Below are 40,897 nucleotides of genomic sequence, written 5' to 3' on the forward strand. Positions count from 1 at the left end.
GTGAATGGAAGTTATAACATCATGAGAAAAGCAGTCCCAAATGTCTTTGACGATGGGATAGAGGGCATTGTAGTTTGCCCAGTGAGGATCACACCTACAAAATAAGACCTAAGATATTTGTCTATGGTTTTATGAACTATCATGCACAATCCCGGCATCCGCATTGCCTGACTCGACATAGCTCATAATTTCTAATCCACTGCGGGCATATACCAACTTTGATCGAACCCGATCGAGAATGCCAAAATATTGGTTTTTTCGTACTTGTGGTGATAAGTAAACCTGATTAATTGGTGCAATACTTGATTTATAAGGAATCCCAGTCCCCAGTCCCCAGTCCCCAAAATTAGGCTTTTCCACCACAAGTACAAAAGAGCCAAGCTTTTGGTTTGTGGCTTGTAAGTTGGATTAGCAAAACCCTTAAAAGTAGTTTTATCTAAGAGTGTAGGTGGTGAAAAATTGCCATTATATTACAACCTATATAGCCAATTGCTAAAGGTGATTTATCCGACAAAAGCGATAAGATTTGATTAAGGATTTGGGGAAGAGTTGCGCCATAAGTTCGCCATAATTGTTCTCTTAGTTGCAGTAAAATGCGATCGCCTGCAATATCATCCGTCCCCGGTCGCAGCAACCAATGAGTTCGCAATACTTTAAAATGACCGATCTCATTACTTGGCACAAATTGATTAATTTCTTGCACTGCATTTTCTACTAATTTATCTGTAACAAATTTCATTACCAACGGTTGTAGCGTAAATGAATATTCATTTTCACTTACCCATTTTTCTAAGAGCGATCGCTTTTCTAAACCTGCGATTACCGTCAAAATCATAGCTGGATCGAGTGAACTTAAAAAGTGAGATTGCAACCGACTAAAAGAAATAGGTTCTTGCCAAATTGCTAACCAGTAAATAATGTCTCTTTCTAAGTCAGAGAGTTGCTCAAATTGTTGTTGGAGGATGGTGTTTAGGCGATCGCCAATTACCAAAGCATTTTGGTTAAGAAATGCAGCAACATTTCCAGCAAATACCGATTGAATTAAAGGAATTATCAGCTTGATTGCTAAAGGATTACCTCGATAAAGTTTAATCAAAGCTGATAATCCTAACTCTTTACCTGTAAATCCTTGAGATTGCAAAAGCTTGACAGCATCAGTTTTTGGTAATCCCTGTAAAGTCAGACAGCGAAATATTTGGGAATTATTATTAATTATACTTAGCTTTTCTCGACTGGTGATGAGAATGCAGCTTTGATGGCGACTTTGGCTCAACATTTCAATAAAATAATTGTAGGTGCTTGCAGATTCTTTATTTGATAAAACTGCTTCTAATCCATCTAATATTAGCAAACAACAACGTTGCTGTAATAATTTAATTAATTGCTTTATACCTTGAGTAACATCTTGAATAACCGGATAATTTAAACTACTTAAAATTTGCTCTAATAAAGAAAGTAAATCAGGAGAGGTTGACAGAGATTTCCAAATTAGACAATTATATTTTGTCTGAATGCGATCGGCTAAAGCTAGCGCCAATGAAGTTTTACCAATCCCACCTATCCCGACAACTGTTACTAATTTACAACCATCTGTTATCCAATGCTCTAATTGCTCTAATTCTTGATTGCGTCCGTAAAAACCTTCTATATTTGGCGCTTCATCCCAATCAACAAAGGGAGTTGTAAGTTGCGATTTGGGAGTTAAGTCAATATCAGATAAATCGGCAATTTCTGACCAATCGCTAATCCCAACTGCCTGACAAATAGCAATAAAAATATCGCGTTGAATCCGTTCTCCTTGCCAAAATCGTCGTAAAGTAGCCTTAGAGGTGTGAGCATCTTGCCACCAACAAGCAGTGCTGGTTTTCGTCCAACCACGACGCTGACGTGCTTTGTCTACAATAATCAATCCTGCTGGTGATACTTTGAGCGAGTTTGACATATATCCAAGAAATGAGCAAATTATCTCTATTTTGGCTTAACGTAACTTGCTGTTTATCGATTTTTAACTAAATGAAATTAAAAAATCCACAACTGAATCGATCAGTAGGGTGCGTCAGAAATTTAAACCTTGATGCTGTCGAGCAGATTTATGGTAGTAGAGCACCCTACAACTACTTGCTGAGCATCAACTGAACACAAAACTGAGCACTTTTCCCCAATCAACTCGTTTACGCTAAAGATAATCAGACGATCGCACTAGGAGATTACCACTATGACTCAAACTATTAAACAACAACCTGGTGGTTTATACGTTCAAACTCCCAACAAACAACAAATTGCTTTTCCACTCAAACACACCGAAGTTCAAGCAAAAATTGCCGGAAATATTTCACGGGTAGAAGTTACTCAAACTTTTGAAAATCCCTTTACTACTACCCTGGAAGCTGTTTACATTTTCCCGTTACCTGATGAAGCAGCTGTTGATGATATGCTGATTCGGATTGGCGATCGCACAATCAAAGGTAGCATTAAAAAACGTCAAGAAGCACAACAAATTTACGAACAAGCTAAACAAGAAGGACGCACAGCTGGACTTTTAGAACAAGAACGCGATAACATTTTTACTCAATCTCTAGCTAACATCAAGCCAGGGGAACAAATTGATGTAATCATTCGCTATAGTGACAGCCTGAAATTTGAAGCAGGTAACTATGAATTTGTGTTTCCAATGGTAGTCGGTCCTCGTTATATTCCTGGAACTACGATCGAGGATAATACAATTGGTAGTGGTTCTGCACCTGCACCAATGATGCAAAATCAAGATACTGATTTAGTGCCTGATGCTTCGCGATTGAATGCACCAATTTTACCACCAGGAACTCGTTCTCGACATGATATTAATGTGGTTGTGGAAATTGATGCGGGAGTGGAAATTCGCAATGTTTATTCGCCATCTCACCAAATTCAAATTACCCAATCAAATCAAATTGTTGGAGTAAACTTAGCAGGCGGAGATACCATTCCCAACAAAGATTTGATTTTACGTTATCAAGTTGCAGGTGATGATACACAAACAACTGTGTTAACCCAAAGTGATGAACGAGGCGGACATTTTGCTGTTTATCTAATTCCGGCAATTGAATATAAACCAAATCAAATTGTGCCGAAAGATGTAGTATTTCTGATTGATACTTCCGGTTCTCAGTCAGGTGCGCCGTTGATGCAATGTCAGGAATTAATGCGACGTTTTATTAATGGGTTAAATCCTGATGATACGTTCAGCATTATTGATTTTGCTAACACAACTCAGCAACTTTCACCTGTTCCTTTAGCCAATACTGCACAAAATCGATCGCTCGCCATCAACTATATCAACCGATTAAATGCCAGTGGCGGAACCGAATTATTACACGGAATTCGTGCAGTTTTAAATTTCCCCGTTACAGATCCGGGAAGGTTACGAACTATTGTTTTATTAACTGATGGTTATATCGGCAACGAAAATCAAATTTTGGCAGAAGTTCAACAGAATTTAAAACTAGGAAACCGCCTTCATAGCTTTGGTGCTGGTAGTTCAGTTAATCGCTTTCTTTTGAACCGAATTGCTGAAATCGGACGAGGAATTTCTCGGATTATTCGTCATGATGAACCAGTTAATGAAGTTGTAGAAAACTTCTTTCATCAAATCAATAATCCCGTGTTAGGTAACATTAACTGGCAATGGGAAGGTGAAGGAGAATCGCCAATTATTTATCCGCAAACACCGCCAGATTTATTTGCCCAGCAACCCTTAGTTTTGTTTGGACGTAAACTAGACAAACTTGCCGGAAAATTGCAGATTAACGGCATTGTTGCTGGAGGAATTCGCTATCAACAAACTTTCAATTTGAACTTTGATGATGTTGGTAATCCTGCTATTGCTCAACTTTGGGGACGTTCTCGCATCAAAGATTTAACGAATCAAATGGTGAGTGGAGATACCAAAAAAGGTGTAGAAGCGGTAACAGATACGGCTCTTTCTTATCAATTACTATCGCAATATACGGCTTTTGTTGCTGTTAGTGATGATGTGCGAGTTGATGCAACAGAAAGTTCTGTTTCTGTACAAGTACCTGTAGAAATGCCAGAAGGTGTTAACTATCAAGGGGTTTTTAGTAATGTTGCTTATGCTGCTGCACCAAGGGTTGAAATATCTCGCTCTGCACCTCGGCTATATGCTCCCAAAGCTCCAGTAAAATCATGGTTGCCGAAATGGTTTCAAAAACCGGAAGTTAGTTCTTCACCTCCAGATTCAGAGAATAATATGTTTTTTGAAGATTCATTTGAAGAGTCAGCAGAATCCTTTGATGCGTTTGCAGAAGCCTTTGGAGAAGATGAGTTGGATTTTGCAGAGTTAGAATCCATACCAATGTCAGAAACTTCATCTGTATTTCCTGTGCAACCTTTACAAATTTTGAGTGCGATCGGACTGGATGAAAATGCGATCGAACTTCTCACGAAACATCTGCAATTACTGATGTTACCAGATGGATTTAGTGGTGATTTAGTTTTTGAATTTCAGGTCAAAAAAGGAAGAGTCAAACAAGTTGTTTGGGATGAAGAAGCATCTTCTGTGAAAGATGATAAAGTTGTTCGGTTGATGAGGCGATCGCTCTTGACTTGGCAACCTCCTGAAGCTATTAGCAATACGATTAAACTGACTATTCGCATTCACACATAATCTGAACTAGCATTAGCAATAGACCTCTCCTTTCAAAGAATGTAGAGACGTTGTATACAACGTCTCTACAAGGGTTCTTTACAAGGTTTCCCAGTCCCTAGTCCCCAGTCCCCAGTCTCCAATCCCCAAAATCCACCACAAGTACGGGAGAACCAGTAGTTTTGCCATCAACAGCGATGTCCAGTGACAATGTAAGCGACTCTTTGACCGATGTTAGTGGCGTGGTCTGCCATGCGTTCCAAGTGGCGGATGACTAAGACTAATAGTAAGATTGGTTCGACTACGCCTTGGATGTCGCGTTGTCCAGCTAGGCGTTGGTAAAAAGTTTCATAGGCGATATCGACTACATCATCTTGTTGTTTAACTCGGATTCCAGCTTCTGCGTCTAAATCAGCCAAAGCGACTAAGCTCATGGCTAGCATTGCTTGAGCTTGATGGGACATACTAGCGATTTCTGATAAATAGGCGTGAGGTGGGTAGGGAAAGAGTTTGACAGAAATTTCAGCTAAATCTTTGGCATAATCGCCTATTCGTTCTAAATCTCGGACTAATTGCATATAGGCGCTTAATAGCCGCACGTCTTGAGCTACTGGTGCTTGTAATGTGATAAGGGCAGCACAATCTAACTCTATTTGGCGGTAGAGTTGGTCAATTTGTTTATCCATTAAAGGAATTTCCTCTGCGGCGGCTAAGTCGCGGTTAAATAGGGACTGATGACACAGACGGAAAGATTGTTCGACTAATGCACCCATTCTTAAGACATCACGTTCTAAGCGCCTAAGACTGCGCTCAAAGTTGATGCGTTCGGGTGGGGGGTTGAAAGGAGAGGAGTTCACCCTAAATTTATCTACCAAATAAGGTGTGAGTATCTAAATTTTATTCAAAAGGTAATTCTATTTTCAGCCAAGCGCCACCTGTTTGGGGGTGATTTTTGGCGATGACGGAACCACCATGAGCTAAGATGATTTGGCGGACGATCGCTAACCCCAAACCACTACCTGTTGTACTAGATTTAATTGTACCTTCTGATTCTGAAGTAGATTTTGTTTGCCTTTGCCGAGAAAGATCTCCACGATATAGCCTTTCAAAAACATAAGGTAAATCTAACTCAGGAAATCCGGGGCCGCAATCTATAATATTAATCTCTACAAATTCGGGAATACCTGTCTCTGGATAGATGTTAAATACAACTCTGATTTCTCCGGCTTCAGGACTGTATTTAATACTATTATCGAGAATGTTTAAAAATACTCGGTATAAACGAGACTCGTCAGCTTCTATTGACAAGATTTCGGGGCCAAAATAGTTGAATTTCAGATTTTTGGCATTATATAAAGGTTCTAAACTTTGCCAAACAGAACAAATTAATGTGTGTAAATCTAAAGATTTACAGCGCAACTGATTGCTAGAATCAGTTTCTAGTTGGCTGAGTTCTAACCAATCTTGTACTAAGTTAATCAGTCGATTAACTTCTGGTAATAATCGCTCTACCCAACGGCTTAATGGTGGTTCTAAACGGTCTTGTAAAGCTTCTGCTACCAAACGAATCGAAGTCAGGGGAGTTCTTAATTCGTGTGCTAAATCTGATACCCAACGATTCTGTGCTTGGGAAAGTTCAACTAAGGCTTGACGATTTTCTAAGAATACTCCAACTCGCCCATTGGATAAGGGCAAACTGGTAGCTCGGAGGGTGAGAGATTTGGGGATGAGATGTTCTTGATATTCTCCTGTTTCTGTGTTGGAGTAATTGGGATGAAATAGCCATTCTTGTTTGATTGGTTGCTGTTGGTGACGAGTTTGATCGATTAATACGTCGAGTTCGTAAGAACGGACTAATTCAAGTAGCAAGCGCACTTGTCCAGGTTCCCATCTATCTATGTTTAACATTTGCCTTGCTTGTTCGTTACACCAAATTAGCTGGTTTTCTTCATCTACCATGAGAAAGCCGCAGGGTGCTATTTGGAGAATTTCTTGCCAAGTTTGGATTTCGCTTTCTAGTAGTTGGCGATGTTCATTTGCTAAAGTTATTCCTCGACGCAAACGAGAGATTACTGGTAAGGCTGAGTCAGTACCTTGTATTTGGAGAGATAGCAATAAGTGCTTTAATTTTTGATTAAAGCGCATTCGCCAGAATAGGGAAAATGCTAATCCTATTAGTAAACCTATCAGAAATTCAATTATTGACATTTGTGCGATCGGTGGTTAGCGACCAATGATAACTATCAACTAACCACATATCAACACTATCGACCCAATCACTAACAATTAACAACTACCCAAACCGATAACCAAATCCGCGAATGGTAATAATGTATTCTGGGCGACTAGGATCTTTTTCCAATTTCTCCCGCATCCAGCGAATGTGGACATCGACGGTTTTACTATCTCCGACAAAATCTTGTCCCCAAACTTGGTCGAGTAGTTGTTCTCGCGACCACACGCGCCGAGGATAGCTCATAAATAATTCTAGGATGCGGTATTCTTTGGGGGCAAGGTTGATTTCTTCTCCCTGTAGTAAGACACGACATTCTTGGGGATAGAGGGTAATCTCTTTATATTGCAATATTGATGGTTGTGTTAATCCGCTGAGGCGTTGACGACGGAGTAAGGCGCGACAACGGGCGACAAATTCCCGCATACTGAAGGGTTTGGTGAGGTAGTCGTCTGCGCCTACTTCTAAGCCTAATACTCGATCGGTCTCGCTGCCTTTGGCACTGAGTATTAATATGGGGACTGGATTACCTTGGCGACGAAGTAACCGACAAATGTCTAATCCATTGACTAGCGGTAGCATAATGTCTAGCACTAGTAGGTCAATTAATGGTTCTCCAGTTTCAGTGCTGGCATTTTGGAGAATACTAATTGCTTTTTGTCCGTCAGCAGCAGTGAGTACTTCGTAGTCTTGTTCCTGTAACGCCATGACTAGCATTTCACGAATCAAGTCTTCGTCTTCTACTACTAGGATGCGTCTCTTTTGACCGATTTCGGTTCCTGATTGATTTGGTGTTATCTCAAGGGAAAACATGATTGAGGAAGTTAGTGCAGACTTGTTCCATCAAAACAATAACGCGATCGGTGCAACTCATGGCAGAGGCAACAGAAAAATTTCCAAATTTGCACTGAAACTTTAAATTTTTCTCAATATATCTGTAAATCTACGGTTACAATAAGGCGTTGAAAAGGTAGCCAATGCTGATAATACCTACAGTTACTAGGGAAATGAATACTGCTAGTAACTGCGGACGTAAGACTTTGCGTAAAATTACAATTTCTGGTAATGATAGGGCGGTGACTGCCATTGTGAAGGAAAGCACTGTTCCTAATGACATTCCTTTGCTGACTAAGGCTTCTGTAATTGGCAAAACTCCGGCAATATTAGCATACAAGGGAACGCCAATTAGTGCGGCAATTGGTACGGCGAATGGATTGTTATTTCCTGCCCATTTGGTAATTATATCTGCTGGTGCATAACCGTGAATTGCTGCACCAATGGCTATTCCTCCAACTACGTAAGGCGATACTGTTTTAAAGATTTCTGTGGCTGAATATTGACCTTGAGTAATTCTCTGTTTCCAAGTTAAGGGAATTTCGGTTTCTGTTTCGTCTAGTTCTTGGTTTTGCCGAGATTTTTGTAGTTCCCAAACGAAGGGTTCTACCCAGTTTTCTAGTTTGAGTAGGCTGATTGTGTATCCGGCTGCGATCGCCAATATCACCCCAAACCCAATATAAATCAAAGTGACTTTAAAACCAAACAATCCCCACAACAATATTACCGCTACTTCGTTCACCATCGGCGCGGAAATTAAATAGGAAAATGTTACTCCTAATGGAACTCCGGCTTCTAAAAATCCAATGAATAAGGGAACTGCTGAACAAGAACAAAATGGTGTAACAATGCCAATAGTAGCAGCTAAACAATTTCCCCAAATTGTGCGTTTTCCTCCTAGCCAATATCGCACTTTTTCCGGTTCTAAGAAGGTTTGCACTGTCCCCACTATAAAACTTATGACTAGCAGCAATGTGAGAACTTTGGGAACGTCGTAAAGGAAAAAATGCAGGCTTGCACCTAAATGTGTGTCTAAGGATAAGCCGAATAATTTAGTAACGATTTTGCTGGCTAGCCAATCGAAGGGATAAAATGGATCGAACATTTTTGAGTTTACACCTGCAATAATGGCTTGATTTCTTCGGGAGAAATTACTTTTCCTTTACTAACTACTTTGCCATTTACCGCTAATGCTGGAGTGGACATTACTCCCCGTTTGACTATTTCTATTTGATCGGTAATATGCTCAAGTTCGGCGGCTATTCCTAAGTCGGAAATGGCTTTTTTGGCGTTTTCTTCTAATTGATGACATTTTTTGCAGCCGGAACCGAGAATTTCTACTTTGATGTTAGTCATAGTTGTGAAGTTCAGGTGTTAAATTACTTTTTATAGTATAAGTTTTATTACTCGGTTATAGAGCGATTCTTAACTGTTTTATAAGAAGTTAGATGGTGCGTTACGTTAACACTAACGCACCCTACTTGTAGAGGTTTTGCGTAAGTTCTACAAGGGTTAAATTTGATTAGATTCGGCTAAGATTGACTTCATTAATCGTTTTGCGAATGTCAGTTATTGTTTCCTGAGCGCCTTTTTCTTTTCGCTCGCTGTAGCGATCGCACAAATAATCCACCTCTCCTCGCAACAGCAAGGTAAACTTATAAAGTTCCTCCATGACATCGACAACGCGATCGCGATAAGGTGAATCTTTCATCGTTCCATCTTCATTAAACTCCTGGTAAGCTTTAGCTACAGAAGATTGGTTGGGAATCGTGAACATCCGCATCCAACGCCCTAAAATGCGAAGGGTATTTACAGCATTGAAAGATTGAGAACCACCACTCACTTGCATAACGGCTAAAGTTCTTCCTTGAGTTGGTCTGATTGCTCCAATACTGAGGGGAATCCAGTCAATTTGGTTTTTCATGATACCGCTAATTTGACCGTGTAATTCGGGGCTAGACCAAACTTGTCCCTCAGACCACTGGCTTAATCCCCGGAGTTCCTGTACTTTGGGATGACTATCAGGAACGCTACCGTAAATCGGTAGTTCTCGCGGATCGAAAAACTTTACCTCTGCGCCAAACTCCTGAATAATTCGAGCCGCTTCTTCTGCTAATAAACGGCTATAAGAACGATCGCGCAACGAACCATAAAGAAACAAAATTCTCGGAGGATGGTCAAACTTGGTCATTATTGATGTTCCGTCAACGACTGCAAAAAGGTGAGTTGAGCCTCTCGTAACTCAGCATTGGGATTGGCGGTTTGGACGATCTGCATTGCTTCATCGTAGGGAGTTCCTGTCAGAATCAGATAGGCTGCCAGCATCGTTCCCGTCCGGCGATTGCCACTAGTACAATGCACTGCAACAGCTTTGCCTAATTGATTTTGCTGCTCAACGAAGGCTTGAAGTACCTGAATCTGTTCTACAGTAGGGGCTTTTCCGCCTTTTGTGGGTAGCCAGTGGTAATCGAGGTTTGCCTGTTGATACAAGTCAAGATTTGCAGAATCGTCCATTACGGAGACGATCGCTCCAATCCCCGCTGCTTTGAGTTGAGCCATTTCCTCTGGCAGAGGTTTCCGTACTCCGGCTAATTTTCCCGGAATCACCCACCAAAGGTTTTCTAGAATTGGTTGTGGTTCTTCCATTAGTTACCTATGCAATATTTGGAACTTGTAAGGTTTCAATTAGACGAACTACTCGATGGCGAATCTCATCCCGCACTCTGGGGAAAATCTCTGGTTGTTCGGCTGGATCGTCTAACTGCCAATCTTCAAATACTTCTCTTGTCAGCCATTGGGGGGGAAGATTTACACCACATCCACAAAGGGAAATCACAATATCGAAATCTTCAGGTTTAAATTCACTCAAGGCTTTTGAGGTTTGGCGGCTAATATCTAGACCTGCATCTTTCATTGTGGCGATCGCTTCTGGTCTAACTTCAGAAGCTTCTAGTCCAGAACTGGTAACTTCAATTAAACCACCTCCAAGATGCTTGGCAAATCCTTCTGCCATTTGCGATCGGGCCGAGTTTTTCTTACAAACAAACATCACTTTTTTCATGATTTATTACTCTCTGTGTAAATGGTTTGGGTTGGGCGGGTTTTGACTTTCAACTTAATTACTAGAAATTTCAATTTTTGGCTAACCCCGCCCCTACGGATATTACATTTTCAAACAACGAGGATCGAATAAAGTTGCTTTTTCCGGTTCTCTGGGAAACCAAAATGCGGTTTTTTTGCAAATTTCTACCAGCATTAACATGACTGGTACTTCAATTAAAACTCCTACTACTGTGGCTAATGCTGCACCAGAATTTAATCCAAATAAGGTGACTGATGTGGCGATCGCCACTTCAAAATGATTACTTGCGCCAATTAATGCTGCTGGTGCTGAATCTTCATAAGCAAGATTCATTTTTAAGGCGGCTACGTAGCTAATCAAAAAGATGAAGTTGGTTTGAATGAAGAGGGGAACGGCTATTAACAAAATGTGCAGAGGATTGTTAACTATTAGTTCGCCTTTGAAAGCAAATAGTAACACTAAGGTAATTAAAAGAGCAGAAATTGCGATCGGACTCAGATAATGCAAAAAGTTCTCTTCAAACCATCTTTTACCTTTATGCTTGAAAATCCAATAACGGCTGTACATTCCCGCTGCTAATGGCAAACCTACATAAACTAACACTGATAAAACTATGGTTTCCCAAGGTACAACTAAGTTATTTGCTGCTAGTAACCATCTCCCTAACGGTGCATATAAAAACAGCATTGCTAAGGAGTTTACTGCTACCATTACTAAAGTATGTCCTTGATTGCCATAACAGAGATATCCCCACATTAAAACCATTGCTGTACAAGGGGCAATTCCTAATAAAATTGTTCCCGCAATGTAAGAATTTGCTAGGGGAACTTCTACACCTCTAATTATTTCAGTTCCGGTAATTAAGGGGCGAAATAACCAACCTAAAAAGAATTGGGCAAATACTACCATTGTGAATGGTTTAATTAACCAATTGACTACCAAAGTTAAAATTACAGGTTTAGGTGTTCTGATCGCATTTGCTGCTTGGGTAAAATCAATTTTTACCATGATGGGATACATCATGAAAAATAGGCAAATGGCGATCGGGATTGATACCTGATAGATACTCATTGCATCTAAAGTAACGGCAATTTGAGGGAAAATTCTTCCCAAAATAATGCCAGCAACGATGCACAAAAATACCCAAACTGTTAGATATTTTTCAAAGAAACTGAGGTTGCTACCCGCTTCTACTTTTTTCGTATTTCCAGCCATTAGTTCAGATTTCCACTTCTTTTATGTTCAATAATCTTTGGTGCAGATTTTGGGGATGGACTGAAATCTTACACCTGTGCTTTTAGCCCACCTGCGAATCAATTCGCAGGCTAATAGCTTAAGTCCATTAAAATGGACTGAAAGCTTTTGAATCCTTAAATGGCAAATTAGAATTTCGCTTGTTTGCGTAATAACTCGGCTAAGGTTAAATCTAGCTGGGCTTTACCATCAAATACTGTTCCTACTTTTGCTCGGTTAAAATGCACTTCAGCAAGGCGATAACCTTCTTCTGGTAAAGGTACATAACCGACAGTTTTTACTGCTTGCGGTGCATTTTTGATGTAGAATTTTACAAAGTCTTTTAATTCAGGATTATCTTGGGCGGCTTTGGCATTAACGTAGATGAACAAAGGACGGGCTAAAGGTTGATATTGATTCGCTTCTACGGTTTTCAAAGAAGGTGCGATCGCTCCTTTTCCACTATTAACTGGAACTGCCTTTAACTTACCTTGATTATCTTCGTAATAAGCTAATCCAAAATATCCCAAAGCATTAGGATCTTGGATTACTCCTTTGGCAATTACTTCGTCATCTTCGCTAGCTGTATAATCGTTTCGGCTAGCATCAACTTTGCCAACTACAGCTTCGGTAAAATAGTCAAATGTTCCTGAATCTTTACCGGGGCCAAATAATTTTAAAGGTCGATCGGGCCATCCCGGTCTAACTTGATTCCAATTAGTAATTTTACCTTCTGCCGCTGGTTCCCAAATTCTTTTTAACTCAGCTACAGTGATGTCTTGCGCCCAAGTATTTTGCGGATTAACTACTACAGTTAAGGCATCAAAAGCTACAGGTAATTCAATAAATCTTACCCCAGCTTTGTTGCAAGCTTGCATTTCTTGAGCATTAATTGGACGGGAAGCATCGGCAATATCTACTTCTTTGGCGCAGAATTTTCTAAACCCTCCCGTAGTCCCAGAAAAACCAGTTTCTATTTTTGTGTTGGGATTGGTTTTTTGGTAATTTTTGGCGATCGCACTCGTGATCGGATAAACCGTACTCGAACCATCAATTTTAATCGGTTTCTGCTGCGATTGTACCTCAGCACATGAGTTCAACAGTGCCGCTACACCCACAATTAAAGCAATTTTTCTTAATCTAAAAGCTTTGGGCTTTTCCGTCGCGTTCATAATAGCCTCCCCCAGTGAATGTAGGGGCGAAGCATTTGGGTCAGAATTTCTCATCTAAAACCTAGACTTTCTGCCCAAATGCTTCGCCCGTACTCCCATCATTTCAAAAAAACTTGATTTGTCAAGTACATTTCAATAAAACTTGATGATTGCTCTTTACTCCTGGCAAGTGCGGGCGGGGGCGATCGGACTAAAGCGGCGATAATCTGCCAAAAACTGCTCTAAAACCACAAACTGAGACAAATTTAGGCTGTAATAAATCCAGCGTCCTTCTTGCTGAGAACGCACTAAACCCGCTTCCTTAAGGGTTTTCAGGTGAAAAGAGAGTTTAGATTGACTGACTTCTAGCTGTTCGCATAATTCGCAGACACACAATTCTCTCTGTCGCAGTAAGTCAATGATTTGCAAGCGCAGAGGGTCAGACAAGGCATGAAACCCGGCACTGAGTTGGGTGGGTGTGAGTGAATGTACCATCAATTTTTTTTAATACATAACCTCATCTTAAACTTTTTTTGGCACATTTAGCAGCATTTCTTTAAAATGAAACCTGTACAACAACTGAGAACTGGGAATGCTGCTACATTTAAGCACTTGGACAGAAGTAGAAGCTTATTTAGAAAAATCTACGGGCATTATTATGCCAATTGGTTCTACTGAACAACATGGGCCAACAGGATTAATTGGTACGGATGCGATTTGTGCGGAGGCGATCGCCAAAGGAGTAGGAGAAGAAATTAACGCAATGGTTGGGCCAACAATTAATGTTGGGATGGCGTTACATCATACAGGTTTTCCTGGTACAATTAGCTTGCGTCCGAGTACGATGATTCTATTAATTAAAGACTATGTAACTTGTTTGGCAAAAGCCGGATTTACTAAGTTCTTTTTTATTAACGGACATGGCGGAAATATTGCCACAATGAAAGCCGCTTTTGCCGAAACTTACGCGCATTTAGCAGATTTAAATATTAGAAATCACGAGCAAGTAAAATGCCAAGTTGCCAACTGGTTTATGTGTGGTTCTGTTTATAAATTAGCTAAAGAATTGTATGGAGAGCAAGAAGGTTCTCATGGGACTCCTAGCGAAGTAGCTGTTACCCAATTTGTGTATCCAGAAGCAATTAAACAAGGGCAACTTGCGGAAGAAGTTGGCAAAGGACATAGTATTTATGGTGCGATCGATTTTCGTAAACGTTACCCTGATGGCAGAATGGGATCTAACCCTGCTTTAGCGACACCGGAACATGGGAAACAATTTTATGATTTAGCGGTGAAAGAATTAAGTAATGGATATTTGGAATTTCTCAATGCTGGGTAAGGGTTGACCTTTGTTTATTCAAGGCTATACTCGTAATAGCTTTATTATCGTTAGTATGAACGCGATCGCTCCTACCAGCAAACCAGCTGATTATATTCAGCTTGTTGATTCGATCGGCAAAGTCTTCATCATTGCCTACAAAGAACCAACTGGATTACTTGAAGAAATCTTAAGTAAAGAAAAGTTTCAATACGAAATTCTCAGGCAAGAACACAAACCAGAATATCAAACTTATTCACGCAGTTATCTTTGCTTGATGAACCATTATCGCGCTTGGGAAAAAGCAGTTCAGGAAAGTAAACCAACGTTAATTATTGAAGCAGATTTTGTTCCTGTAGTTAATTTTGGTAAACTTCCCTTACCCTTTCATCCTCATCAAAAAGATGTGGGAATTTCCTGGCTTTATACTTGTGCTCCCCAAATTTATAGTGTTTCCGAAACAGGATATGCAGAAGGATTTTCTACTGCAATGGTGGCATATATTATCAATCAGCAGTCAGCCAAGTATCTGATTGAATTAGCAGAAGAAATTAACCAAAAATACGGAACAAATGCTTACTCATCTTGGGATTCAGATATAGATAAGTTTCTCAGGAAAAAAGCCCTAAAAAACTACATTCCATTTCGGAATTACGGCGAACATGGAGGCTTACCAAATTTAGAACATTATAAAAACGGTTTGAGTAAAAATCATCGAGCCGACGTACTATATGGAAAGCTGGCATTTTTACCTTTCTACGCCTCCGCAGAAAGAGGAGGAAAAGAAAATTTATTAACTGCAAGAATTCAAGCTCGTCTTAAGGGAATTGCTCGTTTATTGCTGGGGAAATTTTTACGAATTCCGGTAATTCAAGGTTCTCGCACACCGACAAGATTGATTAGTTTTGCCATTCGCAGACAGTTGTCATTTTATCTATAAAATTAATGAACGAAAAAATGAAAACTAGCGCTCAATCAGCAATGTATGCTAAACACGCACAGCTAATGCAAGCACGCCAACAAAATTATTTTGATCGGCCTAGTGAAGACGTTTTATCTCTAATTCCAGAAGATGCCCAGCGCATATTAGAGGTAGGTTGTGGTGGTGGTGCAACGCTAAAGGCTTTGAAAGAAAGCCGCCTGAAAAAAGGAAGTATTTGTGAAGTTGTAGGAGTGGATATTGAAGCAGGAGCGATTTCACGAGCTAAAAAATATCTGGATGCTGCTTATTTAATGAATGTCGAAGAAGAAGAATTAACTGACTATCCGCCTGGTTATTTTGACTTGTTAATTATGCAACAAGTCTTGGAACATTTTGTTAACCCTTGGGCAACTTTGCGCCAATGGTTGCCCTTAGTACGTTCGGGAGGTTATATAATAATTGGTGTGCCAAATATTGCTAATTATAGATTTCTGAAACGTTTGATATTAAAAGATGAATTTGCTTACGAACCTTATGGTATCCTTGATTGGACACACTTGCGATTTTTTACCCTCACTTCTTTCAAGGAACTTTTAACAGGAGCAGGTTTAACTATTTGCGAATCTTTGGGATTAGCAAGAGAAGAATTATTGAGTCCTAAACTTCGTTTTTTAGTGCGTTTATTTCCGGTTCTAAATCGCTTTACTTATTATGCCTATGTGGTGCTGGCACGTAAAGACAAAGAAACTTCAGCAGATTATATTCCCTTTAAGAAGAGTTACACGGTTTAACGATTAGCTAAATGGAGGTTTTCTATCTTGGTAGACCAAAATCAAGTAAAACTTATCGCATTTTACCTTCCTCAATATCATCCCATTCCCGAAAATGATGAATGGTGGGGGAAGGGATTTACAGAGTGGACTAACGTTAGCAAAGCTAAACCTTTATTCCCAGGACATTATCAACCTCACCTTCCAGCAGACTTGGGGTTTTATGATTTGCGTTTACCTGAAGCAAGGGAAGCACAAGCTGAGTTAGCCAGAGCTTATGGCATATATGGCTTTTGCTATTATCACTATTGGTTCAACGGAAAACGTCTTCTAGAACGACCATTTAATGAAGTTTTGGCTTCGGGAAAACCTGACTTTCCCTTTTGTCTTTGCTGGGCAAATGAAAACTGGACAAGAGTATGGGACGGACAGAACAAACACATTTTAATGGAACAAAAATACTGTGAGGAAGATGACAGAGAACATATTCGATCGCTTATTGAAACATTTAAAGACTCCAGGTATATAAAAATTGACGGCAAACCAATCTTTCTGATCTATAGATCTTCAAACTTACCCAACCCTCTGCAAACAACATCTATTTGGAGAGAAGAAGCCCGAAAAATGGGTATTGAAGATCTTTTTTTATGTCGGGTTGAAGGCTTTAACGATGAAAATAAGTCTCTCGTTAAACAGGGATTTGATGCGGCAATAGAGTTTCAACCACAGTGGAAACCACTGTTGAATAAAACCAAAATCTGGCGGCTAGGTAGAAAATTAAGAATTTGGGATAAAGTATACCGAGAAAACTTCATCTTTGATTACGCTGCAACAGTTGAAAAAATGCTGCAAAAACCTATTCCATCCCATAAATATTTTCGCTGCGTAACTCCCATGTGGGATAATTCAGCCCGCCGCAAAGATAATGCACTTATCCTGAAAAATTCCAGTCCCGATGTTTATGAATATTGGTTAAAAAAGGTTATAGAGCAAGGAGCAGCGAGTAACCCGGAAGAGAATATAGTGTTTATAAATGCTTGGAATGAATGGGCAGAAGGTAATCACTTAGAACCTTGCCAAAAATGGGGGCGGGCTTACCTTGAAGCTACCTTGAGAGCAGTTAATTCCACATCTAAGATCCAAAAAAATACGCTGGAAAAGTAGAGGTAAATTAAAAAATATGGTAGATCTTACAGTAGCAATATGTACTTATAACGGGGAAAATCGTTTACCTGAAGTACTAAATAGATTAAAAAATCAGTCAGGAACAGAAGATATTTCCTGGGAAATTATTGTCATAGACAATAATAGTAGCGATCGCACTGCCCAAGTTGTGCAAACATATCAATCTGATTGGCCGCAAGCTTATCCGATTAAATATTTTTTTGAATCTCAGCAAGGATTATCTTTCGCCAGAGAACGAGCTATAAAAGAAGCATCGGGAACTTTTATTGGGTTTCTCGATGACGACAATTGGCCTACTCCTAATTGGGTAGCAGCCGCTTACGCCTTTGGTAAAGCACATCCCAAAGCTGGTGCATACGGTAGTCAAATTCATGCAGAATTTGAAGTTTCGCCACCAGAAAATTTTAAAAGAATAAGTCGTTTTTTGGCTATAGGAGGAGGAAAAGAACCTGTTTGCTACACTTCCTCAGAATACAAGCATTCTTATAAAAAAGTACTACCTCCAGGAGCCGGATTAGTAATTCGTAGACAAGCTTGGATCGACAGCGTTCCCGAACAATTATTTTTCCGAGGTCGCCTTGCTAAATCAATAGTAACTGCTGAAGATATAGAAGCATTATTGCATATCAGAAATGCTGGCTGGGAAATTTGGTACAACCCAGAAATGAAGATTTATCACAGTATTCCTAAACAGCGTTTAGAGAAAGAGTACTTGATGAAATTGCTTAGAAGTGTGGGTTTGAGTCGGCACCACACACGAATGTTAGGATACCCAATTTGGCAAAGACCTTTTGTTTTTCCTGTTTATTTTCTGAATGACATCCAAAAACTTATAGTTCATTTTCTTAAGTATCACAATGTTTGGCAAACAGATGTAGTAGCTGCTTGTGAAAGGGAACTTTTAATCGGCAGTATCATCAGTCCGTTTTATACTTACAAAATCAAATTATTGAAAGCGAAAAATTAGTAATTTTTGCAAATATATGCCTTTAATTTCGGTAGTAATTCCTCTATATAATAGCGAAAAAACAATTAAAGAAACACTCGATTGTGTTTTTAGGCAAACTTTTTCGGATTGGGAAATTATCGCTGTTAATGATGGCTCAACAGACGCTACTTTAGAGATTCTTGCTGCTATAAAAGATCCGCGATTAAAAGTATTTTCTTACCCCAATGGAGGTATATCAGTTAGCCGCAACAGAGGTCTGGCTCTAGCACAAGGAGAATATATTGCTTTTTTGGATCACGATGACCTTTGGACACCAGAAAAGTTAGAGTTACAACTCAAAGCTTTGCAAGAAAATCCACAAGTGGCGATCGCTTATAGCTGGGTCGATTTAATTGATGAAACAAATCAATTTATCCGGTCATGTGCTCGCATTAAAGTACATAATAATCTTCTGGCAAAGCTGTTATCAACTAATTTTTTATATACAGCTTCTAATCCCCTAATTCGTAAGGAAGCTTTAATCAAAGTAGGAGGCTTTGACGAATCAGTATTTGGCCCTGAAGATTGGGATTTGTTTCTACGTTTGGCTGCAAACTATCCTTTTGTAGAAGTACCTCGTCCTCAAGTTTTATTTCGCATGACTGCTGGTTCGGCTTCTACTAATCTTGCTAGACAGGAAACAGAAACCTTAAAGGTTATAGAACGAGCTTTTGCACAAGCTCCCGAATCTTTACAGCAGATAAAAAAGCCTACGATCGCTAATCTTTATATGTACTTCGCTTTTAGAGCGCTGGAAGTTCCTTCTGGACGGAAAAACGGTTTAGTAGCCGCTCATTATTTCTGGTTAGCTATTATAAATAATCTCTCCCTGCTCAAAAAACGAAAAACCATACTGGTAGTTTTATTTAAAATTGCAGTGGTGGTTATACTCCCGCCAGGAATGTCCAAAAATTTGCTGAAAAGTATGAAGAATCAAGTAGCCAGCGGAAATGACTTAAATAATTAAACAAATTGAATGACGCAGTTAAATTATTATGCCTACAATATCTGTTATAATTCCTGTTTACAACGGTGAAAAAACCATCCAACAGACTATTGAATCTGTAATAAACCAGACATTTACGGATTTTGAAATAATCATAATTAATGATGGGTCTAAAGACTCAACTTTAGATATTATTTCCACTATTCAAGACCCGCGAATCAAAGTATTTTCTTATGCTAATGCCGGACTTTCAGCGAGTCGTAATCGGGGACTGTCTCTAGCATCTGGTGAGTTTATTTCTTTCTTAGATGCTGATGACTGTTGGACACCAGATAAACTACAGGCGCAATTAGAGGCGTTGCAAGCTAATCCTGAAGCAGCAGTGGCGTATAGCTGGACTGACTATATAGATGAATACGGTCAAGTTTTACGTTCTGGCACTCGCATAAGTGTAAGTGGAAATGTTTACGAAAAACTATTAGTACGGAACTTTTTAGAAAATGGCTCTAATGCTTTAATTCGCAGGCAAGCTTTGACAGAAGTAGGTAATTTTGATGAATCTTTAACTGCTGCTGAAGATTGGGATATGTATGTGCGATTGGCTAGCCGTTATCATTTTGTCGTAGTGCGATCACCTCAAATTTTATATCGAGTATCTACTAGTTCCATGTCTACTAATGTTGCTAAACAGGAAGCAGCCAGCTTACAAGTAATTGAAAGAGCTTTTAATCAAGCTCCAGAAAGTTTACAACATCTGAAAAAATACGCCCTTTCTACCCTTTACATTTACCTCACTTTTAAAGTTTTAGAAAATCCTTCTGGGCGGCAAAATGCTTTGACAGCCGCTCGTTATCTCCGGCTTGCGGTGAAAAGCGATCGATCTGTTCTCAAACGACAGCAAACCATGCTAAAAGCATTATTTAAAATTTTGGTAGTACTTCTGATGCCTATGAAACAGTCTCAAGCATTAGTGAATCAAGCTAAAAACCTATTCAAAAACTTTAATCAGCTTGGGAAATAAAAATATTTTTATTCCTCGAATTCCTCTTCTTCATCGTCGGAAAATTCATCGCTGCCACCGAAGCGAGGTTGTGCGGGAATAGCAGCAACGATCGCATCTATCACCTTAGAAACCGGGACAATTTCTAAACCGTAATCAGAAAATTTTTGCCCTTTGGGAACGATCGCTCTTTGAAACCCTAATTTCGCCGCTTCTTTTAACCTTAATTCCATTTGCGAAACAGCGCGAACTTGTCCACCTAATCCTACTTCGCCAATTAATACAGTACGAGGATCGACAATGCGATCGCGAAAACTCGCCACAACTGCGATCGCAATTCCCAAATCTACCGCTGGTTCTTCCACATTCAAACCACCAGCAGAAGCCACATAAGCATCTAATTTCGATAAAGGAATTCCCACCCGTTTTTCCAAAACTGCCAAAATTTGTAACAGGCGATTATAATCAACTCCCGTAGTCGATCGACGCGGACTAGAATAACTCGTTGGACTTACTAAAGCTTGCAATTCAACTACTAAAGGACGAGTGCCTTCACAAGCGACAACGATCGCTGTTCCCGGTGCCGCTTCGTCCCGATTTCCTAAGAATAATTCCGAAGGATTGGCAACTTCTCTTAAACCCCGATCGGCCATTTCAAAAATGCCGATTTCGTTGGTTGCGCCAAAGCGATTTTTTACCGATCGCAATAAACGGTGCGAGGCAAAGCGATCGCCTTCAAAATACAATACTGTATCTACCAAATGTTCTAAAACTCTAGGGCCTGCGATCGCTCCTTCCTTTGTAACGTGACCCACAATTAACATCGTAATATCATCACGTTTCGCCACCTTCATTAACGCCGCAGTACATTCCCTTACCTGCGCCACCGAACCAGGCGCAGAAGTCATCGTCGGTAAAAAAATCGTTTGGATACTATCAATTACTGCTAAGTTTGGTTTTAGAGATTCTAACTCTTTTAAAATCTCTTCCAAATCAGTTTCAGCTAACACATAAAGTTTCGGATCGGTTGCCTGGGGTAACTCAGAATCTTCTATTGAATCTGTCTGTTCTGACTCTGACAACTCAGAATCAAAATTTTCTCCAACTCCTAAACGAGACGCTCTCAACTTTACTTGTTGTCCCGACTCTTCGCCGGAAACATAAAGAATCCGCCGTTCCTCAGAAAGTCGATTTGCTACCTGAAGCAACAAGGTAGATTTCCCAATTCCCGGATCTCCACCAATCAAAACCAAAGAACCCGGAACTACTCCACCACCTAAAACTCGATTAAATTCTCCGTAGCCAGAAGACCACCTTGCTTGTTGTCTGTCGGTAATTTGGGAAAATTTTAAAGACAACCTTGGTTTTGGTTCATTATGCGCCGCTGATTTACCATTACTCCGAGTCCCTCCCGGCCAACTACCCCGACTAGGAAGCGCAGGTGTTTGGGTGATAAGCTGTTCTTCGAGGGAATTGTAAGTATTACAGGCAGGACACTTACCAAACCATTGGGGAGACTCTGCCCCGCATTCATTACATATATAAGTAGTTCGAGGCTTAGGCATTGTGTTAATTGTAAAAAAGTGTAAAGATTAGCTCGTAATTCTTAAATTAGCTTGAAATGCAGCAAGCATAAGAATTGTGGCTAAAAACAACGGAACTCTTTAGGGTAATATCTTAATTAATGGTACTAAAAATTAATGAAGAGAAACGCCACAGATTTTAAGGAGATTTGAGTAACTTGGAAAGCCACAAAGAGAAAATTTTGGTGGTAGACGATGAAGCCAGCATTCGCAGAATTTTGGAAACTCGTCTGTCGATGATTGGTTATGATGTCGTCACTGCTGCCGATGGCGAGGAAGCCTTAGAAACATTTCGTAATGCTACTCCTGATTTAGTGGTTTTGGACGTAATGATGCCGAAACTTGATGGTTATGGTGTTTGTCAGGAATTGCGAAAAGAATCTGACGTACCCATCATTATGCTAACTGCTTTGGGAGATGTAGCCGATCGGATCACAGGTCTAGAGTTAGGCGCAGATGATTACGTCGTTAAACCCTTTTCCCCCAAAGAGTTAGAAGCTCGTATCCGTTCCGTACTCAGACGAGTAGATAAAAGCGGAATTTCCGGTATCCCCAGTTCCGGTGTGATAACAGTCGTAAATATTAAAATTGACACTAATAAACGCCAAGTCTACAAAGGTGATGAGCGAATTCGGCTTACTGGTATGGAGTTTAGCTTGTTAGAACTCTTGGTCAGTCGTTCAGGAGAGGCTTTTTCTCGATCGGAAATCCTTCAAGAAGTATGGGGTTACACTCCCGAACGTCACGTAGATACCCGCGTGGTCGATGTTCACATCTCCCGCTTACGTGCCAAGCTAGAAGATGACCCTAGCAACCCAGAACTTATTCTCACTGCTAGAGGTACAGGCTATCTCTTCCAAAGAATTATTGAGCCGGGAGAGACTGAAAAGTAGGGGACAAGGGGACAAGGGGACAAGGGGAGATGGGCGGATGGGCGGATGGGGGGATGGGTTTGGATGTTCCCCTTTGCTCTTTGCTCTTGGAATTGCCACGTAAGGATTCAATTTTTCAGATGAATTTACTTAGTTAAATCTAAGAATAGTAGCAAATAATAGCTTTTAGTGGTAGGTATTGGTTTAAACTAGTAACAGAAATTATTCCTGAAAAGTTAACATCGGTTGCTTTCAAAAAAAGTATTACAAAAATTTAAGTGCAATAAAATTTATATTATTTTAAAATAAGGTAGTAAAAATTAACAAATTGAAATTTTAGGTTAACAAATCTTGGCAATGGAAACTCGTAAAGAAAAGATTTTGGTGGTAGATGACGAAGCCAGCATTCGCAGGATTTTGGAAACTCGCCTGTCAATGATTGGTTACGATGTGGTCACTGCTGCTGATGGTGAGGAGGCTTTGGAAACTTTCCGCACTGCGAATCCTGACTTGGTGGTTTTGGATGTGATGATGCCGAAACTGGATGGTTATGGTGTTTGTCAGGAGTTTCGCAAGGAATCGAATGTGCCGATTATCATGCTAACGGCTTTGGGAGATGTAGCCGATCGCATCACAGGTTTAGAGTTAGGGGCGGATGATTACGTGGTTAAACCCTTTTCTCCCAAAGAGTTAGAAGCCCGAATTCGTTGCGTATTGCGCCGGGTAGACAAATCAAATGGTTCCGGGATTCCCAATTCAGGGGTAATTTCCATCGGCAATGTCAAAATTGACACCAATAAACGGCAAGTTTATAAGGGCGATCGCCGAATCCGCCTGACAGGAATGGAGTTTAACCTCCTAGAATTGTTGGTGAGTCATGCAGGCGAGGCAATTTCGCGATCGGATATTCTCCAACAAGTGTGGGGTTATACTCCAGAACGGTTGGTAGATACCCGCGTGGTTGATGTTCATGTTTCTCGTTTACGGGCAAAATTAGAAGAAGACCCCAGCAACCCGGAATTGATTCTGACTGCTCGATCGATGGGTTATCAGTTTCAACGCTTGGGCGATTTCGGGGAAAACGAAAAATAATTATCTTAAATGGCAAGGGACAATAACCAAGTTTTAAAATCTCTCCCGATCGTTGTTGGCGCTTTGGGAGGAACGCTACTCTTAGTTAATCGCTTCCTCACCCCAGAATTGACGGAATCACAAGCTCGTTCCGATGCTTTAGGTGTTTTGTTGAGTGCTTTGTTGATTTTCACTGGATTACTTTGGCAACAAGTACAACCGCGATCGCCAGAAGCAGTAGAGTTGATTGGTAAAGAAGGATTTGAACTCGCGCCAGATTTACCAGAAGCAGTGAAAGCTGAACTAGCTTGGGCATCCCTGATGTTGTTAACTAATACTGTCACCCGCACTGTGATAGTTTGCGATCGAGGTAAAGTTTTGTTACGCCGGGGCATTTTGGGCGATAACCCAGAAGTCAAGCCCGGGGCAATCCTACAGCGAGTCATAGAAAAGCAAAAGCCCGTTTATTTAGTAGATTTAAAACTCTACCCCGGACGGATTGAATTTGATTACCTACCAAGAAATACTCAAGGAGTAATCTGTCAACCAATTGGTAAACGTGGGGTTTTGGTGTTGGGTGCTAATGCGCCACGCAGTTACACCCAGCAAGATGAAAACTGGATTGCCGGAATTGCTGACAAACTAGATGTATGCTTCAGCTGTTACTTAAATGATGTTGCACCAGCTGAGATTTGACGAACGCAAATGATGATTTTGTATTGGCTACTGATTGTCTTGATGGTTGTGGGAATTATTGGGGCTTTAGTTCCGGGTATCCCAGGGGCTAGCCTAATTTTAGTTTCCATCTTCGTTTGGGGCGCACTCGACGGCTTTACCCAAGGTGTTTGGATAGCTTTGGGAACTGCATTAGCTGTCCTCTTGCTGAGTTTGGGCATAGATTTTTTGGCTGCCTACTGGGGCGGAAAGCAAGCTGGTGCTAGCAACTGGGGACAAGTTGGCGCTTTTGTCGGCTTAACTTTGGGATTCTTTGGCTTTCTACCAGCACTACCTGTTGGTGGGCCACTTGTAGGTGTATTGTTTGGGCCACTACTAGGAGCGATTATTGGTGAGTTCCTCTATCACCGTGAATTGGAGTTTGAGCCTAGACTGAAGTTGGCAGCGAAAGCAGGTGTGGGTATTGTGGTTGGTACTTTGGTTGGTAGGTTGATTCAAGGTGTATTGGCGATCGCTTCAGTAGTCGTCTTCATTTTCACTACTTGGCCTCCCGGAGTTGCTTGAAGAGGCCGGGGATCTCCGGGTGCAGGGGGGCAGGGGAGAGATCTAAAAGTCAAAACTCTCTCAAACGAAGCTAAGAACTTTCTTCTGCCTTTGCTTGGGAAGAATTAATTATTTTTTAACAGTTTCTCTGTAAATTTATGCAGTTAATTTTATGTAATATACGTAATAATTTAATTATAATTTAATAATTAAAAAACTTATTAATCTCTCTTCAGCATTGCTCAAGCCCTTAGTTTCCCAGAGGAAAAAAATTATAATGAATAGGCTTTCAGGAATCAGTTTAGGAACTATTTAAATCATTTTTAGGGCAACAAAGTTTCGCTCATTTACTAACAGAAAAAACTGTATTTAATAATACCAAAATTTTTAATTCAAGCAATGTAAGCTGCGAAAGACAGCTTAGTGAATTTAAGAGAAAAAATTAACTTGCGAAGGAGTTATAGATGTCGCAGACAGGTTTTATTGCCAGCAGCTACGGCTTGGATCAGCATGGCATATCACATACAGGTATACTTTTCTGGAATCTTTCTACAGCTGCACTTTATGAAGAATCAGCCCGTCGCCGGGAAGGGTTAATTTCTCACTTGGGGCCATTAGTAGTACGCACAGGACAGTACACTGGGCGATCGCCTAATGATAAATTTATTGTTAAAGAACCAGAAAGCGATCGACATATATGGTGGGGAAAAGTTAACCAACCTTTCGATCCATTAAAGTTTGAAAATCTTTATGCTCGGATGTTAGCTTATCTCCAAGGTAGAGATCTTTTCATTCAAGATTGTTACGCTGGTGCAGATTCTAACTATCGCATTTGTGTGCGGGTGATTACCGAAACAGCATGGCATAGTTTATTTGCCCGTAACTTATTTATTCGCCCAAATCAAGATGAACTAGCTAGTTTCATTCCCGATTTTACGATTATTAATTTGCCCAACTTCCACGCTGTACCAGATTTAGATGGTACTCGCACTGATGCTTTCATTATTGTTAACTTTGCCCGTCGATTGATTTTAATTGGCGGTACTAGTTACGCCGGAGAAATCAAAAAATCTGTTTTCACCATTCTTAACTACTTATTGCCCCACAAAAAAGTGCTATCCATGCACTGTTCTGCCAATATTGGCGCAGATGGCGATACAGCAATATTCTTTGGTTTGTCGGGTACTGGCAAAACAACTCTTTCGGCAGATCCTAACCGGACTTTAATCGGTGATGATGAGCATGGTTGGAGCGATCGAGGTATCTTTAATTTTGAAGGTGGTTGCTACGCTAAAGTAATTCGCCTCTCCCCAGTAGCGGAACCAGAAATTTACAAAACTACGCGCAGTTTTGGCACAATTCTGGAAAATGTGGCAATTAACCCAGTTACCAGGCGCTTAGATTTAGATGACGACAGTTTAACCGAAAATACCCGTGCAGCTTATCCCCTTTCTCATATTCCTAATGCTAGCCGCACAGGTTTGGGCAATCACCCGAAAAATGTCATCTTTTTAACTGCTGATGCTTTTGGGGTTATGCCTCCGATTGCTCAACTGACTAAAGAGCAAGCAATGTATCATTTCCTCAGTGGCTACACTGCTAAAGTTGCGGGAACGGAACGGGGAATGGGTAGCGAACCTCAAGCTACTTTTAGCGCTTGTTTTGGCGCACCTTTCATGGCGTTACATCCCAGTGTTTATGCTGAGTTGCTAGGAAAACGCATTTCTGAGAATAACGTAAAAGTTTGGTTGGTGAATACTGGCTGGACTGGTGGCCCTTATGGTGTGGGACATCGGATGTCGATTAAGCATACTCGCGCTTTGCTGACAGCGGCGTTAACTGGTGCTTTGGATAATATAGCGATGGAGGAAGATCCGGTTTTTGGTTTCTTAGTGCCAGAACGTTGTCCGGGTGTGCCAAAAGATGTGTTAAAACCCCGTTTGACTTGGCGCGATCCGGCAGCTTACGATCTGCAAGCACAGAAGTTGGCGCAGATGTTTATCGATAATTTCCAACAGTTTACCGATGTGGTTGATTCCCAAATTATGCAAGGGGCTCCACGAGTTGCGATCGCAGTTTAACTCAGATCTTGCAGCAATTGAGGTTCTACCTCCATTCACCTCGTTCCCTGGTTGAACCGGGGAACTAGAAATTGCTTTTTTGAAAAATCTGGTTTTTCAAATTACAGGAGATAAAAAGAAACCCGGTAACTTCTGCGAAACCGGGTTTCTTTGATTATCCTCGCCTTTTAATAAATTTAATTTGCCCATCTGGTTGAATATCAGTCGGAGTCCAACCAAGATGTAAATAAAAACCATAAGCCCTAATTTTTGGCTCGTTACCTGTTAATAACCAAATCTCTTCAGTTCCTTCTTGTAACCATAACCATTCTTCTGCTTGCTGCATTAAAGCGCGTCCAGCACCACGTCCAGCAAAAGATGGCAAAACAAACATGGCAAATATAGTTTTTTCGGTAGCATTTGCCATTGAAAAACCAATTGATCGATCGTCAATTTCTGCTATCCACGCCCGACAATCTGTGAGCAACATTTCTGCTATAGTTTTAGGAGTAATTCCTAAATCTGCTAACTCTTCGCGAGACTGATGATTTTCAATCACACTAGTTCTAATCTCGAAGAGAGTTTCTACATCTCCAACTTGTGCTTCTCGAATTTTCATGAAGCTATTACCACTAATTAAATCCCAATACTCGAAGAATCTTGCCGACATTTAAAATTGACAAAATACTTCCCGCACTAAACAGACTTAAAATACTTCCGGCACTCCCGAAACTCAAAATACTTCCCACACCACCAATACTCAAAATACTACCAACACTACCAATACTTAAAATACTTCCCACACTGGCAATACTCAGAATGCTGCGATAACTTGCTAAACTTAAAAAACCTTGTTCTGGAAGCAACCAATTTACATTCATATTTGCTATCCTTTGGAGTTCAAATTATACCAAATCCGGGGAACGCTACCCCCGTTATCCTTATTCTTCTTCTTTCTTCGTGTTCTAAAACGCTATCGCGTTTCGCTTCGCTATCGTGTCTTCGTGGTTCCCTCCAAATCCCTAAAACGGGGTAATATACCCGGATTATTTTTCCCAGTAGCCTTTTTTCAAGAATTCAGCTTGTTGTTCTGTCCAGAGTAGAAAATCGCGATCGTACAGTGGTATGACATCTTTTGAAAAGCTCATAGTTTAGTAGATGAGGATTCCACATCAAGATAAAACTTCTTGCAAAAGTTGTAAATTCGGATTTTTTACCATAGATGATAGATGACCAAAGCAGAGACATACAGAGATACACACAGATGAAAAAATAGGAATTCTTTACTTTTGCAAGAAGCTTAATAATTTAGGTGACTAGCTATAAATTTTGCTGTAATAAGCTTGATACTCTTCGGATAACAAAGGTTTCCACCAATCTTCGTTATTTAAGTACCATTGAACAGTTTTTCTCATCCCTTCTTCTACAGTAACAGAAGGTTTCCAGCCTAACTCTGTTTGCAATTTTGTGGAATTAATTGCATATCTTCTATCATGTCCGGGTCTGTCTTTCACAAAAGTAATTAGATCCTTACAAGGACGGACTGGTAGATTCGGTGCTAATTCATCCATTAAGTCGCACAAAATATGTACCAAGTCAATATTTTTCACTTCGTTATTGCCGCCAATGTTGTAAGTTTCTCCTGGCTTTCCATTATGAATTACTGTATCTAAAGCCAGACAATGATCTAGCACAAACAGCCAATCTCGGATGTTTTGCCCATCACCATAAACAGGTAAATTCTTACCAATTAAAGCATTAATACACATTAAAGGTATTAACTTTTCAGGAAATTGATAAGGGCCATAGTTATTTGAACAATTAGTAATAATTGTCGGCATACCGTAGGTGTGATAATATGCCCGTGCTAAGTGATCGCTGCCAGCTTTTGATGCTGAGTAAGGGCTATTGGGTGCATAAGGTGTAGTTTCGGTAAAAGCTGGGTCGTCAGGGCCTAGTGTACCGTAAACTTCATCTGTGGAAACGTGCAGGAAAAGTCCTGAAGCAAGAGAGGTGTTTTTCCAATGTTGGCGGAAAGCTTCCAAAAGTGTGAAAGTTCCGACTACGTTGGTTTCCACGAAGGCACCAGGGCCTAAAATTGACCTGTCAACGTGCGACTCAGCAGCGAAATGGGCAACGGTATCAATGTTTTCTTCTTGTAAGAGTCGATCGACTAAAGCTCGATCGCAAATATTACCTTCGACAAAACGAAAATTCTCCTTTTCCGCCAAAGATGCTAAATTATTACGATTTCCAGCGTAGGTGAGTGCATCCAATACGACCATTCGATCGTCTGGATAGCGATCGCACCAGTGAAGGACGAAATTAGCACCAATAAAACCCGCACCTCCCGTTACCAACAACCGACGAGGTGTTCTAACTTGATCGTTGGAAAAACTATGTGTCATTAGTTGCTATTTTCTCCTCTGTCCGGTTTAAACTTTTTTCAGTCCAATTATAAACAAGTCTATCAGTAGGTGTGAGGAGACAATTGTGACTCAGGTGGCTTTGGAACAGAAAAGTATTGTTAACCTAGCGCAGGAAGGCAATCCAGAAGCGATCGCTGCCTTGATTAACCAGGTGCTCGCCAAAAAGGGCGTAACTGCGATCGCCAAATGTAAAGATAATTGGCTACATATCGTCCTCGTTGCTGACGAAATTCCCGATCGATCGGTCTACTTCCGCTTCATTATTGACGGAATCACTCGTCTTAACCCGCACCACATCGATTTTGTGCGGCTTTATGGGCGCAAAAGTGACCACAAATGGCCCAGTTGGACTGAAGCTTTTGATTTAGCCCAAACTCCCTACTTTACGCCCATTGCGCCCCAACTACCCCCTGTTACTCGTCCTCCAGAACCAAGAAAGCGCAAACCACCAAAGTACACAAAAAAATTAAAAAAAAAGATTCGTTTAATGTTATTGGGTGGTGTTACTTGGCTGATGGTAGCCGTATTAGGTGTAGTTATCAGCTATCAAATTAACTCACCAGTTCGCTACAAACGCCAGGAGTTACAACCTTTAGAACACAAAGATCCGACAATTCCAGAAATCAAAATTCCCACTCCTCTAGCTAGTAAAAAACCTACACCAAAAGCCACACAAACACCTGCTGCTGTCACTTCAACCGCCATAGACAACAAACAATCTATTACACTTAAAGCTGTGGGAGATATTGTACCGGGAACCAATTTTCCTAATAATAGATTGCCCAAAAATCAGCAAGAACTGTTTCAAAATGTCAAAGCATCTTTACAAGGAGCAGATATATTATTTGGCAATTTTGAAAGTACATTAACTAACTATCCTCGCACGGCAAAAGATACTAGCCGTCCAATGGTTCATGCTTTTCGCAATCCCCCAGAATATGCCAAACTTTTAAAAGAAGTTGGCTTTACTGTAATGAGTATTGCTAACAATCACTCTTTCGATTTTACGCAGAAAGGTTTTGAAGACACCTACAAAAATCTAGAGACTGCCGGAGTTAAAGCAGTAGGGAAGAAAAAACAAATCCTTTATAAAAACATCAAGGGTGTAGAAATTGCTTTCATTGCGTTTAGTCACTTGCCTTGGCACAATTCTGTAAATGATTTACCATCAGCGATCGCACTTGTCAAAGAAGCTAAAAAAAAAGCCAGTATTGTCGTAATTTCCTTTCATGGTGGTGCTGAAGGAACAGGCGCTATGCGAGTTAAAAATCGTCAGGAAAATTTCTTCGGTGAAAATCGGGGAAACTTAGTACTTTTTTCTCGCACACTAATAGATAATGGCGCAGATTTAGTCTTAGGGCATGGCCCTCATGTTCCCAGAGCAATGGAATTATATAAAGGCAAATTGATTGCTTATTCTTTAGGAAATTTTGTCGGATATCGAACTTTATCTACTAGCGGGGTATTGGGAAAATCCTTGATCTTAGAAGTTAAACTGAACTCCCAAGGAGACTTTATTTCCGGCAAAATTACTCCCGTACAACTAGATAGAAGAGGTATTCCTTATCCTGATAAAGATGCTAACAGTATTCCCCTAATTCGCAATTTAACTAAATTGGATTTTCCCAAAACAGATCTAAAATTTGCTCTCAATGGTCACATCATTAAACAGGAAAAGAAAAAGGACTAAAGTCCTCATAACGAACTAATAAAAATCGGTTTGTTGTGACGACTTTAGTCGTTCCCTGACTCAACAGTAGGACTAAAGTCCTGACAACGAACCCTTTAATTTATAATTGGTCTACTTCATCTAATAAAGTTTCTAAAGCTGATTTAATTTCTCCGGGTGTTGTTGTGGAAGTGCCGAATTTACGGATCACAATACTAGCAGCTAAATTGCCTAAAACAGCTGCTTCCCAAACTGAAGCACCAGCACACAAACTTAAAGTTAAAGCAGCAACAACTGTATCACCAGCGCCAGTAACATCATAAACATCTGTGCGGTTAAAAGCGGGAATATGGGAAGTAGTTGAATCATTTCGATCGAATAAACTCATCCCAAATTCTCCCCGAGTAATTAAAATTTGTTGCGCCTGAGTTAATCTCAACAAATCTTTTCCCGCTTGGGCTAAAATTTCTGGTGAAGAAATAGGATAACCTACTGCTTTTTCTGCTTCTGGTAAATTGGGAGTAAACAAAGTTGCACCAGCAAAACGTTCTAAATTTTGCTGGGTATCAACAATAGTTAAAGGGTGAGTTAAAGCTGCTGCAATTACATGGGGAGTGAATACACCATCACCATAATCTGAACAAACTACTACATCAACTTTTTCTACTTGAGAGCGAATGTAATCAGCTAATTGTAATTGTAAACTTTCCTCTGGTAGATCGTCAGATTTGCGATCGACCCTGACAATTTGTTGCGTCACTGACTGACGTGCGTGCCCAGAAATTCTCGTTTTTGTCACTGTCGGACGATCCAAGTCTAAAAAAATGCCACTAGTGTCAATTTTCGCAGCTTCAAAAATCCGCCGCAAAGCTTGACCTTGGTCATCCTTTCCTAATAATCCTACTACCTTAACTTGCGCCCCTAACTTCGCTAAATTATAAACTGCATTAGCGCCTCCACCAGGCACTTGTCTTGTCTGTTCGTGACGGATAATTAAAACAGGCGCTTCACGAGACACCCTTTCTACTTGTCCTGTGAGAAATTCATCGAGAGTTAAATCTCCCACAACTAACACTTTAACTTGATGAAAGTTTTCTACAAATGAAAACAATCGCTCTGAAGAACTACGCAGTTGTTTAGCGAAAGATGAATCCAGAGTCATAGGTAGGATAGAAATTTAACTAGTTTAACTATTACCAGTACCAGCAGGATCAGGCAAATTTTTTTGCTCCACCTCAATTAAATAAGAATAGACTTCATATTTACCAGTTTCAGGAAAAGAACGCTTTTTTATTTGCTCGATCGCCAATTTATTCAGCTGAGGATAACCAGTGCTGCGTGTTAATTCTGGTTCCCCAACAATTTTACCTGTTGGGTCAACTAAAACAGCAATTCCTGCCGGAGTAACATCTGGTAATTTCACATCAAACGGAGAACGAATTGTATCTGTAATCGGTTGTCTTTCAGTATTTAACTTACCTGCATATCTCTTGTTCTTAAGTTTTTCTTCCAACCACTGCCGATAATTGGCAATTCCTTGAGGAATTGTTGTGTTGGCAGCATTGTAACCATAAACTGCCTGAAGGCGAGCTTCTGCAATTATTTGATTATTACTATTATTCCTGGCATTATTGCGATTTTCTGTGCGGGTTGTATTTTCCTCCGTTCTATTTTCGGTTTGATTATTAATTGCACCAGCGCCTAAACCTGGTTGCAATCGATTGCGATCGAGTAATTCCCCAATAGTTTGCTCACTATTTTGATTTTGATTGTTCTGACTTTGAGTTTCAGTTTCAGGAGTTTGAGTAGTTTCAGAAGTAGTACCATTATTTTGTTCAGCCAAATACCGCTCAAACACTCGCATAAATTCGCCACCGGATGTTTGACTATTTTGTTGAGATTGATTTGTTTGTGGTGACTGAGTACTTGTGTTATTTTGAGTTGGCAATTGAGCCTCTAAATTCAATTGTTCGAGGGTCAGTTTTTCATTAGTTTCAGGTTTTTGATTTTGGGAAGTTTGATTATTTCTCTGATTACTTCTCTGATTATTTCTGGCGGAACTTTGGGGAGATTTAGGAACTGTAGTCGGAGTGCGACGGCGCGAAGTTGGAGCTTTTGACTTTGGAGTGGGTGCCGGAGTGGAAGGGCTAGGATTAGGGTTGTAAATCGGAAAACTCGGTGGTGGTGGTAAAGTAATTTCTGATTGAGCTTGCGGCAAACTAGGCAAAAGATTGGTGGGAGTTTGTGTCTGGGGCAAAGGTAAAGTCGGTTGTGTTGTCTGTTGGGCGTATTCTGGCAACCGGAGAATTTCCTCTGGCGTTAATTGTACAACTCTGACGCTGCGTCGATCGCTTGCTGCTGCTGTTGTTTTATCAGCCATTGGCACTACTGGTGGATAAAACCAAATTAGCGAGTGCAGCCCCACAGAGGTTAATGCTGCCATAACTAACGGCAAATTCATGGTTCCAGTTACGGTGTTCATGGGTGAGAGGTGAGACATAGCAGTTAACTTCAGCTAGCTTTTTCGCGATCGATCCTGGCCTTAATAATACATTTCATGTTAGCGACTTTAGACTAACACAGGAGCAGGGGGGCACAGGAGCTCTTGAGCTCTTGAGCAGGGGGGCACAGGAGCACAGAGGAGTTTTTCCCTAACCCCTAACCCCTAACCCCTAACCCCGCCCCAATCCCCAGTCCCTAATCCCTAATCACCTTGACGATCAGCAAAGAAAAATAGTGCAATTTCAACTCGGAGCGATCGCGCAAATCATAATACACCACTTGCTCAGCGGAAGTTGCCCGTTCCACCACATAGCTACACTGCAACAAATCTCTTTGCTCTAACAATTGCCAAACCTGCGGATAAACTGAACTTACCTTCATTAACACCACCACATCCGCCCAATTTAAAACCGCCTCTAACTCTTCTACCCGATAAAGCGCAGGTAAAATCACCAAACGTTGATCCCGTATAGTTAAAGGTAGCCCCAAAGCTGACGCTGCTGCCATTGGCGAAGCAACTCCCGGTACTGTCTGCACCCTGACTTCTGGATGTTGCTGCTGCAAAGTTGCCGCTAAATAATTAAAAGTGCTGTAAAAACTAATATCTCCCTCACAAACAAAAGCAACATCCTCACCCCGTTGCAAATATTCCCACACCTGCTGCGCCGCCAGTTGCCATGCAGAATTTAAAACCGCTTCATCCTGTAGATAGGGAAACTCCAAAGCTAACTGCACCCGATCGGATTTTAGCCATTGAGAAACAATGCGTTGTGCTATTCCCTGTTTGCCCCCAATTCCCGCTGGAAAAGCCACAACTGGTACACTTTTCAGTAAATTTAATCCTTTCAGGGTAATTAATTCTGGATCTCCGGGGCCTACACTAATTCCGTAGAGAGTGCCTGTTTGCACGATAATTGACAAATTTTTGACTAATTGTTTACTTTTCTAGGGTAACAAAGGGTTTTCCAGGTCATGTATCCTTTTTAGCCAAAAATCTAGGTAAAAATACTAAAAACAAATTAACTCAGTAAGCATAAAATCTTACTATAAGTTAAATAATCAACTGCTGTAGAATATTTTTTCAAAACAACTTTCTCAGCAAAACCTTGAAATTAGAGTAATTAGAACTAAAATGCCTTTACCCACTGTTATTTTACCTGGATATCTTGAAGGTGCAAGTGCTTACATCCCCTTAGAGACAAGCTTGGAAGCACTTGGTTTTCCTACGGTAACAGTACCATTGCGAAAAAGAGACTGGTTGCCGACGGTGGGAGGTCGATCGATGGTGCCCATTTTACGCAGACTCGATCGTAGTGTAAAACAAACATTAAAGTACCACAACGCCTCTCAAATTAACTTAATTGGACACTCAGCAGGCGGTTGGATTTCCCGAATTTACATCGGAGAAAAACCATATACTATTCATGGTGATACCAGCGAATCAGATCCGTTTTGGGGTGCTCTATCTTGTGTTTCCACACTCATAACCTTGGGAACTCCCCATGTTAGTTTAGAACGTTGGACAAAACGTAATTTAGATTTTGTCAACACCAACTATCCCGGCGCATTTTATCAGCAAATTCGTTATGTTTGTGTTGCCGGAAAATCTATTTTTGGAGCGCGAAAACAAGGAAGTTGGTTAGCTTTTAACAGTTATCAAATTACTTGTGGTAACGGTGAAACTTGGGGAGATGGAATTACACCGATCGAAGCAGCACATTTACAAGGCGCAGAAAATCTCACTATTGAAGGAGTTAGACATTCTCCTAAATCGCCTGGACTTTGGTATGGTTCTCCTGAAATTTTGCCCTTTTGGACAAAGTATTTAGTTTAATTTGTCATTTGTCATTTGTAATTTGTCATTTGTCACTTGTCATTACTTATTCTTGGATTTGTGTATATCCCTATCTTCCTATTGTTGCCCTCAACTTTAAGCTTGTTCTAAAGAAGGTTCTCGTACTGGATAGGGAATTGGCACTTCTTCGACTAATGGTAATTTTTCTAATGTTAAAGGAGAAGAAGGACTAGCACCAGATAAACGCTTGAGTAAATTCGGTCGTAAATCGTGTAATAGATAGATAATGCGATCGCCAACCTGCCATTCTTCCACCGCCGCCACTATCATCAAACGTTCATCCCTTTCCATCAACAAAGGCACAAATTCCCCAGAATGAATTAACGCTTGTAAATGTGCTTGTTGAAAAGCAAAACCCTCTTCCTTTAACTCAGTTTCTCCTAACTTCACATTGCCATCATTTAAATATTCATTCCAACTTTTAATTTGTAAATGTTGCACAAAAGCTTGTTGAATTTTACTATGATGGTTCTTGTTGTCGTTACTTAATTGAGGATCGCGAGGAAATACTGCTAAAACCCTGGGCGGAGAAAACTCTTCAGTTGCTCTTTGCGCCAACACTAAATTTACTTCCCCGTTATTAGTCATTGAAATAAACGTTCCCGCCGTAGCTAATCCAGCTTTTTCTAATACTTCCATATCCAAAGCGCTACTTAAGAAAACCCGCAAATTTTCCTGTTCTGCTAACTTACAAGCTTCTGGATCTGTATCAATCAAAACTGCTGATTCGCCTCGTTCTTGGAACATTCGCGCAATCAACCTTCCCAAAGGATGAGAACCAACAATTACCACACCAGTTGCTTCTGTAGAAGTAATTTTTAGTAATTTAGCCATCAAACCTGCGGTTAATCCCTGGAAAAACACAGTCATAATAATTGTCAGGAAAACCAGCGCCTTGATAGAATCTCCTCCGTTAAATCCCCTTTGAGTTAACAGAATCGCAAACAAAGAAGCTACCGAAGCAGAAACAATTCCTCTGGGTGCAATCCAACTGACAAAAACTTTTTGTCGCCAATTTAAGTCACTATTCCAGGTACAAACAGCAATACTTATTGGGCGTACCACAAACATTAATACCAAAATTGTAAAAACGCTACCCCAACCCAAAACGAACAAACTGGCGATCGACAAATCTGCAGAAAGCAGAATAAATAATACAGAAATGCTGAGAATAGTTAACTGACCTTTAAAGCGGCGGATCAAACGTTCTTCGGGAACAGAAGAAGCTCTCAGAAGAATTCCTGCTACTACAGTAGTCATTAACCCTGATTCACTGCGGATCATTTGCGCTAGGGTAAATAAACCCCACAAACCCGCTAAAACTACTAAGTTTTTCAGTTCTTCAGAAATAAAATTGGCACGTTTGAGAATCCAACCCAGCAACCAACCACCAGCAGCACCGATAATTCCGCCAATACCCAAGCGCAGGAATAGACCACTCAGAGCTAAAAGCGGGTTAGCATTGGGGTTGAGGATGGTATCTAAAACCACTACTGCCAGAATTGCGCCTACAGGGTCAATTAAAACCCCTTCTCCTTCTAGCAGGGTAGCAACTAATTGATCGACCTTCACCTGTTTGAGCAGTGGACTAACCACAGTTGGCCCTGTAACCACTACCAAAGAAGCATAAAGGAAAGCGATCGGCCAAGGAAACTCACCCAACCAATGCGCCGCCATTCCACCGCCAATTAAAGTAATTAGGGTTCCTAGAGTCACCAAATTCCGCAAACTACCAGAAACCCTTCCCAGTTCCCGTAATTCCAGGTTTAATCCACCTTCAAACAGAATTACAGCTACCGAGAGTGCCACAATTACTTCTAAACCAGTACCCAGCAAGTTTGGATGCAACACTCCCAACCCATCTGGCCCTAAAGAAATGCCAAATATAAGTAAGAAGACAATGCTGGGAACTTTCAAAAATTCTGCGATCACCTGGGCACTTATGCCTGCGATGATAGTAATGACCATCAACAGAGTGATTTCAAAGGATGCTTCCATAGGTCTTCATTGATGCAGGCTAATAATCAGAACAGGGAACAAGGAGGAAGAGGTGGGGAGGCTTCCGTCTTGCTCAGCCGAACGGTGGGGAGGTAAGCCCAGTTGAAGAGGACGCTCCTGAGACGGGGACGCTCCAGACGCGGAGATTTTTCCTTCCCCTTGTCTGGATATCTGCGAAACTGCCCATCTCCCCATCTCCTCATCTCTCCATATCCTCTTGCCTGTTCCTTGTCCTTTATTTTGGGTTGGCTCAAAATGCCTCATTTATAATGCACAAAAGCTTTACTGGTCTTGAGGGAGTACACTGATTAGTAGAGTGTTGGTTGCTACGAATAAAATTAACTCTCAAAAGCAGAGAGCAGAGGTTTCCGGGGGAGAAGGGAAGAATTTGTTTTTTCCTAAAGCCAAAATTGATTTGAAAACTTTTTTATTTTACTACCTGTTTAAATCATGTTTTCATTATGCAATGCTTCGTAAATATCTGCCAGTTGTTTAAGATAAGTACGTTGAGCGGCAAAATCAGGATTGCGGATAATTTGATCGGGATGGGCGTAAGCCGATCGCGCAGGTGTAAAGATAGTTGGCATATTACACTCCTCCTGCTGTCTTCTGTTGGAAATTCAACTGATATCATGTCCGGTTGCTCAGCCATAATATCTTTTTTTCACGACCCTGTAGAGACGTTGCATGCAACGTCTCTACAGGATATATAACCCTTTTTTTCCTTGTCGCCTTGGAGCCTATTCTTTGAGCAACAGATAATAAAGTTGTCCCCTACTCTTCATTACGCCTGCTCGATCGCCAGCTAACTGACCAGTTCCCATGAACACATCCACCCGACCTGGGCCTTTAATCGCACTTCCGGCATCTTGATCCAGGACAAAGCGGCTGACTTGGCGAAATTCCATGCCACCTCTGCCATTGGGGAAGGGTAGGGGAGTGCGAATAAAAGCTAGAGCACCGGGAGGCATTAAATTTTTATCGGTAGCGATCGATCTTTCTGCCGTCACTGGTACGTTAGTCGAACCGATTGCTGGTGAACCACCGCTGTCCCGGAAGAAAATAAACGGGCGATAGCGTGGTAGATAAACGCTTAATTCTTGGGGATAACGGCGAAAATAATCGATCATTACGGGCATAGATAACCCAGATAGCGGTAATTTGCCATCTTTTGCCAGTTCTCTACCTACACTAAGGTAAGGATGATCGGTTTTACCTGCATAGCCAACACTCATGATTCTGCCATCGGGTAATTGCAGACGGGCAGAACCTTGAATGTGAATCAGAAAAGCCTCTAAGCGATCGCTCAACCAAGCTAGTTCTAACCCTCTTAATCGACCTGTTGAACCCTGTAAACCGTCTTTGCCTTCCAGTTCTAACCTAGTTGGGTGAGGACGTTGCCAACTTTCAAAATCAGGTGGTCGGCGGTAAATGGGATAGCGGTAAGTTTCATCCGGGGTCAAACTAGCTTGATAAATTGGCTCATAGTAGCCTGTAAATGTCACGGTTCCTCTTCGATCGTGACCAACAGATTGGTAAAAGACAAACTCCCTAGCTACCGCTGCTTGTAATTCTTCTGGGGAATTGGAATTAACTACCAATTGGCGAAACCTCACCAAACTGCGTCGCACTCGATCTAAAGTAATTCCTGGTACGGGATACTTGGCGTAAGCTGCTGCAGCTTTAGACGAGCGCAAAAATTGCAGGCTATTGTCAATAGAGGTTAATAACGCCTGTTTATCTCCCCTTTGACCGGGACTACCCCACAAGCGATCGTCTAAACCTAATTGTTGCTCCTGTGCTTCCCTAATTGGTTGCAGTGCTAAGTTACTGTTAGGAGTAAGCCTTGTCGGACTTGGGATTTGAGCCAATACAATGCCCAAACTAAGGGCGAAAGAACCTAGCGTATTAATCATCAATCAAGCTTCTCGGTCAATACTGGATGTGAAAATCGGTTCTACTCGAATCGCCAGCACACGGGATGGTCGTACCACCATGTATTCTCCCTGAATGTTTTTAATTGGTACGTTAATAAAGTCATGGGAGGCAGATTTTGGCACCAGTTCCCCGCTATACCATTTTTGAAAGTCTTGAATTGTCGGGAAACGCACCTCTTCCCTGTGACCACCTTCGATTAATAGGTGTACTGCATATTCAGAAGGAGTTCTGGGCATAGAAAACTATTCTCTACTGTATGGAATCATCTTATGAGCAAAAGTTGCTCGCAGATCTGAAAAAATTTTCGGGAAGTACCCAATCTAACCACTTAAGAAAACAAATTATACCTTGCTAGCTGCGCTTCGATCGCACTTGGCAGCATTTTCTCTAATTCTGTGGCATCTTTAAACGACAATCTTTGGTATCTTGGCAAGTCAAAGGGAAACTGTCCCCTCATTTCCGGTCTTTCCATCTGCGCTAACAAAATTTGTTCACTACGCTTGCTTTGTAGCGCATAACCCAGTTCTAAGCAAACTTTCGGACTAGGAATTAATTGTGCTGGCGTTCCTTCACCTTCAACACGGGCGATCGGTGTACTATCAGCAATAAACAACAAGCTTTTACGGATTTTCCGCATCATAATCTCACTCAACCGCAGCGGGCTATCTGTGGGACGCTGAGATTCTACCAGTTTTAATGTTAAACGCGATCGCTCATTCAATTTTTCTATGCTGTTTTCCAACCCTTCCCGCAAAGCCTCACTCGCCGAAGCATATTCTTTTTGATAACACAGAAAAATCGTCGGTTCTAAATCCGCCATCACCGATTGTTTGGTGAAATATATCTCATGGCTACTTAAATCAATGTTGGCAATGGCATAGCCGCCACTACCCTCAATGTAAAATTCTACGGTTTCCCCCTCCAAGTATCTCTCAAACCAAGGCGATCGCTTGACTTCCTGGCTATCTTCCAAAAAATCTGCCCGCAACCCCGACTTTAACAAACTTTTTTGACTGAGGCGCAAATCATGGGGACGTTTCTCCAGTTCTTTGAGTGGCTCATACTTCTGGAGATACCAAGCTCTCAGCGCAATAATCGCCATAATACTTAGATTAATTCAAATAGCAAAGTTTAGACTTATATTTTAAAATTTTTCCGCCTCTCTTGGGCGATCGCTAATCGATCGGGACATTTTGGTGAGGGAAGGGTGCAGGCGGGACTCTTGGGACTCTTGGGACTCTTGGGACTCTTGGGACAACTGCTCTGAAAAACTTATCCAAACCTAACTAAACTTGTTAATCCGATCTGGTGTTTTCTTCCTGCTTCAACCAAGGGTGTCGGCACCAACTTGTCCACAGGCGTTAAGTTCAGGTCGAGCCGACCTTACTTTTTCTTCAG

40 protein-coding genes are annotated in these 40,897 nt (G+C 41.0%); 15 read left to right on the forward strand and 25 right to left on the reverse strand.

Features of this window, described 5'->3' with window-relative positions; translation table 11 throughout:
* Positions 1–129 precede the first annotated feature (129 nt).
* Together ACE1CC_RS36060 and ACE1CC_RS36065 are read right to left on the reverse strand one after the other, a co-directional pair.
* A complete protein-coding gene (locus ACE1CC_RS36060) occupies positions 130–360 on the reverse strand; it encodes a hypothetical protein (protein WP_413275252.1) in 231 nt (76 codons plus the stop codon).
* A 76-nt stretch (positions 361–436) separates the two neighbouring features.
* On the reverse strand, positions 437–1,942 hold the full coding sequence (locus ACE1CC_RS36065) for an NB-ARC domain-containing protein (RefSeq protein WP_413275253.1): 1,506 nt from the start codon (positions 1,940–1,942) through the stop codon (positions 437–439).
* Positions 1,943–2,215: 273 nt separating this feature from the next.
* On the opposite strand from ACE1CC_RS36065, the gene ACE1CC_RS36070 reads away from it, so the two are divergent.
* The gene (locus ACE1CC_RS36070; RefSeq protein WP_413275254.1) at positions 2,216–4,663 is read left to right on the forward strand and encodes a VIT domain-containing protein; all 2,448 of its coding nucleotides are present in this window, start codon (positions 2,216–2,218) and stop codon (positions 4,661–4,663) included.
* 167 nt (positions 4,664–4,830) lie between these two features.
* On the opposite strand, the gene phoU is transcribed toward ACE1CC_RS36070, so the two are convergent.
* The 11 genes from phoU to ACE1CC_RS36125 all read right to left on the reverse strand — a co-directional run bounded on the left by phoU (position 4,831) and on the right by ACE1CC_RS36125 (position 13,670).
* Positions 4,831–5,499, reverse strand: coding sequence for a phosphate signaling complex protein PhoU (gene phoU, locus ACE1CC_RS36075; RefSeq protein WP_413275255.1), 669 nt, complete (start codon positions 5,497–5,499; stop codon positions 4,831–4,833).
* A 40-nt stretch (positions 5,500–5,539) separates the two neighbouring features.
* A complete protein-coding gene (locus tag ACE1CC_RS36080; protein WP_413275256.1) occupies positions 5,540–6,850 on the reverse strand; it encodes a sensor histidine kinase in 1,311 nt (436 codons plus the stop codon).
* A gap of 85 nt (positions 6,851–6,935) precedes the next feature.
* Positions 6,936–7,688 (reverse strand): winged helix-turn-helix domain-containing protein, encoded by a 753-nt coding sequence (locus ACE1CC_RS36085; protein ID WP_413275257.1) that lies wholly within the window; start codon positions 7,686–7,688, stop codon positions 6,936–6,938.
* A gap of 136 nt (positions 7,689–7,824) precedes the next feature.
* Positions 7,825–8,814, reverse strand: a complete 990-nt coding sequence (locus ACE1CC_RS36090; RefSeq protein ID WP_413275258.1) for a permease — start codon at positions 8,812–8,814, stop codon at positions 7,825–7,827.
* An 8-nt stretch (positions 8,815–8,822) separates the two neighbouring features.
* A complete protein-coding gene (locus ACE1CC_RS36095; RefSeq protein WP_413275259.1) occupies positions 8,823–9,065 on the reverse strand; it encodes a thioredoxin family protein in 243 nt (80 codons plus the stop codon).
* Positions 9,066–9,231: 166 nt separating this feature from the next.
* Positions 9,232–9,900 (reverse strand): arsenical resistance protein ArsH, encoded by a 669-nt coding sequence (arsH, locus tag ACE1CC_RS36100; protein WP_413275260.1) that lies wholly within the window; start codon positions 9,898–9,900, stop codon positions 9,232–9,234.
* Positions 9,900–10,355, reverse strand: coding sequence for a phosphatase domain-containing putative toxin (locus ACE1CC_RS36105; RefSeq protein WP_413275261.1), 456 nt, complete (start codon positions 10,353–10,355; stop codon positions 9,900–9,902). Before ACE1CC_RS36105 ends, arsH begins: the two co-directional genes overlap by 1 nt.
* A gap of 7 nt (positions 10,356–10,362) precedes the next feature.
* A complete protein-coding gene (arsC, locus tag ACE1CC_RS36110) occupies positions 10,363–10,770 on the reverse strand; it encodes an arsenate reductase, glutathione/glutaredoxin type (protein WP_413275262.1) in 408 nt (135 codons plus the stop codon).
* A 102-nt stretch (positions 10,771–10,872) separates the two neighbouring features.
* Positions 10,873–12,006: an ACR3 family arsenite efflux transporter gene (gene arsB / locus ACE1CC_RS36115; RefSeq protein ID WP_413275263.1), complete on the reverse strand. Its 1,134-nt coding sequence runs from the start codon at positions 12,004–12,006 to the stop codon at positions 10,873–10,875.
* Between the two features lie 167 nt (positions 12,007–12,173).
* Positions 12,174–13,196: a PstS family phosphate ABC transporter substrate-binding protein gene (locus ACE1CC_RS36120; RefSeq protein WP_413275264.1), complete on the reverse strand. Its 1,023-nt coding sequence runs from the start codon at positions 13,194–13,196 to the stop codon at positions 12,174–12,176.
* Between the two features lie 156 nt (positions 13,197–13,352).
* Entirely contained in the window at positions 13,353–13,670 is a 318-nt protein-coding gene (locus ACE1CC_RS36125; RefSeq protein ID WP_413275265.1) for an ArsR/SmtB family transcription factor, read from the reverse strand.
* Between the two features lie 97 nt (positions 13,671–13,767).
* Here ACE1CC_RS36125 and ACE1CC_RS36130 point away from each other — a divergent pair, with 97 nt between their 5' ends.
* The 7 genes from ACE1CC_RS36130 to ACE1CC_RS36160 are packed head-to-tail and all read left to right on the forward strand — an operon-like array spanning position 13,768 to position 20,325.
* Positions 13,768–14,514 carry a creatininase family protein gene (locus ACE1CC_RS36130; protein ID WP_413275266.1) on the forward strand — a complete coding sequence of 249 codons (747 nt, stop codon included), beginning with the start codon at positions 13,768–13,770 and terminating at the stop codon, positions 14,512–14,514.
* 55 nt (positions 14,515–14,569) lie between these two features.
* On the forward strand, positions 14,570–15,433 hold the full coding sequence (locus ACE1CC_RS36135; protein WP_459563963.1) for an LPS biosynthesis glycosyltransferase: 864 nt from the start codon (positions 14,570–14,572) through the stop codon (positions 15,431–15,433).
* A gap of 17 nt (positions 15,434–15,450) precedes the next feature.
* Positions 15,451–16,206 (forward strand): class I SAM-dependent methyltransferase, encoded by a 756-nt coding sequence (locus ACE1CC_RS36140; RefSeq protein WP_413275268.1) that lies wholly within the window; start codon positions 15,451–15,453, stop codon positions 16,204–16,206.
* Between the two features lie 27 nt (positions 16,207–16,233).
* Entirely contained in the window at positions 16,234–17,349 is a 1,116-nt protein-coding gene (locus ACE1CC_RS36145; protein WP_413275269.1) for a glycosyltransferase WbsX family protein, read from the forward strand.
* Positions 17,350–17,365: 16 nt separating this feature from the next.
* Positions 17,366–18,337 carry a hormogonium polysaccharide biosynthesis glycosyltransferase HpsE gene (gene hpsE / locus ACE1CC_RS36150; RefSeq protein WP_413275270.1) on the forward strand — a complete coding sequence of 324 codons (972 nt, stop codon included), beginning with the start codon at positions 17,366–17,368 and terminating at the stop codon, positions 18,335–18,337.
* Positions 18,338–18,353: 16 nt separating this feature from the next.
* A complete protein-coding gene (locus ACE1CC_RS36155; RefSeq protein ID WP_413275271.1) occupies positions 18,354–19,325 on the forward strand; it encodes a glycosyltransferase in 972 nt (323 codons plus the stop codon).
* Between the two features lie 28 nt (positions 19,326–19,353).
* Positions 19,354–20,325: a glycosyltransferase gene (locus ACE1CC_RS36160; RefSeq protein ID WP_413275272.1), complete on the forward strand. Its 972-nt coding sequence runs from the start codon at positions 19,354–19,356 to the stop codon at positions 20,323–20,325.
* 8 nt (positions 20,326–20,333) lie between these two features.
* On the opposite strand, the gene radA is transcribed toward ACE1CC_RS36160, so the two are convergent.
* The gene (gene radA, locus ACE1CC_RS36165; protein WP_413275273.1) at positions 20,334–21,869 is read right to left on the reverse strand and encodes a DNA repair protein RadA; all 1,536 of its coding nucleotides are present in this window, start codon (positions 21,867–21,869) and stop codon (positions 20,334–20,336) included.
* A 176-nt stretch (positions 21,870–22,045) separates the two neighbouring features.
* Between radA and rpaB (ACE1CC_RS36170) the strand changes: the two genes are divergently transcribed.
* From rpaB (ACE1CC_RS36170) to ACE1CC_RS36190, 5 genes are all read left to right on the forward strand, one after another.
* Positions 22,046–22,780, forward strand: coding sequence for a response regulator transcription factor RpaB (rpaB, locus tag ACE1CC_RS36170; RefSeq protein WP_413275291.1), 735 nt, complete (start codon positions 22,046–22,048; stop codon positions 22,778–22,780).
* Positions 22,781–23,116: 336 nt separating this feature from the next.
* Positions 23,117–23,851: a response regulator transcription factor RpaB gene (rpaB, locus tag ACE1CC_RS36175; RefSeq protein WP_413275274.1), complete on the forward strand. Its 735-nt coding sequence runs from the start codon at positions 23,117–23,119 to the stop codon at positions 23,849–23,851.
* A 9-nt stretch (positions 23,852–23,860) separates the two neighbouring features.
* Entirely contained in the window at positions 23,861–24,526 is a 666-nt protein-coding gene (locus ACE1CC_RS36180; RefSeq protein ID WP_413275275.1) for a cofactor assembly of complex C subunit B, read from the forward strand.
* Between the two features lie 9 nt (positions 24,527–24,535).
* On the forward strand, positions 24,536–25,069 hold the full coding sequence (locus ACE1CC_RS36185) for a DUF456 domain-containing protein (RefSeq protein ID WP_413275276.1): 534 nt from the start codon (positions 24,536–24,538) through the stop codon (positions 25,067–25,069).
* Between the two features lie 443 nt (positions 25,070–25,512).
* The gene (locus tag ACE1CC_RS36190; RefSeq protein ID WP_413275277.1) at positions 25,513–27,129 is read left to right on the forward strand and encodes a phosphoenolpyruvate carboxykinase; all 1,617 of its coding nucleotides are present in this window, start codon (positions 25,513–25,515) and stop codon (positions 27,127–27,129) included.
* Positions 27,130–27,283: 154 nt separating this feature from the next.
* Here the strand turns inward: ACE1CC_RS36190 and ACE1CC_RS36195 are convergent, their stop codons facing one another.
* The 3 genes from ACE1CC_RS36195 to rfbB form a co-directional block, all read right to left on the reverse strand.
* Positions 27,284–27,727 carry a GNAT family N-acetyltransferase gene (locus ACE1CC_RS36195; protein WP_413275278.1) on the reverse strand — a complete coding sequence of 148 codons (444 nt, stop codon included), beginning with the start codon at positions 27,725–27,727 and terminating at the stop codon, positions 27,284–27,286.
* Between the two features lie 13 nt (positions 27,728–27,740).
* Complete coding sequence (locus ACE1CC_RS36200) at positions 27,741–27,989, reverse strand: hypothetical protein (protein WP_413275279.1); 249 nt, start codon at positions 27,987–27,989, stop codon at positions 27,741–27,743.
* Between the two features lie 435 nt (positions 27,990–28,424).
* Positions 28,425–29,516: a dTDP-glucose 4,6-dehydratase gene (gene rfbB, locus ACE1CC_RS36205; protein ID WP_413275280.1), complete on the reverse strand. Its 1,092-nt coding sequence runs from the start codon at positions 29,514–29,516 to the stop codon at positions 28,425–28,427.
* A 508-nt stretch (positions 29,517–30,024) separates the two neighbouring features.
* Between rfbB and ACE1CC_RS36210 the strand changes: the two genes are divergently transcribed.
* Positions 30,025–31,227, forward strand: coding sequence for a CapA family protein (locus ACE1CC_RS36210; protein ID WP_459563964.1), 1,203 nt, complete (start codon positions 30,025–30,027; stop codon positions 31,225–31,227).
* A 100-nt stretch (positions 31,228–31,327) separates the two neighbouring features.
* Here the strand turns inward: ACE1CC_RS36210 and rfaE1 are convergent, their stop codons facing one another.
* The 3 genes from rfaE1 to ACE1CC_RS36225 form a co-directional block, all read right to left on the reverse strand.
* Entirely contained in the window at positions 31,328–32,368 is a 1,041-nt protein-coding gene (rfaE1, locus tag ACE1CC_RS36215) for a D-glycero-beta-D-manno-heptose-7-phosphate kinase (RefSeq protein ID WP_413275282.1), read from the reverse strand.
* 24 nt (positions 32,369–32,392) lie between these two features.
* Positions 32,393–33,706, reverse strand: coding sequence for an energy transducer TonB (locus tag ACE1CC_RS36220; RefSeq protein ID WP_413275283.1), 1,314 nt, complete (start codon positions 33,704–33,706; stop codon positions 32,393–32,395).
* 197 nt (positions 33,707–33,903) lie between these two features.
* Positions 33,904–34,617: a precorrin-2 C(20)-methyltransferase gene (locus tag ACE1CC_RS36225; protein ID WP_459563965.1), complete on the reverse strand. Its 714-nt coding sequence runs from the start codon at positions 34,615–34,617 to the stop codon at positions 33,904–33,906.
* A gap of 223 nt (positions 34,618–34,840) precedes the next feature.
* Between ACE1CC_RS36225 and ACE1CC_RS36230 the strand changes: the two genes are divergently transcribed.
* Positions 34,841–35,542, forward strand: coding sequence for an esterase/lipase family protein (locus tag ACE1CC_RS36230; RefSeq protein ID WP_413275285.1), 702 nt, complete (start codon positions 34,841–34,843; stop codon positions 35,540–35,542).
* Between the two features lie 96 nt (positions 35,543–35,638).
* Here the strand turns inward: ACE1CC_RS36230 and ACE1CC_RS36235 are convergent, their stop codons facing one another.
* From ACE1CC_RS36235 to ACE1CC_RS36255, 5 genes are all read right to left on the reverse strand, one after another.
* Entirely contained in the window at positions 35,639–37,561 is a 1,923-nt protein-coding gene (locus tag ACE1CC_RS36235) for a cation:proton antiporter (RefSeq protein ID WP_413275286.1), read from the reverse strand.
* 443 nt (positions 37,562–38,004) lie between these two features.
* The gene (locus ACE1CC_RS36240) at positions 38,005–38,148 is read right to left on the reverse strand and encodes a hypothetical protein (protein WP_413275287.1); all 144 of its coding nucleotides are present in this window, start codon (positions 38,146–38,148) and stop codon (positions 38,005–38,007) included.
* 153 nt (positions 38,149–38,301) lie between these two features.
* The gene (mltA, locus tag ACE1CC_RS36245; RefSeq protein WP_413275288.1) at positions 38,302–39,477 is read right to left on the reverse strand and encodes a murein transglycosylase A; all 1,176 of its coding nucleotides are present in this window, start codon (positions 39,475–39,477) and stop codon (positions 38,302–38,304) included.
* A gap of 3 nt (positions 39,478–39,480) precedes the next feature.
* Positions 39,481–39,735, reverse strand: coding sequence for a hypothetical protein (locus ACE1CC_RS36250; RefSeq protein ID WP_413275289.1), 255 nt, complete (start codon positions 39,733–39,735; stop codon positions 39,481–39,483).
* Positions 39,736–39,827: 92 nt separating this feature from the next.
* A complete protein-coding gene (locus ACE1CC_RS36255) occupies positions 39,828–40,601 on the reverse strand; it encodes a hypothetical protein (RefSeq protein WP_413275290.1) in 774 nt (257 codons plus the stop codon).
* Positions 40,602–40,897: the final 296 nt, after the last annotated feature.

Source organism: Floridaenema aerugineum BLCC-F46, from assembly GCF_041929345.1.
GTDB lineage: Bacteria > Cyanobacteriota > Cyanobacteriia > Cyanobacteriales > Aerosakkonemataceae > Floridanema > Floridanema aerugineum.

Excerpts from the sequence above, each read along its gene's own strand:
- ACE1CC_RS36065 (WP_413275253.1), bottom strand. The coding sequence starts at position 1,942 with ATGTCAAACTCGCTCAAAGTATCACCAGCAGGATTGATTATTGTAGAC.
- ACE1CC_RS36070 (WP_413275254.1), top strand. The coding sequence starts at position 2,216 with ATGACTCAAACTATTAAACAACAACCTGGTGGTTTATACGTTCAAACT.
- ACE1CC_RS36080 (WP_413275256.1), bottom strand. The coding sequence starts at position 6,850 with ATGTCAATAATTGAATTTCTGATAGGTTTACTAATAGGATTAGCATTT.
- ACE1CC_RS36085 (WP_413275257.1), bottom strand. The coding sequence starts at position 7,688 with ATGTTTTCCCTTGAGATAACACCAAATCAATCAGGAACCGAAATCGGT.
- ACE1CC_RS36090 (WP_413275258.1), bottom strand. The coding sequence starts at position 8,814 with ATGTTCGATCCATTTTATCCCTTCGATTGGCTAGCCAGCAAAATCGTT.
- ACE1CC_RS36095 (WP_413275259.1), bottom strand. The coding sequence starts at position 9,065 with ATGACTAACATCAAAGTAGAAATTCTCGGTTCCGGCTGCAAAAAATGT.
- arsH (WP_413275260.1), bottom strand. The coding sequence starts at position 9,900 with ATGACCAAGTTTGACCATCCTCCGAGAATTTTGTTTCTTTATGGTTCG.
- ACE1CC_RS36105 (WP_413275261.1), bottom strand. The coding sequence starts at position 10,355 with ATGGAAGAACCACAACCAATTCTAGAAAACCTTTGGTGGGTGATTCCG.
- arsC (WP_413275262.1), bottom strand. The coding sequence starts at position 10,770 with ATGAAAAAAGTGATGTTTGTTTGTAAGAAAAACTCGGCCCGATCGCAA.
- arsB (WP_413275263.1), bottom strand. The coding sequence starts at position 12,006 with ATGGCTGGAAATACGAAAAAAGTAGAAGCGGGTAGCAACCTCAGTTTC.
- ACE1CC_RS36120 (WP_413275264.1), bottom strand. The coding sequence starts at position 13,196 with ATGAACGCGACGGAAAAGCCCAAAGCTTTTAGATTAAGAAAAATTGCT.
- ACE1CC_RS36125 (WP_413275265.1), bottom strand. The coding sequence starts at position 13,670 with ATGGTACATTCACTCACACCCACCCAACTCAGTGCCGGGTTTCATGCC.
- ACE1CC_RS36130 (WP_413275266.1), top strand. The coding sequence starts at position 13,768 with ATGCTGCTACATTTAAGCACTTGGACAGAAGTAGAAGCTTATTTAGAA.
- ACE1CC_RS36135 (WP_459563963.1), top strand. The coding sequence starts at position 14,570 with ATGAACGCGATCGCTCCTACCAGCAAACCAGCTGATTATATTCAGCTT.
- ACE1CC_RS36140 (WP_413275268.1), top strand. The coding sequence starts at position 15,451 with ATGAAAACTAGCGCTCAATCAGCAATGTATGCTAAACACGCACAGCTA.
- hpsE (WP_413275270.1), top strand. The coding sequence starts at position 17,366 with ATGGTAGATCTTACAGTAGCAATATGTACTTATAACGGGGAAAATCGT.
- ACE1CC_RS36155 (WP_413275271.1), top strand. The coding sequence starts at position 18,354 with ATGCCTTTAATTTCGGTAGTAATTCCTCTATATAATAGCGAAAAAACA.
- ACE1CC_RS36160 (WP_413275272.1), top strand. The coding sequence starts at position 19,354 with ATGCCTACAATATCTGTTATAATTCCTGTTTACAACGGTGAAAAAACC.
- radA (WP_413275273.1), bottom strand. The coding sequence starts at position 21,869 with ATGCCTAAGCCTCGAACTACTTATATATGTAATGAATGCGGGGCAGAG.
- rpaB (WP_413275274.1), top strand. The coding sequence starts at position 23,117 with ATGGAAACTCGTAAAGAAAAGATTTTGGTGGTAGATGACGAAGCCAGC.
- ACE1CC_RS36180 (WP_413275275.1), top strand. The coding sequence starts at position 23,861 with ATGGCAAGGGACAATAACCAAGTTTTAAAATCTCTCCCGATCGTTGTT.
- ACE1CC_RS36185 (WP_413275276.1), top strand. The coding sequence starts at position 24,536 with ATGATGATTTTGTATTGGCTACTGATTGTCTTGATGGTTGTGGGAATT.
- ACE1CC_RS36190 (WP_413275277.1), top strand. The coding sequence starts at position 25,513 with ATGTCGCAGACAGGTTTTATTGCCAGCAGCTACGGCTTGGATCAGCAT.
- ACE1CC_RS36195 (WP_413275278.1), bottom strand. The coding sequence starts at position 27,727 with ATGAAAATTCGAGAAGCACAAGTTGGAGATGTAGAAACTCTCTTCGAG.
- ACE1CC_RS36200 (WP_413275279.1), bottom strand. The coding sequence starts at position 27,989 with ATGAATGTAAATTGGTTGCTTCCAGAACAAGGTTTTTTAAGTTTAGCA.
- rfbB (WP_413275280.1), bottom strand. The coding sequence starts at position 29,516 with ATGACACATAGTTTTTCCAACGATCAAGTTAGAACACCTCGTCGGTTG.
- ACE1CC_RS36210 (WP_459563964.1), top strand. The coding sequence starts at position 30,025 with ATGTTATTGGGTGGTGTTACTTGGCTGATGGTAGCCGTATTAGGTGTA.
- rfaE1 (WP_413275282.1), bottom strand. The coding sequence starts at position 32,368 with ATGACTCTGGATTCATCTTTCGCTAAACAACTGCGTAGTTCTTCAGAG.
- ACE1CC_RS36220 (WP_413275283.1), bottom strand. The coding sequence starts at position 33,706 with ATGTCTCACCTCTCACCCATGAACACCGTAACTGGAACCATGAATTTG.
- ACE1CC_RS36230 (WP_413275285.1), top strand. The coding sequence starts at position 34,841 with ATGCCTTTACCCACTGTTATTTTACCTGGATATCTTGAAGGTGCAAGT.
- ACE1CC_RS36235 (WP_413275286.1), bottom strand. The coding sequence starts at position 37,561 with ATGGAAGCATCCTTTGAAATCACTCTGTTGATGGTCATTACTATCATC.
- ACE1CC_RS36240 (WP_413275287.1), bottom strand. The coding sequence starts at position 38,148 with ATGCCAACTATCTTTACACCTGCGCGATCGGCTTACGCCCATCCCGAT.
- mltA (WP_413275288.1), bottom strand. The coding sequence starts at position 39,477 with ATGATTAATACGCTAGGTTCTTTCGCCCTTAGTTTGGGCATTGTATTG.
- ACE1CC_RS36250 (WP_413275289.1), bottom strand. The coding sequence starts at position 39,735 with ATGCCCAGAACTCCTTCTGAATATGCAGTACACCTATTAATCGAAGGT.
- ACE1CC_RS36255 (WP_413275290.1), bottom strand. The coding sequence starts at position 40,601 with ATGGCGATTATTGCGCTGAGAGCTTGGTATCTCCAGAAGTATGAGCCA.